The sequence below is a fragment of the Microbacterium altimontanum genome (assembly GCF_058349865.2).
The window spans coordinates 54317-111364 of the sequence record NZ_JBYRJB020000003.1; the positions used below are offsets into that span (position 1 = coordinate 54317).

The following is a 57048-nucleotide window of genomic DNA, read 5'->3' on the forward strand; positions in this document are numbered from 1 at the left end:
TGCCGCTGCGCTGCCCGCGTTCCTGCCCGCCGCCGTGCACGAGGGGCTCGAGCGGGATGCGTCCGCGCACCGCCAGCGCACCGGTGCCCTTGGGCGCGCCCACCTTGTGTCCGGCCACCGCCAGGGCGTCCGCGCCGGTGCCGTGCAGCGGCAGCCATCCCGCCGCCTGCACGGCGTCCACGTGCAGGGGGACGCCGCGCGCGGCGCACACCGCGGTGACGGCTGCGACATCCTGCACCGTCCCCACCTCGTTGTTCGCATAGCCGAGTGCGACGAGGGCGGTGTCGTCGCGCAGCGCGTCGGCCACCGCATCCGGATCCACGCGTCCCGTGGCATCCACCGGCACGAGCGTCGTCTCGAACCCGTGCACGCGCTGCAGGTGCTCGATCGACTGCAGGATCGCCTCGTGCTCGATCGGCAGCGTGACGACGTGGCGCGCTCCGCGCTGGAGCATGGCGGCGATCGCGATCCCCTTCACAGCGAGGTTGTCGGCCTCGGTTCCGCTCGCCGTGAAGACGACGTCGCCGGTGCGCATGCCGAGCACGGTCGCGACCCGCGCCCGCGCGTCGGCCAGAGCCGCGGCGGACGCTTCGCCGACGGTGTGGTGGCTCGACGGGTTTCCGAACGTGCTCGTCAGATACGGCGCCATCGCGTCGAGCACCTCCCGGCGGACGGGCGTCGTCGCGGCGTTGTCGAGGTAGAGCATCATCCCCGGATCTGCAGGTCGAGCCCGAGGTCGAGGGCACGCGCGCCGTGCGTGAGCGCGCCGACCGAGATGACGTCGACGCCGGTGGCGGCGATCGCCCGCACGGTCTCGAGGCTCACTCCGCCCGACGCCTCCACGATCGCGCGACCGGCGACCTGGGCGACACCGGCACGCAGATCGTCGAGTGAGAAGTTGTCGAGCATGATCGTGTCGATCCCGGCCGCGAGCACCGCCTCGATCTGATCGAGCCGGTCGACCTCGACCTCGATGTGCGTCGTGTGCGGGAGGCGCTCCCGTGCCTTCCGCAGCGCGTCGGTGATGCTCAGGCCCTGGGCGGTGAGCACGCCGAGGTGGTTGTCCTTGGCCATGACCGCGTCCGAGAGCGAGGTCCGGTGGTTGTGGCCGCCGCCGCACACGACGGCGTGCTTCTCGAACGCGCGGAGCCCGGGGGTGGTCTTCCGGGTGTCGACGATGCGGGCACGACTGCCGGCGACCTCGGCGACGAAGCGCGCGGTGAGGGTGGCGATGCCGCTCATCCGCTGCACGAAGTTCAGCCCGACCCGTTCGGCGGTGAGCACCGCCCGGGCGGGTCCCGAGACGCTCGCGAGCACGTCGCCGGTGTCGAACCGGTCGCCGTCGGCGGCACGCAGTGCGACCTCGACGGTCGGATCGGTGAGGGCGAAGGCAGCCGCGAACACGGCGCCGCCGGCGAACACTCCGGGCTCGCGGGCGACGAGTTCCGCGCGGGCCGTCGCCGTCGAGGTCAGGAGCGCCTCGGCGGTGAGGTCGCCCCATGGGGCGTCTTCCTCGAGCGCGGCGGAGACGGTGCGGTGGATGTGGGCGGTGGTCAGCATCAGCGGGTCTCCGTGAGGACGCGGGCGGAACTCCTGTCGGCAGTGCCGAGAAGGACGGGATCGGCGGGGCTCATCGTGCCGCCGGAAGGAGGTGACGTCGTTGTGCCCGCTGGACCGTCGAGCCTGGTGTGGGCGCCGACGGAGGTGCGCCGGGCGGATGCGGCGGCCACCACCGCTCGGGCGAGCTGCAGCAGGTTCTCGTCCTCGTGCTCCGCGACCGTGCGCGCCGCCGGGCGCTCTGCCGCCGCCCACGCGGCGAGGGTTCGGGCCGCGCGACCGAGGCGCATCGCGTCGCGCTCCACGCCCGCGCAGTCCCACATCAGCTGCTGCAGCGCGATCCGGGAGAACCGCGGCGCGTCCATCGCGGCAGAGGTGGCGGAATCGGCGGGCGAGGCGGGACCGGCGGACAGGGCGACGGATGCGTCTGCCGCCGGGCATCCGGCGGCGGCGCGGTCGCCTGCGGCTGCGGCTGCCCCCGCGCGGGCGCCGAAGACCGCACCCTCGAGCAGCGAGTTGGACGCCAGCCGGTTGGCGCCGTGCACCCCCGTGCGCGCGCATTCCCCGGCGGCGTACAGGCCCGGGACGGTGGTCCGTCCATCCAGGTCGGCGACCACGCCACCCATGAGGTAGTGCGCGGCGGGCGTGACCGGGATCGGTGCGCGGGACCAGTCGAGTCCTCGCGCCCGCACGGCGGCATCGATCGTCGGGAAGCGCGCGGCGAGGAACACGGCGGTGTCGCTGCCCCGCACCGCAGTGGCGTCCAGCAGCACGGGACGGCCGTCCTGCTCCCGCATCCGATGTGCGATCGCCCGGGCCACCACGTCGCGCGGAGCGAGCTCGCCGTCGGGGTGCGCATCGAACAGGAACCGACGGCCGGTCTCATCGACGACCGTGGCGCCCTCGCCGCGCACGGCCTCCGACACGAGGAACGGCGTGCCGGCGGCCAGCACCGTGGGATGGAACTGCACGAACTCGAGGTCGGCGACGGCAGCGCCCGCCCGCAGTGCGGCCCCGATCCCGTCTCCGGTCGCGACGGCTGGATTCGTGGTGTGCGCGTAGAGGGCGCCTGCGCCGCCCGTCGCGAGCACGACGGCATCGGCGGGCAGGATGCCGCGGCTGCCGGCGATGAGCAGGTCGACGCCCGTCATCCGTCCCCGGGTGAGGACGAGGTCCACGAGGAACGCGCGCTCGAGGATCCGCACCGTCGACGCGCGCAGCCGTGCGACGAGCGCCTGCTCGATGGCGCGGCCGGTCGCGTCGCCGCCCGCGTGCAGAATGCGCGGGAACGAATGCGCCGCCTCGAGGCCGCGCGCGAGGTCGCCGCGATCGTCGCGGTCGAAGACGACGCCGGCGGCGCTGAGGTCGCCGATCCGCGCCGCAGCCTCGGCGGCCAGCACGCGCACCGCTGCGGGGTCGCCGAGCCATGCCCCGGCCGCGAGCGTGTCACGGACGTGGTCGTCGACGCTGTCGCCGGGGAACGGCCCGCCGACGCTGTCGCCGGGGAGGAGGCCACCCACGCCGTCGCTGGGGAACAACCCGGAAGGCAACACGGCGGCGATGCCGCCCTGGGCGAACGTCGTGTTGGCGTCGTCGAGGGCGCCCTTGGACACGAGCGTCACGGCTGCTCCCGCGGTCTCGGCGTGCAGCGCGGCGGTGATGCCCGCGATGCCGCTGCCGACGACCACGACGTGCGTCATCAGGCGCTCTTCGGCTCGGGCTTGGCGGCGAGCATCCGCTCCAGCGCCACGCGGGCGGGGTCGGCGACGTCGGCCGGGACCGTGATGCGGTTGTGGACCTGCCCGGCGACCAGACCCTCCAGAACCCACGCGAGATAACCGGGGTGGATGCGGTACATCGTCGAGCACGGGCACACCACGGGGTCGAGGCAGAAGATCTCGTGGCGCGGGTTCGCCGCGGCGAGGCGCTGCACGAGGTTGATCTCGGTGCCGACGGCGAACACCGTCGGTTCCGTGGTCTCCTCGATGACCCGGCGGATGTAGGCCGTCGATCCTGCCTCGTCTGCTGCCTCCACGACGGGGGCCGGGCACTCCGGGTGCACGATCACCCGGACGCCCGGGTGCTGGGCCCGAGCCTGCGCGATCTGGTCGACGGTGAATCGGCGGTGCACCGAGCAGAACCCGTGCCAGAGGATCACGCGTGCGCCATCGAGGTCGTCGGCGGAGGCGCCGCCGAGCGGCCGGCGCGGATTCCACAGTGGCATCCGCTCTTCCGGCACTCCCATCGCCTTCGCCGTGTTGCGCCCCAGGTGCTGATCCGGGAAGAACAGGACGCGTCGGCCGCGCGCGAAGGCCCACTCGAGCACCGTGCGCGCGTTCGACGAAGTGCAGACGATGCCGCCATGGCGCCCGACGAAGCCCTTGATGGCGGCCGACGAGTTCATGTACGTGACGGGCACGACCGGCACGAGCCCGTCGGCGCCGGGCGCGTCGAGGTCGCCGTAGATCTCGGTGAGCTGTTCCCAGCACTCCTCGACCTCGTCGATCGTCGCCATGTCGGCCATCGAGCAGCCGGCCGCGAGGTTCGGGAGGATGACGGCCTGGTCAGGGCCAGAGAGCAGGTCGGCCGTCTCCGCCATGAAGTGCACGCCGCAGAAGACGATCGCCTCCGCGTCGGGATGCGCCTTCGCCGCCGTCGCGAGCTGGAACGAGTCGCCCACGTAGTCGGCGTGCTGCACGACCTCGTCGCGCTGGTAGTAGTGGCCGAGCACCACGACGCGCTCGCCGAGCGTCTGGCGGGCCGCGCCGATGCGGCGATGCAGGTCGGCCTCCGACGCATCCCGGTACTCCTGCGGGAGCGTGCCCTGGCGGGGCGCTCCGGTGGGGATCACATCGCCCATCGACGCACCGGGACCGTAGCCCGGCACGGTGTCGAAGTTCCAGGGGCCTGCGGCGAGATCGGCCGAGCACGACGACTGCGTCGACGCTCCGGCGGCGATCGCCGTGATCGCGTGGTCGACCGACGGATCGAGCGGCTCGTCGGTGAGGGTGAGCGGTGCGGTGGCCATCATGCCTCGATTCGGTGGGGGTGCTCGGTCGTGTGCGGGGGGGGTCAGTGGGATGTCGGCAGGGGGCCGCGGTCCGCGAGTTCGACGTCGCGGTCGTAGCGGTAGAGGCGGGCAGGACGATGGCTTCCGGTGCGGAATCCGTCGGTGGGGATGAGGGTGCCGGATGCCTCGGCCTGGCGTCGGAAGTTCGCCGGGTCGAGGCGCCGGCCGAGGATCGACTCGTACACCTCGCGCAGCTCGGCGAGAGTGAACTCCTCGGGCAGGAGACCGTTCGCGATGCGCGAGTAGCCGACCTTGTTCCGGAGTCGCCACAGCGCGTAGGCGATGATCTCGCTGTGGTCGAAGGCGAGGGGCGGCAGGTCGTCGGCGTCGAACCACTGGACATTCTCGGGGGCGTCGCCGCGCGCGGCGTGGGCGGCGAGCTGCGCGTCAACCTCGTCCTGCCGCAGGAGTGCCCAGTACACGATCGATATGACGCGCGTGGGGGAGCGGTCGACCGCGCCGAACGCGTAGAGCTGCTCGAGGAAGCTCGGGGCGAGGCCGGTCGTCTCGGCGAGCGTGCGGGAGGCTGCGGCATCCAGACTCTCGGCCGCATCCAACCATCCGCCCGGCAGAGCCCAGCGGCCCTCGTAGGGCTCGCGGGTGCGCTTGACGAGCGGCAGCGCAAGGGTGGCGCCGGCGGCGCCGGGGCGCAGCGTGAAGATCGCCGTCGAGACGGCGACCCTGATGTCCGTGGCCCTGGTTCTTGTCATGGCGACCTTAACTGTCTGCGCCGATCTTATGGTCATGGCGACAAGAAGGCAAGTCGGGCGTGTCACGGAGAGTCCGGTCCGCTCGGGTGCCGATAGCCTGACGACGATGCCGTCGACACCGTCCGCAACCCCGTTCAAGGTCACCGTGGTGGTCCCCACGTACCGTTCGACCGCGCACCTCGACGAGCTCGTCGCGAGCATCGACGGGCAGACGATGCCGCAGGACGACATCGAGGTGCTCCTCATCGACGACGGATCGCCCGACGACACGTTCGAGCGGCTCGAGGCGTTCGCTCGCGACCGGCCGCACTACCGGGCGATCCGGCTGGAGCCCTCCGGGTGGCCCTCACGTCCGCGCAACCGCGGCATCGACGAGGCGCGCGGCGAGTACATCGTGTTCATCGATCACGACGACCGGCTCTTTCCGGATGCCCTGCGGGCGGCGCATGCGCTGGCGTCCCGCGCCGGTGCGGATGTCCTCGACGGCAAGGAGTCGAAGAGCAACACCCCGGGTTGGGCGATGCGCGACGATCCGCGCGACGTCGAGAACGCGATCGACTGGACGCACACGCATCCGCTGCTGCCGATGAATCCGCACAAGATGTTCCGCACGGCGTTCCTGCGTGAGCGCGACATCCGCTTTCCCGAGGGTGGGCGGCAGATCTGGGAGGACATCAGCTTCGACATCGCCGCGCATGCTCGCGCCGAAGTGGTGTCGCTGCTCGTGGAGACGCCGTTCTACTACTGGAACAGGCCGGCGCACCGCACGACGAGCGGCACGTTCCACGACGACCTCGATGAGTATCTGGAGGCCGTGGCCCGGGTGTTCCGCTGGGTCGACGAGGAGCTCGACCAGTCCCGGTTCGCGCAGCTGCTCCCGAGGTTCCGGGCATATCAGCTGCACATGCGCGTGCTGCCGCTGTTCCGATGGGACGAGCGGACGCCGGCGCAGCGCGGGCGGATCCGCGCGTTCACGAGCGAACTGCTGCCTCGGGTGCCCGACGACGCCGACACGTACCTCGATCCGTGGCGGCGCATCAAGCTCGCGATTCTGCGGGCGGGACGGTACGACCTCGTCGACGCCCACGAGCGCACGTTCCCGCAGCTGCAGTGCACCCCGTCGACGCCGGGGGCGGAGTGGTCGGCGGACGGTTTGCGTCTGGCCATCGACCTGCACTGGCGTTTCGCGACGAAGGATGCGGCGACGGTGCTCACCGATGGAAGCCGGGCGTGGCTCGCGCTCGCGCGGCCCGTCGCGGCGTTCGCCGCGGAGCAGGGGCTCGATGCCGACGTCACCGAGTGGCTCGAGGGCGTGACCTATGGCGTGGACCGCCGTTCGCGCACGGAGAAGATCGACTGGCTGCTGACGTTCGGCACGGGCGCCGAGCTCGTGGTCGGTGCGGAGGCCCCCAGGGCTGCAACGGATGGGGGCATCGCCGGGGGTGGTTCCGTCGTGGAGCCGGGAGCGTCCGGTGGCGCCGGCGGTGGCCCCGCGGAGCTCCACGCGCGCACGGCCGTGCACTGGGACCTCGCGGACGACGGACCGGGCCGGCTGCACGACGGGCCGTGGGACGTGCACGTGCGCACGGTGGCGATGCGAACCAGGATCGTCCGCCAGTTGCGCACGACGGCGACGGAACGCAGCTGGGCCGCGGTCGGAACGGTGCTCGCCGCCGCGTACCGCACGCAGAACGACTGTCTCAGCGTCGATATCGGCCAGACGCTGTTCAGCGTCGTCGACGACGCGCACACGACGGCGCGCGTGGAGCACGGCGGCGTGGCGCGGCGCGTCGTGATCGAGCTGCCGCATGTCGCGGTGTTCACCGACCTGGCCATCAAGGGACGGTTCGTCGATGGTCAGGGGCGCACCCTGGGGGCGTGTCGGTTCACGACGGGCGGCGGGACTGCTCGCGTCGAGGGAGCCGTCCCGGACCGCCCGGCGACGTTCGCCGTCGCCTTCGGATCGACCAGATCCCGCACCCGCTTTCGACTCGGCTCGCGGCACCACATCAGCGTCCTGCGGTCGACGGAGCACGCCCGCACCCTCACCGTGCGCGGCCTCGCACGGCGGGCTTGGCGCAGGCTGCCGCCGCGGCTCCGCAAGCGCGTCTGGCTGTGGCGCCACCGCCGGCGCTGATCAGGCAGACCCCGAGGCGCGTCAGGTGAGGTCGCGGGAGGCGAGCAGCGGCCAGAGGTCTTCTGTGCCGAGCATCGTCTTGCCGTCATCCGACGGGGCGAGGGCGTCGACCGACCCGTTCTCCCACACGATCACGAGGCCGGTCCCCGCCGCATCCGGAAACCAGTGTCCGCACCCAGCCGGTTTCGACGGGGCGCCGGTCCCCGTGGGCTTGCGCGCCGTCCAGGCCGCCACGCCCGCCGCGGTCATGTGCAGGAAGACCGTCCGTGTGCCGACCAACGCGACCTTCCACCAGCCGGCGAGGGCCTTCAGTGCAGCGGGCGGCGCGGTGTCGTCATGGCTGAAGTGCAGGATGCTGAGGAACGGATGCTCCCACCCCTGGGTCCTGATCTGCCACGTGCCCTCCGTCGGGCCGAGATCGGGGTGGTCCATCGTGGAGTGGCAGGTCATCCGCGCGTCGCCGGTGGTGGAGTCGACGGTCACGAGCATTCCGGCGTGGCCATGTCGGCCGTCGGCGGCGAAGGTCAGCACGTCGCCGGGCTTGATGACGTGCGCGAGAGCCGCGAAGACCCGTTCGGCGGCGGGCGCCGCACACATGTCGGTGAGCCGCTTGACCTCGGTGGCCGGCCGCTCCGACAGCAGCCGGTAGATCTGCTCGGCGCTCCGCGTCGGCCAGACATCACCCGGATGCGCGGGACCCAGGAAGCTCACACCCCCGTCGACGAGGCAGTGCGACACGTACGCGGTGCAGTCGTTCAGCCCGTCGGGCGTTCCCGGAACGCCGTTCGGTCCGAACCAGTCCTGCGTCAGCATCCGTTCGCTGGCGGGGATGTCGCGCTCGTGGAAATGCACGCCCACATGCGCCGGCTTGACGAAGTACAGCCCGTCCGCCTCACCCGTCGCCCCGGTGGACACGTCCGTCACCTGCTTGCGCAGGAACACCGCCTCCCAATCCGCCTCGATCGTCTTCGCCGCCACGGCTGCCTGCTTGCGCTGCGCCACGTCGATCGCGTAGCTCTTCGCCCACACGATGCCGTCGGCAGTCGGACGGAACCAGTGCTGCTTCGCCGAGGCCACGGCGGCATCGCGGTCCATCTCCCGCCTCAGCTTCCCGGCGCCACGAACGCCGTGCCGTTCCAGACCCGATCGAGCTTCGCGGCGAAGGGCGAATCGCCCACCTCAGCCGGGTCGCGCACCAGCAGCAGCTCGTCGCGCAGCCTCGTGATCCCGGGCAGGAGGCCCGACACTGCGACCAGCGCGGCCCAGGCGATGTCCGAGCGCGCCGTCGGCGGCGTGTCGGTCGTCGTGCTGCGCCATCCGCCCGCTGCGAGCTTCGGCACGACCGGGACGAGCTTCGTGACGCCGAGGGGCACCGTCATCGGCCCGCCATCGCCGAGGGCGACGGCTTCATAGTCGACGTCGGGCAGCGTCGCAGTCGCCGAGACGGCCGGATCGGGCCGTGCCATCACGGTGTAGCCGCCGGGGAGCCCGCCGACCGGACGCGCGAGCACCAGGCTGTCGGTCGTCGGATCGACGAGGGCCGCGGTGGGCAGGATGCGCAGGCGCCGCCCGATCGCGTCGAGCTCGTCGACGGCGAGGCTCAGCGGAGCAGGGGCGGGCGGTGACCACAGCGGCAGCACCGCCCCGTAGCCGCGCACCGCGTCGCGCGCCGACACCAGACCGGCGACGAGGTCGGCGCGCACCAGCACGTTCGACGGTGCCGTCGACGCCGCGTCGCCCGACGGGCGGTCGTTCGCGAGAACCGTCATCGACAACGCGGGCGCAGCGTCCATGAGCGACCGCGCCGACGGGCTCGCGACGCCGAGGGCGCCCGAGAGCACATCGAGCACGGTCTGACGCTGCCCAAGTGTCTCGAGCAGGTTCACATACCCGGCCGCCTCCGTGACGTTGCGAACGGCGGGCATCCGCGTCGGGATGATGTCGCCGTCAAGCGCCAGGCGGCGCAGCAGCAGCGCCTGGGCCTCGGCCGCGGCCGGCCCCGCCGTCGACTGGATGACGGACACCAGCGCGTCGAGCGCTCGGTCCTCGGCGGTGCCGATCGATGTGTCGTCCATGATCTCCTCCATCACATCCGCATGGTCGTCGCTGGCGCATCCGCCCTCTGACATCAGCCCTCAGGCGTCCACCGTGAAACTCGACTTCGCCGAGGAGGCGCTCGTGCCCTTCGGGCCGGTGACAGCCACCTCGACCGACTGCCCGGCGGTCAGGGCCCCGGGCACCTCTCCCTCGATGCGCGTGTCGCTGACGACGGTGAACGCGCCGAGCGCCTTGCCGCCGACCGTCGCACCCGTCGCCCCGGTGAACCCGGTGCCGGTGATGGCGAGCTTCGCCCCGACCTTGCCGTGCGTCGGCGAGAGATCTGTGACCGTGGGAGTGCCGGCACCGCCGGTCGCTCCGCCGTCCTTCGCGCCGCCGGGCTTGGCGTCGTCCTTCTTGCCGGCGGCCGCTTTCGCCGCGATGACATCGGGGATGGAGTCCATGGCCTTCGTCGCCATCGTCGTCGCGTTCGAGAGCGCGTCCTTGCGGGCGGCCTCGGCCGTCGACAGCGTCGACTTCAGCAGGTCGGCGAGAGCGGCCGATCCGGTCAGCGACGCGACATCGAAGCCCTTGGCCGACGCCCCCGCCTGGATGAGATCGGCCAGCAGGCTCATGTCCTGCGTGGGCCCGGCGGTGCTGAAGTTCTGGATCATCGGGGCGACTCCCGTGAGCGCGGACGGCCCGGTGACGCCGGCGGTGAGGGACGCCGTCGGCACGGTGACAGCCTCGATCTGCGGCGCGTCGTCCATCGGCGAGTCCTGCCAGTTCCAGAAACGGGTGAGATCGATCTTCTCGGCCGACGGGCAGTGCCCGAGCACGGCTTCGCCCAGCACTCCGCGGGTGGGAAGGGCGATCGTCGAGGCCGGCGGCGAGAAGGCCGTGGAGTGGTACTTCGCCAGCGCATCCTGCACGGATGCCGTCGTGAACGGCACGCCCTCGACGGGTTCGCGCTTCGCGACGAGCTGCGCGGGGATCATGAACGGCAGCACCATCGAGTTGCCGTAGAAGCCGAGCAGCTGGTTCGCCACGCACGCGAGCAGCGGGATGTCCTGCGTGTCGTCCTCGACACCGTCCTTGACGCCGATCGTGAAGCCTTCGAGGAGCATCACCCGCTCCTCGGGCGTCAGCGACATCCACACCGCCTTCGAGTAGCTCGCGGTGTTCGCGATCACGTGCTGCAGCGCCTTCTCGATCTGCAGGACCGCCGAGTAGCGCAGCTCGGGCGGCAGCTGGGTCGCGGCGAACGGCTGCGGCGCGAGCGTGAACTCCGCACCGGCCAGCAGCTCGTCGAAGTAGGTCTTGTCGGCGGGCGTCGCCGTCGCGAGTGCCGTCGAGGCGTCTACGAGCGCCGCGCGCACCCGGTTGATCCGTGGACCGCCGACCTCGCGCTCGAGCCGATCGGGCGGGAACCAGACGTCGTGGGCCGGGATGCCGCCGGAGATCACCTCGGCGAGGTTCGCGATCGACAGACCGCCGGCCGCCAGGCGTGCGGCCTCCGTGGCCGCCGACGAGGGGAAGTGGTACTGGACGCCGCGGAACTGGCGGCTGAGCTCGACGCCCACGACATCGGTGCGCGGCAGCCAGTCGGGGAGCACGATGCTGCGCGCGATGACGTGCTGCGCGCCGCTCGCGCGCAGACCCGCCAGGTACCCGGTCAGCTCCGCCTCCGACGCGAGGGCGGACGCGGCGTCGGCGGTGTCGGGCAGCCCCGGCAGCCCCGACGTCGGCATCGGGTACGGGCCGACGCGTCGACCACCGGAGGCGAGGAGCGTCACCCGTACGTCGTCGTACGGGAGGAACGTGCCCTCCGCCTGCACGGTCACCACATCGGCGGCCGAGTCGGTGGGCGCCTCCACGGTCGCCCTCGGATCGCCCGCGAAGTCCTCGAGCAGTGCGAGCCCCTTCCGGTACGGGCGCTCGATCACGCGACGCAGCACGTCCGCGTAATCGAGCAGCTGTCCGTACCGGTACAGCAGTTCGGTTCGGCCCAGCGCCGCGTCGGGGAGTGTCGCGGGCTGACCGGCCGGGAGGAACCGGATCGGGTCGAGCGGCACGAAGCACACGAGCGTGACGCCTTCGACGGTCGACCGCACGTCGAAGGTGCGCAGCACCTCCCAGTACTGCATCGTGAGCGCGCGGGTGCGGTTGTGGTTCGCGATGACCTTCGTGACGACTTCGCTGCGCTCGGATGCCGCGGCGAGGCGCATCCCCATGCGCTGCAGGCTCCGCCGGGCGTTCGCCGCGCGTTCCACGGCGGCGTGCGACGACTGGGCGGCGGTGGACGTGTACCCGCTGACGCCCTGCATCCAGTTGTTCGTGCTGCCGGATGCGTCGGAGCTGCCGCCTCCGCCGGCGGCGCCCCCGCCGATCGCGATCGGGCCCAGCGCGAAGCCGATGCCGCCGGCCGCGCCCCATGACGAGGAGTGCGCCTCGGTGCTGAAGCTGCTGCCGCCGGAGGCCGACTGCGACATCCCCGACTCGAACGTCGCGCGGGCCGACGCATCCTGGCTCTCGCGGAACGACTCCGCCTCCTGTACGTCGAGGCGTTCGCTCTCGCTCACGGACGTCGTCGACTGCTGGTCGACGATCGCGATGCGCTGCTGCTCGCCCGGAGCCAGCGGCAGCGAGTAGACGAGGTCGCCGAGCATGAGGCCCTTCGGCGTCCAGCTCTGCGCGAGATGCACGATGTAGCCGAGACCCAGCGTGCCGGCGATCGGAACGTTCGTCGCGCCGGTGCCGACGCCGAACGGCGAGATGCCGGCGAGTCCGTCCCGGAAGACGTCGACGCTCACGGGCTGGTCGATCGGCAGCCGGTCGACGTGACGATAGTCGAGACCCTCCAGCCCGACGGCGGCGAAGTTCGCGATCGAGACGCGATGTCCCTTCAGCGTCGCGGCGATCGAGCCCACGCTCGGGCGCGGCTCGACGAGCCGCACGAGCACGCCGTAGGGGAACCGGTCGACGGAGAAGTCGCTGCGGAACAGCTGCGAGCACGTGTCGGCGCCGAGCGTCAGCTGCGGCACCGTGCCGGTCACGTCGCCGGTCGGCTGATCGGGAAGGTGCGCCTCGAGCCCCGCCACGATCGTGCCCAGCTGGCTGATCACCGAGACGGGAAGGGCGTCCGCAGCCTGCGGCAGGGCGAGCGTTCCCACCGCGCCGGTGCTCGTCAGCGAGGCGACCGGCACGTCGATGTCGAGCTCGACGGTCGCTCCGGTCACGTGCAGGACGATCTTCTCCAGTGCCCTGGCTGAGCGCACCGCCGAGGGCACCGCGATGGTGAAGACGCCGTCGGCTCCGGTGATCGCCGTGCCCGCGCCCGGTCCGCTCGGGTACGGCCGCGAGATCGCGACCTGCACACGGTTGGCGGGGACGCCCTCGGGCTGCAGGAGCACGCCGGTGAGCTGGCCCGGAACCGACGGCGTCGCGACGGTGCCGACGTCGAAGGCCGGGTCGGCGATGATCTGCACGAGCTTGTCGGAGAAGTGGGTGGCGGCGACGAGCCGGTCCTGCAGGATGTCGGCCGCGAGCGTGGTGTGCTCCTTGACGAGCGACGCCGATGCCGGGTCGAGCGGATCGAGTCGCGGCACGGCGCCACGCGCGAACGCGGGAATCCCTGCGCCGATCTCGATCACCGGACGGCGAGTGGTGGATCGGCTCGCCTCTTCGCGAACAGCCATGGTGTCCTCCCCACGGATGGAACCTGTCGACATCGAAGAGGCTGCCGACGGCACGCCTGATACCGCGTCGGCCGGTTCCCAGCCGGTGCACGTAACCTGACCCGACCGAAAGGAGTCGGATGACCGTCGTCGACATCGTCCTGCTGGCGATCCTCGTGCTCGCGTTGATCGCGGGCCTCGCGCGGGGTCTGGTCGCGAGCATCGGCGTGATCGCGGGCCTTCTCGCCGGTGGCATCGCCGCCGTCTGGCTCGCACCCGTGCTCGGCCGGCTCGTGGCGGCGCCGGTGTGGGGGAGCGTCGCCGAGGTGGCGACCTGGGTCGTGCTGCTCGCTCTGGGCGCCTCGATCGGCGGCACGATCGGCGCGGCGGTGCGCCGCGGCGTCGACCGCACCCCGCTGCGGCCGGTCGACCGGCTGCTCGGGGGCGCGGTGGGGGTCGTCGTCACGGCGCTCGTCGCCTCCCTCGCGGCCACGGGGATCGTCGCGACCGGCATCCCGGTCGTCTCGCCGGCCGTCGCCTCCTCCCGCGTCGTGCGCACGATCGACGGACTCATCCCGGCGCCGCTCCAGCAGGCCCTCGCACAGGTGCGCGGCAGCCTCGCCGCCGACGGACTTCCCGCGGTGGGAGCGCTGCTCACACCGGGAGTCGTCGCGCCGGCCCAGCCCGTGCCCCTCGACGACCCCGCCATCTCCACCGCCTCGCGCTCCGTCGCCCGGATCACCGGCGTGGCCTATGCGTGCGGCATGAGCCAGACCGGGACGGGCTTCGCCGTCTCCCGCGACGCCGTCGTCACGAACGCGCACGTCGTCGCCGGAGTCGACACCCCCGTCGTACAGCTGCCGGGCCGCAGCGCCCAGCAGGGGCGCGTCGTGTACTTCGACCCGGACCAGGATCTCGCCGTGATCTCCGTGCCCGGCCTCGCCGCCTCACCGCTGCGCCTCGCCGATCCGCTGCCGATCGGCTCGTCCGCCGTCGTCGCGGGATACCCGTACGGCGGCCCGTTCACTCTCGGCGACGCGCAGGTGCTGTCGGCGGGCACGGCGCGCGTGTCCGACATCTACGGCACGAGCACCCACCTACGGCCGGTGTACGCGCTCGACGCCCAGGTGCGGCCGGGGAACTCCGGCGGTCCGCTGCTCACCGCGCAGGGCACCGTGGCGGGCGTCGTCTTCGCCCGCGGCGAGGGGAACCAGGACCGCGGCTACGCCATCGCCGACAAGGCCCTCGCGCCGATCGTGTCGCGGCTCGGCTCGCTCACCGCGCCGGTCCCGGCGGGACACTGCACGAGCTGACCGCGCCCGGTATGCTGAGAGCGCAAAACTGAAGACCATTCAGGCCGCATGACGCGCGCGGGAGAGTCCGGTCCGCCGGACACCGAAGGAGCAAGCCTCCCCGCCAATCTCTCAGGTCCGCATACCGCGTGCGTCCGGCCACTCTGAAAAGCGATTTCGAGCGCAGTCCACGCGCACCTCGAGATCCGCCGACGGTGAAAGTCGCAGACATCCGGATGTCGCGACGAAACTCTCAGGCCCATGACAGAGGGGGAGTCCGCACGGCGCCGCAGGCGTCCCGTCCGACTCGAAAGAACCCATGTCTCCACTCCGCCAGACTCCGTTGCACAAGCGGCACGAAGCGCTCGGCGCATCGTTCACCGACTTCGGCGGATGGTCCATGCCCGTCCGCTACACCTCCGATCTCACCGAGCACCGCGCGGTGCGCGAAGCCGCCGGCCTGTTCGACATCTCTCACATGGCCGAGTTCCTCGTCACGGGATCGGGGGCGGCCGCGTTCCTCGACTACGCCCTTGCCGGTCGGCTCTCGGCGCTCGCCGTCGGCAAGGCCAAGTACTCGCTCCTGCTCGCCGAGGACGGCGGCATCATCGACGACGTCATCGTGTACCGCACCGGCGACGATCGGTTCCTCGTGATCGCGAACGCCGGGAACCGCGCTGCGGTGGCCGACGCGTTCGCGCAGCGCGACGTCGAGGAGGCCGACGTCGACGACGTCACGGACGACTTCGCGCTCATCGCGGTGCAGGGTCCGGCCGCCGAACGCATCCTGCTCGACACGGTCGGATTGGAGTCGGCCGATCTGGTGAGCCTCGGCTACTACGCATGGCGCGACGGCTCGTTCGACTCCGCTCCGGTGCTGATCGCCCGCACCGGCTACACCGGGGAGGACGGCTTCGAGCTGCTCGTGCCGAACCCGCAGGCCGAGGCGCTGTGGGATGCCCTGCTGCTCGCCGGCGAGCCGCACGGTCTCGTTCCGGCCGGGCTCGCCGCCCGCGACACGTTGCGTCTCGAGGCCGGGATGCCGCTGTACGGTCACGAGCTCGGCCGCGATATCGCGCCGGCGCAGGCGGGGCTCGGCCGGGTCGTCGTGACGGCGAAGGACGACTTCGTCGGCAAGGCCGGACTCGCCGCATGCGACCTCGGCGACGCCCCCGTGCTCGTGGGACTCGTGGCCGAGGGCCGACGCGCCGGCCGTGCCGGCTACGCCGTGCTCGATGCGGAGGGAACCCGCGTCGGCGAGATCACGAGCGGCGCCCTCAGTCCGACGCTCGGCCATCCCATCGCCATGGCGTTCGTCCCACCCGCGCTCGCCGCGGCCGGAACGCCGCTCTTCATCGACGTGCGGGGCACATCGGTCCCCGCGACAGTGACCGACCTGCCTTTCTACCGGAGGACGAAATGACCGACCTGAACAGCCTGAGTTACACCGCCGAGCACGAGTGGATCGCGCGTGACGGCGATGTCGCGACGATCGGCATCACCGACTTCGCCGCCGACAAGCTCGGCGACGTCGTCTATGTGGACCTTCCCGCCGTGGGGCAGAGCGTCACCGCGGGCGAGGTGTGCGGAGAGATCGAGTCGACCAAGTCGGTGGGCGAGCTCTACGCACCCGTCACCGGCGAGGTCGTCGAGGTGAACTCGGCCCTCGACGAAGACCCGTCGACCCTGAACTCCGACCCGTTCGGCGCCGGGTGGCTCGTGAAGATCAAGGGCGACGCATCCGTCGACCTGCTCGACCGCGACGCGTACGTCGCCCTCACGGACGGCGCCGCGTGAGCGCTGCGGGCCCGGCGGGCTCGGGGGTGTTCGCCGCCCGCCACATCGGGACTGGCCCCGACGCACAGGCGCAGATGCTCGAAGCGCTGGGCTTCGACAGCGTCGAGGAGCTCGTGAAGGCCGCCGTCCCGGCATCCATCCACTCCGCACCCCGGTCGACGAGCGACATCCCGCCGGCGGCCACCGAGGCCGAGGCGCTCGCGGAGCTGCGGGCGCTGGCAGACCAGAATCATCCGGCCCGGGCCATGATCGGCCTCGGCTACTACGACACGTTCACTCCCGCGGTGATCGCGCGCAACGTGTTCGAGAACCCGTCCTGGTACACGGCCTACACGCCCTACCAGCCCGAGATCTCGCAGGGTCGCCTGGAGGCGCTCATCAACTTCCAGACCATGGTGACCGATCTCACCGGGCTCGCCACGGCGAACGCCTCGATGCTCGACGAGGCGACCGCGGTCGCCGAGGGGATGCTGCTGGCCCGCCGCGCGTCGAAGTCGGGCTCCGATGTCTTCGTCGTCGACGCCGACGCGATGCCGCAGACGAAGGCGGTGCTGCGCGCCCGCGCCGCAGCGGTCGGCATCACCCTCGTCGAGCTCGCGCTGGCCGACGGCGCGGCGCTGCCCGACGAGCTGTTCGGCATGTTCGTGCAGTACCCCGGTGCGTCCGGACGTGTGTGGGACCCGTCGGCGGTGATCTCCGCGGCGCAGTCGGCACGCGGACTCGCGGTGGTGGCGGCGGACCTGCTCGCCCTCACGCTGCTGCGGTCGCCGGGCTCGCTCGGCGCCGACGTCGCCGTCGGGACGACGCAGCGGTTCGGCGTGCCGATGGGCTTCGGCGGACCGCACGCCGGCTACATGGCCGTGCGCGCGGGGCTCGAGCGCCAGCTGCCCGGACGCCTCGTGGGAGTGTCGCAGGACGCCGACGGCCACCCCGCGTACCGGCTCGCGCTGCAGACGCGCGAGCAGCACATCCGCCGCGAGAAGGCGACCTCGAACATCTGCACGGCGCAGGTGCTGCTGGCGGTGATGGCGGCGATGTACGCGGTCTACCACGGCCCGGACGGACTGAAGGCGATCGCGCAGGATGTCTCGTGCAAGGCGCATGCGCTCGCGCAGCGGCTGCGCGAGGACGGGCAGAGCGTGCAGCACGACGCGTTCTTCGACACGATCCGCGTGACGGTGCCCGGCACCGCGCGGCGGGTCGTCGAGCGTGCCCGCGCGAAGGGCTACCAGCTGTTCTGCGCGGATGAGGCCACGGTCGGCGTGTCGGTGGACGAGACCACCACGATCGCCGACCTGGCCGCCATCGCGGCAGCGTTCGGCGCACCGGAGGCGGACGAGCACGGAGACCGCGAGCTGTCGACCGCCGGCTTCGCTCCCATCGCCGGGGTGGACCGTGTGCTCGTCCGCGAAGACGAGTACCTGACCCATCCGGTGTTCCACACGCATCGCTCGGAGACGGCGATGATGCGGTACCTCAAGCAGCTGGCCGACCGCGATTACGCGCTGGACCGCGGGATGATCCCGCTCGGGTCATGCACCATGAAGCTCAACGCGGCGACCGAGATGGCGGCGGTGTCGTGGCCGGAGTTCTCGCGCGTGCACCCGTTCGCGCCCGAGGAGGACGTGCGGGGATACCTCGCCATGATCGAGCAGCTGGAGACCTGGCTCGCCGAGGTCACCGGATACGACAGCGTGTCGCTGCAGCCGAACGCCGGCTCGCAGGGCGAGCTCGCCGGCCTGCTCGCCATCCGCGGGTACCACCGGGCGAACGGCGACGAGCAGCGCACCGTGTGCCTCATCCCGTCGTCGGCGCACGGCACCAACGCGGCATCGGCGGTGCTCGCCGGGATGCGGGTGGTCGTGGTTGCGTGCGACGAGGCGGGCAACGTCGACCTCGACGATCTGCGGGCGAAGATCGCCGCGCACGCCGACGAGCTCGCGGCGCTGATGATCACGTACCCGTCGACGCACGGCGTGTACGAGCAGGACGTCGTGGCGATCACGCAGGCCGTGCACGACGCCGGCGGGCAGGTGTACGTCGATGGCGCGAACCTCAACGCGCTGCTGGGCTTCGCCCGGTTCGGCGACCTCGGCGGCGACGTGTCGCACCTCAACCTGCACAAGACGTTCGCGATCCCGCACGGCGGGGGAGGGCCGGGCGTCGGGCCGGTCGCGGCGAAGGCGCACCTCGCCCGCCACCTCCCGTCGCATCCGCTCGCCCAGCGCGCCGACCACGCCGGCGGAGTGCTGTTCGAGGGGAGCACCGTCTCCGCCGCGCCGTACGGCTCGGCGGGCATCCTCCCGATCTCGTGGGCGTACGTGCGGATGATGGGCGCGGACGGGCTGCGCGAGGCGACCGCCGCGGCGGTCCTCTCGGCGAACTACCTCGCCGCACGGCTGCGCGATCACTTCCCGGTGCTGTACACGGGCGCCGACGGGCTCGTCGCGCATGAGTGCATCCTCGACCTTCGGCCGCTGCGCGAGCAGACCGGGGTGACGGTGGACGACGTGGCGAAGCGGCTCATCGACTACGGATTCCATGCGCCGACGATGTCGTTCCCGGTCGCCGGGACGCTGATGGTCGAGCCGACCGAGTCGGAGGACATCGCCGAGCTGGAGCGGTTCGTCGAGGCGATGATCGCGATCAAGGCGGAGGCGCTGGAGGTCGCCGCGGGAGCGTGGCCCGCCGACGACAATCCGCTCGTGAACGCGCCGCACACGGCGCAGTCGGCGGTCGCCGGCGAGTGGACGCATCCGTACCCGCGCGAGCTCGCGGTCTACCCCGTGGCGTCGCTCGTGCGCGCGAAGTACTGGCCGCCCGTGCGCCGCATCGACCAGGCCTGGGGCGACCGCAACCTCGTCTGCGCCTGCCCGCCGATCGAGGCGTTCGCGTAGCGGGCGCGCTGCGCCGCGCGTGGGGCTCAGGAAGCGGACGGGCTCGGCGTCGGCGTCGGTGCCGGGGTCGGTGCGAACACGCCCGGCCACCACGCCGCCGCCAGGGGGTACCCGACGAAGGACACGATGTCGAGGATCGTGTGCGCCACGACGAGCGGCATCACCCGACCCCACCGCCGGTAGCACCAGCCGAACACGACGCCCATCGCGAAGTTGCCGATGATCGGTCCGACGCCCTGGTAGGCGTGGTACGAGCCGCGGATCGCGGCCGAGACGAGGATGATCGTCCAGTCGTTCCATCCCGCCTGACGCAGCCGCGTGAAGAGATAGCCGATCATGATGACCTCCTCCTGCAGCGCCGCACGCACCGCGGCCAGCACGAGGAGGGGGATCGTCCACCAGGACGGATCGAGGGGGGATGCCTGCACCTGCACCGTGATGCCGATCGCACGACCGATCGCATACAGCGCGAGGCCCGGCACCCCGATCACGAGAGCCACGACGGCACCCGAACCGAGGTCGCGGGCGGGGCGGGAGAAGTCGAGGCCGATCCGCCGGAACGGGCTTCGACCGCCGTCCCAGAGCAGGTACACGACGAGACCGACCAGGGCGAGCGAGAATCCGATGTCCAGCAGCTGGTACAGGATGTCCCAGAACGGCTGCGACGCCTGCGGGGTGTTCAGCGAAGCCGACTGATCCGACAGCGGGATCGGCGCGAGGAAACGCCGCACGAGCAGGAGAAGCGAGTACACCGCCGACTGGCCGAGAGTGCACGCCAGGACGAGGGCGACCTCCCACCAGAGCCGCGCACGGGGTTCGGGCATGAGGGCGGCCTGCGAGTGGGACACTCCACAGAATGTCACATCCGACACCCGATCGGTAAAAGGTGTGTAACGGTTGGCGGCGACATTTGGAGCAGAGCCACCAGTGTGCTTATGGTGTCGTCATCGCCGCGATGAAGCGGTGCGCACTGGTGCGCACCACGAGGTCGCGGACAATCCCTTTCACTGGAGGACACGTGAAGCGCACGAAGATCGCCCTCGTGGGGCTCGCGCTGCTGACTGCGGGCACCATCGCCCTCAGCGGCTGCTCGAGCAACAACACGGGTGACAACGGCAAGACGAACGGTGGTGGCGGCGACAAGTCGGCCATCATCACAGCGAACGGCTCCGAGCCGGAGAACCCGCTGATCCCGACCAACACGAACGAGACCGGTGGCGGCAAGATCCTCGACTCGATCTTCGCGGGCCTCGCGTACTACGACGGCAAGGGCAAGCTCGTCAACGACATGGCGGAGTCCATCACCGTCGACGACCCCTCGAACCTCACCATCAAGATCAAGAAGGGTGAGAAGTTCACCAACGGTCAGGAGCTCACCGCCGACAGCTTCATCAAGGCATGGGAGTACGGCGCGAAGTTCTCGAACAAGCAGTTGAACTCGTCGTGGTTCGCGGACATCGAGGGCTTCGACCCGGAGAAGGACTCGGACCTCACCGGTCTGAAGAAGGTCGACGACACCACCTTCACCGTCAAGCTGAACTCGCCGGTCGCGGCTGACTGGTCGCAGCGCCTGGGCTACTCGGCCTACTACCCGCTGCCCGACGTCGCGTTCGACGACATGAAGGCGTACGGCGAGCACCCCATCGGCAACGGTCCGTACAAGCTCGCGAGCGACTCGGCGTGGCAGCACGACGTGCAGATCGACCTCGTGAAGAACGACGGCTACACCGGCGGACGCCAGGTCAAGAACGGCGGCCTCACGATCAAGTTCTACGCCTCGCAGGACTCGGCCTACGCCGACCTGCAGAGCGGTGACCTCGACGTGCTCGACGCGGTTCCGCCGTCGGCCTTCGCGACCTTCGAGTCGACGCTGGGCGACCGCGCCGTCAACCAGCCGGCCGCGATCTTCCAGTCGTTCTCGATCCCGGGCGACCTCGCGCACTTCACCGGCGAAGAGGGCACCCTCCGTCGCCAGGCGCTGTCGCTCGCGATCAACCGCGACCAGATCACCGACAAGATCTTCAACAAGACCCGCACGCCGGCCAGCGACTTCACCTCGCCGGTCATCAACGGCTGGTCGGACTCGATCCCCGGATCGGACGTCCTGAAGTACGACCCGGAGAAGGCCAAGCAGCTCTGGGCGCAGGCTGACAAGATCTCGAAGTGGTCGGGCTCGTTCCAGATCGCGTACAACGCCGACGGCGGCCACAAGGAGTGGGTCGACGCGGTGACGAACTCGATCAAGAACACCCTCGGCATCGACTCGTCGGGCAAGTCGTACGTCGACTTCGCGACGCTGCGCGCCGACGTGAACGCCCGCAAGATCAAGACGGGCTTCCGCACCGGATGGCAGGCCGACTACCCCGGCATGTACAACTTCCTGCAGCCGCTGTACTCGACCAAGGCCAGCTCGAACGACACCGACTACTCGAACAAGGAGTTCGACTCCCTGCTCGCACAGGGCGCGTCGCAGACCGACCCGTCGAAGGCCGTCGCCGACTACCAGAAGGCACAGGAGATCCTCTTCAAGGACCTCCCCGCCATCCCGCTGTGGTACTCGAACGTCACCGGCGGCTACGCCGAGGGCGTGCAGAACGTCACGCTGGGCTGGAACTCGGTTCCGCTGTACTACGAGATCACCAAGGGCTGACACCGCCCCTGGGATCCACACCGCGAGGCGGTGACGATCACGTCACCGCCTCGCGGCGTGTCATCCGCTACTCGCACTCGCATCACTTCCGCGAGAGGATGTCGGCAGCACACGACGCAGCCGGCATCCGCCGCGACGCGATCTGAGGCATCCCTGTACCCGAAGGGAGGGCGCATGCTCGCATACATCGTCAGGCGTCTGTTACAGGTGATTCCGGTGTTCATCGGAGCCACCCTGCTCATCTATTTCCTTGTCTTCGCCATGCCCGGCGACCCCATCTCGGCGCTGTTCGGCGACAAGCAGCCCAGCCCGCAGCTGCTCGAAGCGCTGCGGGAGCAGTACCACTTGAACGAACCGTTCCTCGTGCAGTACTGGTACTACCTCACCGGAATCTTCCGCGGTGACCTCGGCACGACGTTCTCCGGGCAGTCGGTCAACGATGTCCTCGCCCGCACGCTGCCGGTCACCGCACGTCTGGCGGTCATGTCGATCGCCATCGAATTCGCGCTCTCCATCGTGATCGGCACGATCTCGGCGCTGCGCAAGGGCAAGCTGTTCGACCACGCCGCCCTGATCACTGGACTCGTGTTCCTGTCGGTCCCGGTGTTCGTGCTCGGCTTCGTCGCCCAGTACTTCCTGGCGATCAAGCTCGGCTGGTTCAAGCCGACGGTCGGCGCCGACAACGACTGGGGCGGCCTGTGGCTGCCGGCCATCGTCCTCGGCGTGAGCCTGTTCGCCACGAGCATGCGCCTCATGCGCGGTTCGGTCATCGACACCCGCAATCAGGACTGGGTGCGCACCGCCTACTCCAAGGGACTTTCGGGCCGGCGCGTGCTCCCCGTGCACGTCATGCGCAACTCGCTGATCCCGATGATCACGAACTCCGCGACCAACTTCGGCGTGCTGCTGGTCGGCGCGGTCGTCACCGAGGCCGTGTTCAACATCCCCGGCGTCGGCAACACGATGTTCCAGGCGACCATTCGCCACGAAGGACCGACCATCGTGTCGTTCGTGACGATCTTCGTCATCCTCTACGTGCTCGTGAACCTGCTCGTCGACCTGCTCTACGGGCTGCTGGACCCGAGGATCCGCTATGTCAAGTGATACTTCCGCGACGCACTACGTCGCCCCCATCGAGACGACCACCGTCTCGGTCGATGCCGTCAAGGTGGCGGCGAAGCCCGCGAGCCTGTGGTCCGACGCCTGGCGCGACATCCGTCGCCGCCCGACGTTCTGGATCTCGGTGCTCATCGTGATCATCGTGCTGCTGATGTCATTCGTGCCGACGCTGTTCACGCACACCGACCCGAAGAGCTGCGACCTGACCTTCTCGAACGAGGGCCCGGCGGCGGGTCATCCGCTCGGCTACACGTTCCAGGGGTGCGACATCTACGCGCGCATCGTCTGGGGCACCCGGGTCTCGGTGTCGGTCGGCCTCATCTCGACGCTCATCGGCTCGCTCATCGGCCTCATCATGGGCGCCCTCGCCGGCTACTACGGCGGCTGGCTCGACTCGGTGCTCTCCCGCGTCGGCGACATCTTCTTCTCGATCCCCTACATCCTCGCGGCCGTGGTCGTGATGACGGTGTTCGCGCAGTTCCGCAACGTGCTGACGCTGTCGATCGCGATCGGTGGATTCGCCTGGGCGGCGACCGCGCGCGTCGTGCGCGCCGAGATCCTCAGAGTGCGCCAGTCGGACTTCGTCACGGCATCCCGCGCTCTCGGCAAGTCGAACTTCGGCACCCTCGTCTCGCACGTGATCCCGAACGCCATCGCACCGCTGCTGGTGGTCTCGACCCTGAGCCTGGCCGCGGCGATCGTGGCGGAGGCGACGCTGGCGTTCCTCGGCGTGGGCCTCAACGACACGATCTCGTGGGGCACCGAGATCGCGAACGCGCAGACCTCCATCCGGGTCGCGCCGATGTCGCTGATCTACCCGTCGATCTTCCTCACCGTCACCGTGCTGGCGTTCATCATGCTGGGCGAGCTCATCCGAGACGCCCTCGATCCGAGAGCGAGGGCGCAGCGATGAGCGCCACAGTGGAGACCCCGCTGCTGAGCATCCGCGATCTGAAGGTCGCGTTCCGCACCCAGAAGAAGTCGCGTGAGGTGCTGCACGGCATCGACATCGACCTGTTCCCGGGCGAGACGCTCGCGATCGTGGGGGAGTCGGGGTCGGGCAAGTCGACGACGGCCTCGGCGATCGTCAACCTCCTCCCCGGCACCGGACACGTCACCGCCGGCAGCATCATGCTCGACGGACGCGAGCTGACGACCCTCAGCAAGCGTGAGATGGAGCGGGTGCGCGGCCGTGAGATCGGCTACGTCCCGCAGGACCCGATGTCGAACCTGAACCCGGTCTGGTCGATCGGCTTCCAGGTCAAGGAGGCCATCCGCGCCAACGGCATCGCCCACGGCAGGCGCGCCGTCAACGAGCGCGCGATCGAGGTGCTCAAGCAGGCGGGCCTCGCCGACGCCGACCGTCGCCTGCACCAGTACCCGCACCAGTTCTCCGGCGGGATGCGTCAGCGTGCGCTGATCAGCATCGGCCTCGCGGCCGACCCCAAGCTGCTCATCGCCGACGAGCCGACGAGCGCGCTCGACGTCACGGTGCAGCGCGTCATCCTCGACCACATGGCGAGCCTGACGCGCGAGAAGGGCACCTCGGTGCTGCTCATCACCCACGACCTCGGGCTCGCCGCCGAGCGCGCCGAGAAGATCGTCGTGATGCAGCACGGTGTCATCGTGGAGGCGGGTCCCAGCCGCGAGATCCTCGAGAACCCGCTCCACCCGTACACCCAGAAGCTCGTGGCCGCGGCGCCGAGCATCGCGTCGCAGCGCATCCAGGCCACGGCCGAGCGGCGCGGCATCGAGCACGTCGACGACATCAAGGATGCGACGGCCGTGCGCGTGCGCGACCTCACGAAGGACTACAAGATCCGCACGGGCGGGTTCGGGTCGGTGCCCTTCCGCGCCGTCGACAACGTGAGCTTCGACATCCCGCGCGGCAAGACGCTGGCGCTCGTGGGCGAGTCGGGCTCGGGCAAGTCGACGGTCGCGAAGATGGTGCTGAAGATCGAGGACCCGACGTCGGGGTCCATCGAGATCGGCGGCCACGACATCGCCGGGCTGAGCGATCGCGAGGTGTTCGGACTGCGCCGGCGGATGCAGCCGGTGTTCCAGGACCCCTACGGTTCGCTCGATCCGCTGCGCAACATCGGCAACACGATCGCCGAGCCGCTGGAGATCCACAAGGTGGGTGACAAGGCGTCGCGCCGCGCGCGCGTCGTCGAGCTGCTCGACCAGGTCGCGCTCCCGCAGGAGCTCGCGACCCGGTACCCGAACGAGCTCTCCGGCGGCCAGCGCCAGCGTGTCGCCGTCGCGCGCGCCCTCGCGCTGAAGCCCGAGATCGTCGTGCTCGACGAGGCGGTCTCCGCCCTCGACGTGCTGGTGCAGGACCAGATCCTGCAGCTGCTCGCCGAGCTACAGAGCGAGCTGAACCTCACGTACCTGTTCATCACGCACGACCTCGCGGTGGTCCGTGTCGTGGCCGACGAGGTGTGCGTCATGGAGAAGGGCCGCGTCGTCGAGTTCGGGACGGTCGACGAGATCTTCGCGAACCCGACCGAGGAGTACACCCAGCGTCTGCTCGACGCGATCCCCGGCGCGGCGATCCCGCTCGGAGGTGGTGCGCGCTGATCGGCCGCGTCCCGGGGCGGCATGTGTTCCGCCCCGGGTCGGCGCTCGTCTTCCTCGGCGTGTCGGTCGCGGTCGTCGTGTTCCTGCTCGGCGACGCCCTGGTGCGCGCGGGGCTCGGCGAGATGATGCTGCTCGCGCCGTGGCCGCTGCTCGCGCTGTGGTGCGTGTACGCGGCCGCGTACGCCTCCAGTCTCGCCATCGACGACGACGCGATCACGGTGCAGAACATCCTGCGCACGGTCCGCATCCCTTGGCGGCGGGTGGTCGACGTGCAGTGGCGCTGGCAGGTGGAGATCCTCACTGATGCCGACACCGCCGTCCGCGCGATCGGCGGCCCGCTGCAGGGCCGCGGCGGCGCCCGGCGCCCGGGCGATCCGAGCAAGACCCCGCAGAACGTCGTCGCGCAGTACGACGCCATCGTCCGCGCCTGGGAGCACGCGCGGACCCGCAGCGGCGCGGTCGAGGATCCGGTGCGGCACGGCTGGGACGTCCCTGCCCTCGTCGCGCTCGGCGTGCTCGTCGTCTGGGCCGTCATCGCCGTGGCAGTGACCGGAGGACCTTCATGAACGATCGTCCAGGGAAGACCGTCGTCCTGCGCGCCCTGTCGTCGCTCATCGCGTTCTGGGCGCTCACGGGCCTTGCCTCCGTGTTCGTCGTCGACGCCGCCGTGCGGGGTCGCTGGGACGTCGCGCTGCGCACGGTCGGCGTGGTGCTGTTCGTGCTGTGGGCGGCGTGGCTGTTCCTCGTGCGGATGAGCGTGCGGCTCGACGCCGGGGCGCTGACGGCGCGGAACCTGCTGCGCTGGGTGCGCGTGCCCTGGGCGCGGGTCGTCGACATCGAGCGGCGCGCGCAGCTGACGGTGGAGCTGGACGACGGCAGGCGCATCGAATGCTGGGGGAGTCCGTTCGCGCCGCGCCGCGGCGTCCGAGGCCCGACGAGCGGCGGCCAGGCGATGCCGACGGTCACCGCCGCGACGAACCCGTTCGGTCCCGCGCTCGGCGGCGCGAGCGGACTGCGCGGCGGCGGGACCGCACGGGATGCCGGGCTGGAGGCCGCGCGCAGCATGTGGCTCTCCGCGTCCGCGGCGGACGGTCCCGTCACGCGGGGATGGGACATCCCGGCCCTCGTGGCCGGAGCCGTGTGCCTCGTGTGCGCCGTCGTGGCGATCTTCGTGTGAGCGGCCGCGCTGCTAACACCCCGATAAAGAATTGATGTGAAAGAAGGGGAAATCCGGGAAGTCGATTAGAGTGGACGCCGGTCCAACTAGGGGCTGCGCCGAAGACCAATCGGCATCGACATCGTCGTCGATCACGAGTCGGCGCTCGACGAGCAAGGAAATGTTCACGAACGTGATCACAGCAAGAACCCTCCGGGGCGCACGGCCTGTCCCGGCTGCGAAGTGGCGCCGATGACCATCTACATCGTCCGCCGCATCATCAACTATCTGATCCTCACCGCGGTCGCCTCCTCGCTGGCCTACATCCTCGCCAGCAACGGGCTCAATCCCGTCTGGCAGTTCGAGAACCGCCACCCGCGCCCTCCGCAGGCGTCGATCGACCAGCTGCTGGACGCCTGGGGGGTGAACCCCAAGGTCCCCCTGATCGAACGCACGTGGACGTGGTTCATCAACATCTTCCACGGCGACCTCGGTCTCACGGTCGGCAACCAGCCGGTCATCGAGCAGATCGGCGTCCGTTCGCTGGTCAGCCTGCAGCTGCTGCTGGTCGGCTCGATCCTCGGCGCGATCGTGGGCGTGATCCTCGGCGTCTGGGGCGCCGTCCGTCAGTACAAGGCGAGCGACCAGGTCGTCACGATCCTCTCGTACATCATCTTCGCCACGCCGACGTTCGTCATGGGCATCCTGCTGATGATCGTCGCCACCAACCTCAACAACCTCCTGGGCGTTCAGCTGATCACCTTCAGCGGCCAATACTCGGGGAGTGCTCCACCGGACTTCTGGAGCCAATTCTGGGATCGCGTGTCCCATGCTCTGCTGCCGACCCTCGTGCTCGTGCTCCTGGGCGCCGCCTCGTACAGCCGTTACCAGCGCAACGCGATGCTCGATGTCCTGGGCGCCGACTACATCCGCACCGCGCGCTCCAAGGGCCGCACCCGCGGGTCGGCCCTGGTACGGCACGGCGTGCGGATCGCCCTGATCCCGATGTCGACCTTCTTCGCCTACAGCTTCGGCACGCTCGTCGCCGGATCGGCCATGCTCGAGATCGTCTTCAGCTGGCACGGCATGGGCGAGATGACCATCCAGTCCGTCCAGCAGAACGACATCAACTCGCTCGCCGGATCCACCCTGTTCATCGCGGTCCTGATTCTGTGCTCCTCGACGCTGTCCGAGATCCTGTACGCCGCCCTCGACCCGAGAGTGAGGCGCTGAGATGGCGATCTCCGAGACCGAGCTGCTCGCGCAGCCGAACATGGGCCGCCCCGCCGAGCCGGAGCCCACCACCACGACGCTCACCACGAAGCCCGCGTCGCGCGGTCGCGTCATCTGGCGCCGCCTGCAGCACACGCCCCGCTTCTGGATCGGCGCCTCCGTCGTCGTGCTGTTCGTCCTGCTGGCGCTCTTCGGCCAGTTCCTCACGCCGTGGTCGCCCACCGACCAGGACGTCGACAACATGAACTACCCGCCGACGGTCCTGCACTGGTTCGGCACCGACATCCTCGGACACGACCTGTTCTCGCAGATCGTCTCGGGACTCCAGAAGTCGCTGATCATCGGCTTCATCGCCGGGCCCGCCGCGACGATCATCGCCGGAGTCCTCGGGGCCACCGCCGGGTACCTGGGCGGCTGGGTCGAGAAGCTCATCGCGTGGCTGATCGATCTGCTGCTGGTGCTGCCGGCGTTCTTCATCCTGGTGCTGCTGTACCCCTACACGCATGGCAGCTGGGTCGTCATGATGATCTTCCTCGCCATCACCGGCTGGATGATCATGGCGCAGGTCATCCGCAACCAGACCCGATCGCTGCGCGACCGTGAGTTCGTGAAGGCCGCCCGCTACATGGGCTTCGGCACGTGGTCGGTCGTGCGCCGGCACATCATCCCGAACGTCGCCTCGCTGCTCATCATCGATGCCACCCTCGGCATCGCCGCGATGATCCTCGCCGAGACGAGCCTCAGCTTCTTCGGGTTCGGGGTGCAGCCCCCGGATGTGTCTCTGGGCACCCTGATCGCGAACGGTCAGTCCGCGGCCACGACCCGGCCCTGGCTCTTCCTGTTCCCCTCCGGCACCCTCATCGTCCTTCTTCTTGCCATCAGTCTCGTCGGCGACGCCCTCCGCGATGCCATCGACCCGACCTCGGGGGTGAACCGTGCCTGAGACCCTTGCTCAGCCCCAGCCGTTCGCGGCTCCCACACAGCGTCCGCATCTCCTGGAGGTGCGGAACCTCTCGGTGACCTTCCCGCAGCGCTCCGGCGACGTGCGGGCGGTCCGCGACATCAGCTACACGATCGACGAGGGGGAGTTCCTCGGGATCGTCGGCGAGTCGGGCTCCGGCAAGTCGGTGTCGTCCCTCGCGATCATGGGGCTGCTGCCCGACACCGCCCGCGTCACGGGCGAGATCCTGTACAACGGCACCTCGCTGCTCGACATGAACGACCGCCGCCTCAGCCGCATCCGCGGCAGCGAGATCGCGATGGTGTTCCAGGATCCGCTGTCGGCGCTCACCCCGGTGTACACCGTCGGCGACCAGATCTCCGAGGCCCTCCGGCTGCACGACAAGGCGCTGAGCAAGCAGGCGGCCGCCGCGCGTGCCGTGGAGCTGCTCAAGGTCGTCGGCATCCCCGACCCGAGCCGCCGGGCCACCGCCTTCCCGCACGAGTTCTCCGGCGGGATGCGCCAGCGCGCGATGATCGCCATGGCCATCGCGAACGACCCGCGACTGATCATCGCCGACGAGCCGACCACGGCGCTCGACGTCACGATCCAGGCGCAGATCCTCGAGGTGCTGCAGAAGGCCAAGGAGCTCACCGGCGCCGCCGTGTCGCTGATCACCCACGACCTCGGCGTCGTGGCGGGCCAGGCCGACCGGGTGGCGGTGATGTACGCCGGCAAGCTCGTCGAGACCGGGACCGTCGACCAGGTCTTCCACGCGCCGACGATGCCGTACACGATCGGTCTGTTGCGCAGCGTCCCGAACATCCGCACCGCCGGCACGCACCGACTCGTCCCGCTGGAGGGGCGCCCGCCGTCGCTCGCGAAGCTTCCCGCGGGCTGCCCGTTCGCGCCGCGCTGCCCCGCGGCGATCGACATCTGCCGTACGGAGGAACCGGCGCTCGTCGCGCATGAGGGACCCGACGGCCACCTCTCCGCGTGCCACCGCGCCGGCGAGATCGTCTCGGGTGAGCTCACCCGGCCCGAGATCTTCCCGCGGCCCGAGGGTCTCACCGCCCGGGAGAAGGCGACGGTCGGATCGGAGCCGGTGCTCAAGGTCGACGACCTCGTCAAGCACTTCCCCCTCATGAAGGGCGGGGTGTTCCGCCGTCAGGTGGGCACCGTGCGCGCCGTCGACGGCGTGTCGTTCTCGCTCAAGCCCGGACGCACGCTGGCGATCGTCGGCGAGTCGGGATGCGGCAAGACCACGACGATCCTCGAGCTCATGGAGCTCGTCAAGCCGCAGAGCGGCTCCGTCGAGGTCGTCGGGCAGGACGTCTCGCGGCTCACGCCGCACAGTCGGCGCAAGCTGCGCAGCGAGATCCAAATCGTCTTCCAGGACCCGGCGGCCGCCGTCGATCCGCGACTGCCGATCGCCGACGTCGTGGGCGAGCCGCTGCTCGCGCAGGGCGTGTCGCGCGACAAGCGCAACCAGCGCGTCGCCGACCTGCTCGACCTGGTCGGCCTCGACCCGTCGATGCTCGACCGCTACCCGCACGAGTTCTCGGGCGGGCAGCGCCAGCGCATCGGCATCGCGCGCGGGCTCGCCACCGACCCGAAGATCCTCGTGCTCGACGAGCCGGTCTCCGCGCTCGACGTGTCGATCCAGGCCGGTGTCATCAACCTCCTGCAGGACCTGCGCGACAAACTCGGCCTGTCGCTGATCTTCGTGGCGCACGACCTCGCGGTCGTCCGTCAGATCGCGGACGACGTCGCGGTGATGTACCTCGGCAGGATCGTGGAGTACGGCCCGATCGCCGAGGTGTTCGACACTCCGAAGCATCCGTACACGCAGGCGCTCATGTCGGCAGCGCCCATCCCCGACCCGGCCATCGAGCGGTCCCGCGAGCGGGTGCTCCTGGACGGCGATCTGCCGAGTCCCGCCGAGCAGATCGACGGATGCCGGTTCCGCACCCGGTGCCCGCTGTACAAGATCCTCGGGGAGCCCGAGCGCGCGCTGTGCGTCGCGAAGGACCCGGAGCTCGTCGACCACGGCGGCGACCTGGTGGCCTGTCACCACGTCGACCGCAACACCCTGGTGGTGGGCTGAGCGAGAAGGCTCCCGTCGGCACACGACGGGTCAATGGAAGAAGAGGAAGCACATGAACCGCAGAACCACAGCACTCGCGGCTGTCGCTGTGCTCAGCACTGCTGGCCTTGCACTGGCCGGCTGTGCTCAGCCGAACGCGAAGCCGACCAACAGCGAGCCGCCGCAGCTGCCGCTCATCGGCTGGACACCGGTGTCAGCCGATGACGTGCAGCAGGGTGGCACGCTCAGTCTCGCGGTCCTGTCGTCGGGCACCGACGAGGGCAACTGGAACATCAGCACGACGCAGGGCGCGAACGTCCCGGTCGTGAACATGCAGTCGCCGCTCATGGGTACGCCCTACAAGGCCACCAAGGACGGCTCGGTCACGCCCGACCCGAACTACGCCACCGACATCAAGCTCGAGAGCGAGTCGCCGCAGACGGTCGACGTCAAGCTCAACGAGAAGGCGGTGTGGGAGGACGGTTCGCCGCTGACGGCCAAGGACTATGAGGCGACGTTCGCCGCGCTCTCCGGCAAGAACGACAAGTTCAACATCGCCTCGTCGGCGGGCTTCGACAAGGTGTCGAAGTTCGAGGTGGTCAGCGACTACGAGTTCAAGTTCACCTTCGACACCCCGTACGCGGACTGGCAGGCGCTGCTGACGACGCCGGCCGTGCCGGCCGACATCGCGAGCGACCCGACGAAGTGGGCGAGCTTCACCACGAAGCCGCTGCCCTCGAGCGGCCCGTTCGTGATGAGCAAGATCGACAACAGCGCGAAGGTGTACACGGAGACCCCGAACCCGAAGTGGTGGGGCGACAAGCCGAAGCTCGACAAGATCGTCTGGAAGGTCATCGACCAGGGCGCCCAGGCGCAGACCTTCGCCAACGGCGAGATCAACGCGGTCGAGGCGCAGGACGTCGACACGTACACGGCGGCGCTGAAGAAGTCGGGCGCCAAGGCGCTCAGCTCGGGCGGCCTGACCTACTCGCAGGTGACCTTCAACGGTCTGCAGGCGCCGGTCGACAACCCCGACGTGCGCAAGGCGATCGCCCAGGCGATCGACCGCAACCTCATCGCGAAGACCGCCAACGAGCCGATGGGCGTGAAGGCGACCACCGACGGCAACTGGATCTTCATGCCCGGTCAGAAGGGCTACGAGGACACCGTGGGCGAGAAGCTGCCCTACGACCTCGACGCCGCGAAGAAGGGCCTGGAGAAGGCCGGCTACAAGCACGAGGACAACCAGTGGACGAAGGACGGCAAGCAGCTGAAGCTGTCGGTCATCGTCCCGCAGGGCACCAAGTCGAACGAGCTGCGCGCCCAGCAGATCCAGGCGTCGCTGAAGAAGATCGACGTGCCGGTGACCCTCGACGAGGTCCCCAGCGCCGACTACTTCACGAACATCCAGAACGGCAAGTACGAGATGGCGACGTTCGGCTGGCAGGGCACCCTGTTCCCGATCAGCTCCACGGAGTCGCTGTTCTACCCGGAGATGAAGCCGGGCGGCAGCGGTCAGAACTACGCGTTCGTCACGGACGACAAGCTCGGCGACCTGTGGAAGCAGGCCAACACCGAGCTCGACCAGACCAAGCGCCTCGACATCGCGAAGGAGATCAACAACACGATCGCCGACTACATGCCGATGCTGCCGATCTACCCGTACCCGAACGTGCAGGTGGTGGACAAGAACCTGGCCAACTACGGCCCGGGCACCTTCACCGACCTCACGGACGACTGGACCAAGGTCGGCTTCACCAAGTGAGGCCCTCAGGAGCGCTCCCCGCGAGCGCTCCTGAGCGTCGCTTGTGAAGGCGCCCGCCGCGCACCGATAGAATCGGTTGCGGGGCGGGCGCCTTCTCGCGTTTTCTGCCGCGTCGCGACACTGTTTCTGACAGAGCCCCCGCATCCTCTCTCTTCTCCACCGAAAGGTGCCACCGGTCATGTCCACTGCACACCGCTCCGATCTGCGCAACGTCGCGATCGTCGCCCACGTCGACCACGGCAAGACCACGCTCGTCGACGCCATGCTCCGCCAGACCGGCTCGTTCGGCGATCATGCGCACGTCGAGGAGCGCGCGATGGACTCGAACGACCTCGAGCGCGAGAAGGGCATCACGATCCTCGCCAAGAACACGGCGATCACCTACAACGGCGCGCACACCGACCAGCCGGTGACGATCAACGTGGTCGACACCCCGGGCCACGCCGACTTCGGCGGCGAGGTGGAGCGCGGGCTGTCGATGGTCGACGGCGTGGTGCTCCTGGTGGATGCGTCGGAGGGCCCGCTGCCGCAGACGCGCTTCGTGCTGCGCAAGGCGCTCGAGGCGAAGCTCCCGGTGATCCTGCTCGTGAACAAGACCGACCGGCCCGACGCCCGCATCGCCGAGGTGGAGGAGGAGAGCCACGACCTGCTGCTGGGCCTCGCGTCCGACCTGCAGGACGATGTGCCCGACCTCGACGTCGACGCGCTGCTCGACGTTCCCGTCGTCTACGCCTCCGGCCGTGCCGGAGCTGCGTCGCGCACCCGGCCGGCGAACGGCGAGCTACCCGACAACGACGACCTCGAACCGCTGTTCGAGGCGATCCTCGAGCACGTCCCCGCCCCGACGTACGACGACGAGGCGCCGCTGCAGGCGTGGGTCACGAACCTCGACTCGTCGCCGTTCCTCGGCCGGCTCGCCCTGCTGCGCGTGTTCAACGGCACGCTGCGCAAGGGCCAGACCGTCGCATGGGTGCGGCACGACGGCTCGCACTCGAACGCGCGCGTCACCGAACTGCTGAAGACCCGCGCGCTCGAGCGGTACCCCGCGGAGGAGGCCGGCCCCGGCGACATCGTCGCGATCGCCGGATTCGAGGACATCACGATCGGCGAGACCATCGCCGACCCGGACGACGTGCGTCCGCTGCCGGCGATCCACGTCGACGAGCCGGCGATCTCGATGACGATCGGCACCAACACGTCGCCGCTCGCCGGCAAGGTGAAGGGGCACAAGCTCACCGCCCGGATGGTGAAGGACCGGCTCGACCGCGAGCTCGTCGGCAACGTGTCGCTGAAGGTCGTCGACATCGGCCGGCCCGACGCGTGGGAGGTGCAGGGTCGCGGCGAGCTCGCGCTGGCGATCCTCGTCGAGAACATGCGCCGGGAGGGTTTCGAGCTGACCGTCGGAAAGCCACAGGTCGTGACCCGTCGTGACGAGCGCGGCACGCTGCAGGAGCCGTTCGAGCACCTCACGATCGACGCGCCCGAGGAGTACCTCGGCGCCATCACCCAGCTGCTCGCCACGCGCAAGGGACGGATGGAGTCGATGACGAACCACGGCACCGGGTGGGTCCGCATGGAGTTCGTCGTGCCCTCCCGTGGCCTCATCGGCTTCCGCACCGAGTTCCTCACCACGACCCGGGGCACCGGCATCGCCAACGCCATCTCGCACGGGTACGAGGCCTGGGCGGGCCAGATCGTCACGCGTCAGAACGGCTCGATCGTGGCGGACCGGTCGGGCGTGGCCACGCCGTTCGCGATGATCGCCCTGCAGGAGCGCATGTCGTTCTTCGTGCAGCCCACGCAGGAGGTCTACGAGGGCATGGTGATCGGCGAGAACTCGCGCAGCGACGACATGGACGTGAACATCACCAAGGAGAAGAAGCTCACGAACATGCGCTCCTCCACGGCCGACACGTTCGAGTCGATGACCCCCCCGCGCACGCTGTCGCTGGAGGAGTGCCTCGAGTTCGCGCGCGAGGACGAGTGCGTCGAGGTGACGCCCGAGACCGTCCGCATCCGCAAGGTCGTGCTCGACGGCCACGACCGCGCCCGCACCACCGCCCGCCTGAAGCGTCAGGACGCCAGCGCCTGACCCCGCGGTCCCTTTCGGCGAAGTCGTACGATTTCGCCGAGTGCACACCAATCCGCGCGCAGGATGATGTGCAGTCGCGCGTTTGATGTGCAGTCGCGCGGGTCTCCCTCCCGGACGGGGGAGCGGCTCGCGCGCCGGTAGGCTCGCATCGTGACAGAGGCGACGGATGCCGCGGCCCGGCGCCGCGCGATGCGCGATGCGATGGGCGTCGCCGTCGCGACGAGCGCGTACGGCGTCTCGTTCGGCGCACTCGCGACCGCGTCGGGTCTCGACGTGTGGCAGACGTGCGTCCTCAGTCTCGTGATGTTCACCGGCGGATCGCAGTTCGCATTCATCGGGGTGATCAGCGGGGGACTGGCGGCCGCCCCGGCCGCGATCGCCTCGGCCGCCCTGCTCGGGGTGCGCAACATCGCCTACGGGATGCGCATGGCTCCCGTCGTCGGCGACGGGTTCTGGCGCCGGGCGGCTGCCGCCCACCTCACGATCGACGAGTCGACCGCGGTCGCCCTCGGGCAGCCGACGCGCCGCGCCCAGCAGCTCGGGTTCTGGGCGACGGGGCTCGGCATCTACATCGGCTGGAACCTCACGACGCTCGCCGGCGCACTGCTCGGCGATGTGCTCGGCGACCCGAAGGCCTACGGGCTGGATGCCGCGGCCGCCGCGGCGTTCCTCGCCCTGCTCTGGCCGCGGCTGCGCCGTCGCCAGGCGATCGCCGTGGGGATCGCCGCCGCAGTGGTGGCGGCCGCCCTCACACCCGTGCTCATGCCCGGCCTGCCGGTCCTGGTCGCAGCCGTGGTCGCCATCGTCGTGGGCTGGTTCAACTGGCTGGGCCGCAGCGAGACGGCGCCTGCCGAGCCGGCGGACGTCCCGGAACGAGAGGGCCTGCCGTGACGCTGTGGAACGCCGTGCTGATCGCGGCCATCGCGTGCGTCGCCCTGAAGACGCTCGGCTACCTCGTCCCCGCCGCGGTCATGGAGGCGCCGAAGCCCTCCCGCATCGCCGATCTGCTCACCGTGGCGCTGCTGGCGGCGCTCGTCGCGGTGCAGACCCTCGGCGTCGGGCAGGCGATCGTCGTGGACGCGCGGGTGCCCGCCCTCGCCGTCGCCGCGGGTCTCCTGCTGCTGCGCGCGCCGTTCCTCGTGGTGGTCGCCGCGGCGGCGGTCGTGGCCGCGCTCCTGCGCCTCTGGGGATGGGCGGCCTGAGCGCCGTCGCGGGGGAGACGGCCTCGTCGATGCGGCGCCGTAGACTGACCCGGTGAGCTCCACCGTGTCACGCCTGCTCGCCTGGGTGATCGCCTTCCTCATCGGCGCCGTCTACGGCACGGCCGGCACGATCGCGCACGCCTACCGGCTCGGCGGATGGCCGGTCGGACTCGTGTTGGCCGTCATCGGCTTCGCCGCCATGCTCATCGCGATGCGCGCGCTCACGACCGACCGCTGGGCGGCGCTGTGCGGCGGCGTCGGCGCGCTCCTCGCGACCGTCGTCTTCTCGGGCGCGGGCCCGGGCGGCTCGGTCATCGTGCCGCAGGGCGGTCTCGACGAGCTCTTCGGAGTGAGTCTCGGCCTCGTCTGGGCGATCGCCGTCGCCTTCATCTCCGCCGTCGCGGTGGCCTGGCCCGACCTCTCCGCCCTGCGGCGGCGCGGCTAGACTGGGGCGCGTGACGTATGTGATCGCCCTGCCGTGTGTGGATGTCAAGGACCGCGCGTGCGTGGACGAGTGCCCGGTCGACTGCATCTACGAAGGCGACCGATCGCTGTACATCCACCCCGACGAGTGCGTGGACTGCGGCGCCTGCGAGCCCGTCTGCCCCGTCGAGGCGATCTACTACGAAGACGACCTCCCCGAGGAGTGGGCCGACTACTACAAGGCCAACGTCGAGTTCTTCGACGACCTCGGCTCTCCCGGCGGCGCGGCGAAGGTCGGCGTGATCCACAAGGACCACCCGATCGTGGCGGCCCTGCCGCCGCAGAACGTCTGACCGTGGGCATCGCCGACCTCGCCGACTACCCGTGGGACGCCGTCGCGCCCTACGCCCAGCGCGCGCGGGCCCACCCGGACGGCATCATCGACCTGTCGATCGGCTCGCCGGTCGACCCCACGCCCGGTGTCGTGCGTCGCGCGCTGACCGCCGCGACCGACGCGCACTCCTACCCGCAGACGATCGGCACCCCGGCGCTGCGCGAGGCGATCGCCGACTGGTATGCCCGGCGTCGCAGCGTACCCGGGCTCAGTCCCGCGCAGATCCTTCCCACGGTCGGCTCGAAGGAGCTCGTCGCCCTGCTGCCGCTGCTGCTCGGGCTCGGGCCGGGCGACGTCGTCGTGCACCCGCGCGCGGCGTATCCCACGTACGAGGTCGGCGCCCGGCTGGTCGGCGCCACGCCGGTCGCCGCCGACGATCCCGGCGAGTGGCCGGACGGCACGCGCCTGATCTGGCTGAACAGCCCCGGCAATCCCGACGGCCGCGTCCGCGACATCCCGTCGCTGCGCGCGGCGGTGGCCCGGGCCCGCGAACTCGGCGCCGTGATCGCCGGTGACGAGTGCTACGCCGAGCTCGGCTGGGACAGCCCATGGGATGTCGAGCCGATCCCGTCGATCCTCGACCCGCGCGTGACCGACGGCGACGACACCGGCGTGCTGTCGGTGTACTCGCTCAGCAAGCAGTCGAACCTCGCCGGGTACCGCGCCGCGTTCCTCGCGGGCGACGCCGCGCTCGTGGCGCGCCTGCTGACAGCGCGCAAGCATCTCGGACTCATGGTCCCCGCACCGGTGCAGGAGGCGATGGGCGCGGCGCTCGGCGACGACGCGCACGTCGCCGCTCAGAAGGAGACGTACCGGCGTCGCCGCGACATCCTGAAGCCCGCCCTCGAACTGGCAGGTTTCCGCATCGACGGCAGCGAGGCCGGGCTGTACCTCTGGGCGACCGAGGGGCGCGACGCCTGGGAGAGTCTCGACCGGCTCGCCGATCTCGGGATCCTCGCCGGGCCCGGCCACTTCTACGGCATCCACTTCCCGCAGCACGTGCGGCTCTCCCTCACCGCGCCCGACGAGCGGATCGCAGCGGCCGCGGCGCGGCTGGAGTCGTAGCCGACCTCCATCGGATCCCGGCATCCTTTGGCCGATGTCTCAGTAGGCTGTGACGCGGGATAGGCTGTATGACGAGCGGATCCGGGCCGACGACCCGGTCACCGGCCGGATCCCGGTCACGGTGAACGCTCCACGGGTCGGCCCGGAAGGGTGTTCCAGGCCCGCGAGTCCCTCTACGACAGACATCGCAAGGAGGCGTCGTGACCGACGCGGGAGCCCAGCCGGACATTGCCACCCTCACCATCGGGGATCGCACCGCCGAGCTGCCGGTGCTGACGGGGACCGACGGCGCCCCGAGTGTCGACGTCTCCACCCTGACCCGGCAGACCGGGTACACCGCGCTCGACTACGGATTCGTGAACACCGCGGCCACGAAGTCGGCGATCACGTACATCGACGGCGAGGCGGGAATCCTCCGCTATCGCGGCTACCCCATCGAGCAGCTCGCGAAGAACAGCTCGTATCTCGAGGTGGCGTGGCTGCTGCTGTACGGCGAACTGCCCAGTGCGAGTGAGCTCGCGGACTTCGACGAGCGCATCCGCCGCCACACGCTGCTGCACGAGGATCTCAAGCGCTTCTTCTCGGCGCTGCCGCACACCGCCCACCCGATGTCGGTGCTCTCCTCCGCGGTGTCGGCGCTCTCGACGTACTACGAGGGCCAGTCGGACCCGCACAACCCGGAGCACAACGAGCTGAACACCGTGCGGATGCTCGCCAAGCTCCCCGTGATCGCCGCCTACGCGCACAAGAAGAGCGTGGGCCAGGCGTTCCTGTACCCCGACAACTCGCTGAGCTTCGTCGACAACTTCCTCAAGCTGAACTTCGGCGTGCTCAGCGAGCCGTACGAGGTCAACCCGGTGATGTCGCGCGCGCTCGAGCGCCTGCTCATCCTGCACGAGGACCACGAGCAGAACGCGTCGACCTCGACCGTGCGTCTCGTGGGCTCGACCGGCGCGAACCAGTTCTCGTCGATCTCGGCCGGCATCAACGCCCTGTACGGGCCGCTGCACGGCGGCGCCAACGAGGCGGTTCTCGCGATGCTCGCTCGCATCCGCGATTCGGGCGAGAGCGTGCAGCGCTTCGTCGAGCGGGTGAAGAACAAGGAAGACGGCGTGAAGCTCATGGGCTTCGGGCACCGGGTCTACAAGAACTACGACCCGCGGGCGAAGCTCGTCAAGGAGTCCGCGGACGAGGTGCTCGCGGAGCTCGGCATCAAGGATCCGCTGCTCGACCTCGCGAAGGAGCTCGAGGAGATCGCCCTCGCCGACGACTACTTCGTCGAGCGCAAGCTGTACCCGAACGTCGACTTCTACACCGGCGTGATCTACAAGGCCATGGGCTTCCCGACCCGGATGTTCACCGTGCTGTTCGCGATCGGCCGGCTGCCGGGATGGCTCGCGCAGTGGCGCGAGTCCGTGAACGACCCGCAGTCGAAGATCGGCCGTCCGCAGCAGCTGTACACCGGCGCCGCCGAGCGGGACTACCCGGGGGTCTGAGGTGCCGCGCCTGATCGTGCGGCGGCCGTCTCCGCGGCTGGCCGACGGCGAACTGACCCACCTCGAACGCGTCGAGGTCGACCCCGCCACCGCCGTGGCGGAGTGGAAGGGTTACGTCGACGCCTTCCGCTCGCGGGGCTGGGACGTCATCGAGGCCGACCCCGCCGACGAGCACCCGGATGGCGTCTTCGTCGAGGACACCGTCGTGCTCTTCGACGACCTCGCGGTGGTGTGCCGGGCCGGTGCCCCGTCGCGGCGCGGTGAGGCGGAGTCGGTGCGCCCGATCCTCGAGGCGCTGTCTCTTGCCGTCGAGACGGCCGCGATCACGGCGCCCGGCACGCTGGACGGCGGCGACGTCCTGAAGATCGGCCGCTCGGTGTACGTCGGACGCTCGTCGCGCACGAACGACGACGGCATCGCCCAGCTGCGAGCGCTCGTCGAGCCGCGTGGGTGGACGCTCACCGCGGTCCCGGTGACCAAGGTGCTGCACCTGAAGAGCGGCGTCACGGCGCTGCCCGACGGCACCGTCGTGGGTTTCCCGCCGCTCGTCGACGATCCGACGGTGTTCGACGACTTCCTCCCCGTGCCCGAGGAGCACGGCACCGCGGTCGTCGTGCTCGACGAGGGCACTGTGCTGATGTCCGCCGACGCACCCGAGACCGCGGCCCTGTTCCGGGCGCGCGGTCTCGAGGTCGTGACGGTGCCGGTCACGCAGTTCGAGGCTCTCGAAGGATGCGTCACCTGCCTGTCGGTGCGCGTCCGAGGCTGACTCAGGCCGCCTCGGCGAACTCGGCAGGCTCCGTCTCCGGCACGGTGGAGACGGATGCGTCGCGCCCGCGCCGCGTGCGGACCACGGCCACGACGACGGCGGCCAGCAGACCCACGACGGCGATCGTGAGCCACGCCGTCGCGTAGCTGCCCTCGATGGGCGCCCCGTCGGCGTCGACCGAGCCGAACACCATGGCGGTCATGAGCGCCGATCCGACGGCCTGCCCGATGGAGCGCAGGTTCGCGTTCACTCCGGTCGCCACCCCGACGCTGTCGGCGGGCACGCTCTCGACGATGATGCTCGCCATCGCGGCGTACGCGGCCCCGACCCCGACGCCGAACAGGCCACCGGCGATCGCGAGCTGCCAGACCTGCGCGTGGAAGAGCACGGCGCCGATCACGGAGAGCCCGAGCAGCACGGAGCCGCCGACGAGCTGCGTGCGCAGGGGGAACAGCCGCGACAGGCGGCCGGTGGCGAACCCGGCGAGCGACATCCCGGCCAGGAGCGGCACGAGCACGAGGCCGGCGTTCTCCACCGTGAGGCCGAGCGCCCAGCCGGTCGACGCCGGCACCTCGAGGAACAGCGGCAGGTACCCCCAGAAGCCGAACACGGCGACGCCGATGAGCAGGCCGGCCGCGTTCACCGGCCAGATGGCGCGGTGCGCGAGCATGCGGATGTCGACGAGCGGTGCCGCCGCGCGCCGCTCCGACACGATCCAGCCCGCGAGCAGGATCGCCGCCGCGGCGAACAGCCCGATCGTGAGCGGGCTCGCCCAGCCCCAGTGCGCGCCCGAGGAGAGGGGGAGGAGCAGGGCGACGAGCCACCCGGAGAGCAGGAGCGCGGAGCGCGTGTTGAGGCGCCCGGCTGCGCGGAGCCCTGTCCGCGGGATCCAGGCGACGACGAGGAGCGCGCCGAACGCGCTCACGCACAGCGCGACCTCGAACAGGCCGCGCCATCCGATCGCCCCGGAGAGGGGACCGGCCAGCACGCTTCCCGCAGCGCCGCCGATTCCGACGAGTGCGCTCACCGAGCCGATCGCCCCGGTGAGGCGCGCCGGCGGCATGACCTCGCGGAGCAGGGCGAACGCGAGCGGGAACACTGCGCCGCCCGCGCCCTGCAGAACACGGCCCACGATGAGCAGGCCGATATCGGGCGCCAGAGCGGCGATCAGATCGCCGAGCATGACGAGGGCGAGCACCGCGAGCATGGTGCCGCGGCGTCCGCGCAGGTCGCCCACGCGGCCGAGCAGCGGCGTGGCGACGGCGGCCGCCATGAGCCAGGCGGTCATCGTCCAGGCGGCGATATCGGTCGTGACATCGAAGCCCGACTCGATCATGGGCAGCACCGGGATGACGAGGTTCTGCAGCAGTGCGATGGAGGAGACGCTGACGGCGATGGCCGCGAAGGCGCGGAGAGGAGTGGATGAAGGGGACATGATGCCTACCGATCCGATGGTGCGTCGAGTAGAATACGGAGAGTGGCTCCGAACGGAGGAAGCCTCCGCTTAAACCGTAGCGGAGGATGCCTCCGCTTTGCAAGCACTTTCTCAGACGATCGTGGAGGGCAGTGATGGACGTCGCCGAGCGCACTCGGGCTCTCGACGCGCGCAGGCCGCGCCGCGCCGACGCCGCGCGCAACTTCGACGCCCTCGTCGCCGCCGGCCGCGACGCGTTCGCGGAGCAGGGCTCGGCGGCATCCCTGGAGGACATCGCCCGACGCGCGGGCGTCGGCATCGGCACGCTGTACCGTAATTTCCCGACCCGCGACGACCTCATCGACACGCTCTACCTCGGCGAGGTCGATGCGCTCGCCCAGGCGGCCGACGAGGTCTCCGGGCTCGAGCCGTGGGCGGCTCTGGAGGCGTGGCTCGAGCGGTTCGTGCAGTACGTCGGCACGAAGCACGTGCTGCTGGACAGCCTGAACCGGCCCTCGACCGTGATGAACGAGTGCCGCGCGATCATGTTCGGCGCCGGCGCCCCGCTCCTCGAGCGCGCTCAGCAGGCGGGCGTCGCCGACCCCGATGTCACGATCAGCGACGTCGTGAAGCTCGTCTCGGGTGTCGCGGCGGTGTCGTCGTTCGACGACGAGGCGCAGCGTCGCCGGGTGCTGAGGCTCGCGATCAGCGCGATCCGGGCCTGACCGGTCGCCCAGCCGCACACGCGTGGGCGATCCGGGCCACCTCGCCCGCTGTGCGGCTCAGGCGTGCAGCGTCTCGTTGAGGGTGACGCCGACGCCCTCGCGGCGCAGCGCCTCCACCGCGCCGGTGACCGAATTGCGCCGGAACAGGATGCCGCCCCGTCCCGACAGCTCGGCCGCCTTCACGCTCGGGCGAGACCCGTCGGCGCGCGGCGGCTCGTCGACGAGGACGACCTTCGTGCCGCCGGTCACATAGAGGCCCGCCTCCACGACGCAGTCGTCGCCGAGCGAGATGCCGATGCCGGCGTTCGCCCCGAGCAGGCACCGCTCGCCGATCGAGACGCGGTGCGTGCCGCCGCCCGACAGCGTGCCCATGATCGAGGCGCCGCCGCCGATGTCGCTGCCGTCGCCGACGACGACGCCCTGCGAGATGCGGCCCTCCACCATCGAGGCGCCGAGCGTGCCGGCGTTGAAGTTCACGAAGCCCTCGTGCATCACGGTGGTACCGGGCGCGAGATGCGCGCCCAGGCGCACCCGCGACGCATCCGCGATCCGCACGCCGGCGGGGGAGACGTAGTCGAGCAGTCGAGGGAACTTGTCGAGCCCCTGCACCTGGATGCCGGCGCCGCGGAGCACGAGCCGCAGCCGCGGAAGGTCATCGGGATGGACCGGGCCGGCCGTCGTCCACGCAACGTTCGGCAGGAACCGGAAGACACCGTCGAGGTTGACCTGGTTCGGCCGCACGAGGCGATACGACAGGGCATGCAGACGGAGGTACACATCGGCGGTCGATGCGGGCGCGTCGTCGAGGTCGATCTGCAGATCGACGATCTCGGTGCGCACTCCGCGCCGCGGGTCCTCGCCGGCTCCGTCCTGCAGGTCCGCGCCGCGCGTCGCGGTCGTCGTCGCGTCGGCGCGGCCGACCCGGGGGTGCGGATACCAGGTGTCGAGCACCGTGCCGTCGGATGCCACCGTGGAAAGGCCCGTGCCGAAGATCAGCCGCTCGTCGCTCATCCTTCCACGCTAGCGCGCTCGGCCCGGTGGGCCCCGCAGTGTGTCTGGCTAGACTCGGAGGATGGCGGCGCTCGATCTCTCCCAGACATCCGCAGACCTCACCCGCGCCGTGTGCGACATCCCGAGCGTCTCCGACGACGAGACCGTCCTCGCCGACGCGATCCACTCCGCCGTCTCTGCGCTCGGCCACCTCGACGTCCACCGCGACGGTGACACGATCGTCGCGCGCACCAACCTGGGACGCGACCAGCGGGTCGTGATCGCGGGGCACATCGACACCGTGCCGATCAACGCCAACGTCCCCACCCGCGACATCGAGGTCGACGGCGAGCCGTACATCTGGGGTCGCGGCACCGTCGACATGAAGTCGGGCCTCGCCGTGCAGCTCAAGCTCGCTGCGGAACTGGCCGACCCGCGCGTCGACATCACCTGGATGTGGTACGACCACGAGGAGGTCGACGCCTCCCGCAACGGCCTGAATCGCCTCTCGCAGACGCGTCCCGATCTGTTCGCCGCCGACTTCGCGATCCTGGGGGAGCCCTCCCGCGGTGAGGTCGAGGGCGGCTGCAACGGCACTCTCCGCGTCGTCGCCCGCACACACGGCGTCCGCGCGCACAGCGCCCGGGCGTGGATCGGCGAGAACGCGATCCATGCCGCAGCGCCCATCCTCGCCCGGCTGGCGGAGTACCGCCCGCGCGAGGTGGCGGTCGACGGGCTCGTGTACCGCGAGGGACTCAACGCCGTGCGCATCGCCGGCGGCGTGGCCGGAAACGTGATCCCCGACGCGTGCGAGGTCGAGGTGAACTACCGCTTCGCCCCGAGCCGCAGCGTCGACGAGGCGATCGCCCACGTGCGCGGCGTGCTGGAGGGCTTCGAAGTCGAGGTGACGGATGCCTCGGCCGGCGCCCGTCCGGGACTCGACGCACCCCTCGCGCGGGAGTTCCTCGCCGCGGTGGGTGCCGAACCCCGTCCGAAGTACGGCTGGACCGACGTCGCCCGCTTCTCGGCGCTGGGCGTCCCGGCGGTGAACTACGGACCCGGCGACCCGCAGCTGGCCCACCACGACGAGGAGCGCGTGCCGATCGCCGAGATCGAGGGCGTCGAGCGGGGCCTTCGCGCGTGGCTGTCCTCCCGCTGACCGACGGCGTCCGCAGCGGATGGCGCCGCCTGCCCGCGGCGGCGCGCATCGGCATCCTGTACCTCGCCGCCCGGATCGTCACCACGGGGTTCTTCGCCCTGGCAGCCGAGATGGCGACGCCCGACTCCCGCCACGGCGCGCATCCGGCGATCGGCACCCTGCTCCTGGGGTGGGACGCGCAGTGGTACTGGTACATCGCCGTCAACGGCTACCCGAGCACGCTGCCCGTCGACGCCGCAGGCAACGTGCAGCAGAACGCGTGGGCGTTCATGCCCCTGTATCCGTATCTGGCGCGCCTGCTCGGCGGTACGGGCGTCGGCTGGCAGATCGCCGCGCTGGTGATCTCGCTCGTCGCCGGGTACCTCGCCTGCCTCGTGCTGCACGCGCTGCTGCGCGACAGGCTCGGCGATCAGACGGCGACCTGGGCCGTGGTCTTCTTCGCCTGCGCCCCGTTGGCGGCCGTGTTCCAGATCGGCTACGCGGAATCGCTGTTCCTGCTGTGGCTGTTCCTCGGGCTCTGGTGCACGGCGCGGCGCCGGTACGGCTGGCTGTTCCTGCTCATCCCGCTCATGGGATTCACGCGACCCGGAGTGCTCGCCTTCGCGCTGTTCCTCGCCCTGCATGGCATCCATCGCCTCTGGCGACGAGCACGGGAGCCGCTGCGCACCGGCGAGATCGTCCAGATCGTGGCGGCCGGATTGTGGGCGGCGGTCGTCGGCTTCGCATGGCCCGTCATCGCCGCCGCCGTCACCGGGCAGACGGATGCGTACATGCTCACCGAGCTCAGCTGGCGCCGCGACTGGATCGGCGCCGAGAGCGGGTTCGTGCCCTTCCAGGGCTTCTGGACCGGAGCGGCGTTCTGGTTCCGCACCTGGGGACTCGGAGAGGCCACCGGATACGTCGTCCTGATCGGGGTCGCCGTCGCGGCCGCGGCACTGCTGCTGTTCGGGCCCCGCATCCGTCGGGTGGGCCCGGAGATCAGGCTGTGGTCGGCGTCGTACGGTCTGTATCTGCTCGCCGTGTTCTTCCCGCAGTCGAGCCTGTTTCGGCTGCTCGTCCCGCTCTCTCCGCTGTGGGGCGCCGCCGCGGTGCCGCGTTCACGCGTGTGGCGGTGCAGCGTGCTGGCGGTGTGCCTGCTGGGGCAGTGGTGGTGGATCTACAACATGTACGCCCTCGGCAACACGTATTGGCAGATCCCCTGAACAGCGCTGCGCGGGCCGGTTGTCGCCCGGTCTGGCCGTCACGATAAACTTGACATCCAGACCACGACGAAAAGGAGCCACGATGGCAGCCATGAAGCCGAGAACCGGAGACGGGCCGATGGAGGCTGTGAAGGAGGGTCGCCTGATCATCGTCCGCGTTCCGCTCGAAGGTGGCGGACGCCTTGTCGTCTCCGTGAACGACGCGGAAGCGAAGGAGCTCTACGACGTGCTCGGCGGTGTCGTGAACGCGTAGTTCACGCAATCAGCGGTCGTGAACCTCTCGTTCACCACCATCAGCACATCAGCGGCCGGTCAGCAGACCGGCCGCTGACGTCTGTGCGGAGTCGGTGCGCACCGTCGTCAGCTGGAGCAGACCCTCGCCGACGATCGACAGCGCTCCGATCACCGCGGGAGACGACTGGGTCTCCTGGATGAGGGAGCGGAAGGCCTGGGTCACGGGATCGCGCCGCACCGGGTCGGCGACCGCGCCGCCGGCCAGCACTCGGGGCACGAGGACGGTGCCTCCCGGGCGGACGAGTCGCAGGCCGTGCTCGACGTACTCGATGACCCCTTCGGGGTCGGCGTCGACCAGCACGATGTCGTACGACGCCTCGTTCATCCGCGGCAGCACCTCGGCCGCCCGTCCGGCGATGAAACGGGCGCGCGCCGGCGGAATCCGGCCCTCCGCGAACGACTGCCGCGCCACCCCGAGATGCTCCGGCTCGCTGTCGATGGTCGTGAGGATGGCGCGCGGTGCGCCGTGCAGCAGCCACAGACCGGAGACTCCGGCGCCCGTGCCGATCTCGATCATGCTCTGGGCGTTGGACGCAGCGGCGATGACCGCGCACTGAGCCCCCACGGCGGGGCTGACCGGCGATGCGCCGAGTTCGAGGGCGTGTGCGCGAGCGCGGGCGATGTGGTCGGGCTCGACCGTCGCTTCCTGCACGAACCGCTGGTTCGCTTCCTGATCGCTCATCTGCGCATCCCTCCGCGGCAAGCCTACGTGAGTCGCTCGAGCCGGGCCCGCAGGCGCGACGGGTAACCTGAAGACATGATCTTCGGGCTCACGATCGAGAAGCTGGTGGTGATCGGTGTGATCGCCGCGCTGCTGCTCGGTCCGGACCGGCTGCCGCGCTATGCCGCGATGCTCGCGCAGCTGGTCGGACGTGGGCGGGAGATGCTCGGCACCGCGAAGGAGCGGATGAGGGAGGAGATCGGCGACGACGTCGACTGGCGCACGCTCGATCCACGGCAGTACGACCCGCGCCGGATCATCCGCGAGGCGCTCCTCGACGACTCGCCGCCCACTCGTCCCGCGGCCGCGGCTGCGCCGGTCGTCTCGGCGGAGAGTGCCGAGGCGGGAGCGGGACGGCGCGGCTTCCTCCCCGATGGCACGGTGCCGTTCGACTCCGAGGCGACCTGATCGGCCCGAGGCGGCCCGAGCGACTCCGCGATTGCCCGATCGACTCCGGGCGGCCTGATCGGCCCGAGGCGGCCCGAGCGACTCCGCGATTGCCCGATCGACTCCGGGCGGCCTGATCGGCCTGAGGTGTCCTGAGCGACTCCGCGGTCGGCCGATCGGCGGCGCCCCGACGGATCCGCCGGCGCCTCCCCAGGCAGGGGGCGGGGGCGGGAGCGACGCGAGTTCTCCACAGATCCGCCGAGCGCCGGTCGCGCAGGAGGGCCGGGGTCCACGCTGGACGCATGACGAAGATGACCGCGGCCGACCGCGAGGCGCCGCTTGCCGACGACATCCTCCTGACCGAGCGAATCGAGTTCCTGCTGCAGCGTGCCGGCACACGACAGCTGTGGATGATGTTCCTCGACGAGGACGACGTGCAGTCGCCCGTCCTCCTGCCTTGTGCGGGGCTGCCGGTGGATCCGGGCGAGCGGCTGCGGGGCGCGGAGGGCAGTACGGCGGCGGAGCTGCTCGCCGTCCGCGTCGCCGACCTGATGGCCGACCTCAGCCTCGCCCAGGCGGTGTTCGCGTGGGAGCGGCCGGGCGGACCGCGGATCGGCGACGAGGAGCGCGCCTGGGCCCGCGAGCTCGGTGCGGCATGCGCGGCCGAGGGCGCCCGCGTGCGCGCGCAGTTCCTCGTGCACGACCGCGGCGTGCGGGTGCTGGCCGCCGACGACTACGCGTGAGGACCGGGCCGGCCCGTGCTGCCGAGGTTCACGGCTCCGCGTCGCGGCGAAGGCCACAGCGTCGCGGCGATGCGATCCGCGAGTGCACCGATGGCCGCGGCGGCGGGGTCGTCGGGTGCGGCGGCGACGACCGGCGCCCCCGTGTCGCCGCCGGCGCGCAGCGGAGGGCTGAGCGGAATGGAGCCGAGCAGCGGCACGGTCTCGTCGCCGTCCGACAGAGTCTCGGCGGCTGCCGCTCCGCCACCCGTGCCGAAGAGGTCGAGCGTCTTCCCGTCGGGCAGGGTGAGCGGTGCCATGTTCTCGACGACGCCGAGCACATGCTGTCCGGTCTGGCGGGCGAGCGCGCCGCTGCGCACCGCGACGTCGGCTGCGGCGGGCTGCGGCGTCGTGACGACCAGCACTTCGGCGTTCGGCAGCAGCTGGCCCACCGTGATCGCGATGTCGCCCGTGCCGGGCGGCAGGTCGAGGAGCAGCACGTCGACGTCGCCGAAATGCACGTCCGTGAGGAACTGCTCCACCGTGCGGTGCAGCAGCGGGCCGCGCCAGGCGACGGGACGGTTCTCGTCGCCCTCGCGCAGGAACATCCCGATCGAGATCGTCTTCACGTCGTAGGCGATCGGCGGAAGGATCATGTCGTCGATGCGCGTGGGCCGCACGGTGTGGCCCGCAGCGTCGACGAGCCCCATGAGGCCGGGGATCGAGAAGCCGTGCACGTCGAGGTCGACGAGACCGACGCTCTTGCCACGCCGTGCGAGGGCGACAGCCAGGTTCGCCGTGACAGTCGACTTCCCCACACCGCCCTTGCCGCTCGTGACGGCGAGGATCGCCGGGCCGGCGGACGCCGTTCCGCGGCCCCGTCGGGTGCCGCGCAGGCGCTCGACGAGAGCGCCGCGCTCCCGGGGGTCCATCACTCCGACGCCGACGTGTGCCTCGGTGATGCCGGGAACCGCCGTCGCGGCGGCATGGACGTCGGCGGTGATGCGCTCCGACATCGGACACCCGACGACGGTGAGCACGATGTCGACATGTGCCACACCGTCCGACGACACCGTGACGCCCCGCACCATGTCGAGGCGCTCGATCGGCACGCGCAGCTCCGGGTCGACGACCGCGCCGACGGCGACGCGCACGGCGTCGTCGAGCGACGTCATGGCGTCGACTGCGGCTGGTCGGGCTGTTCGTCGAGCTGCTCGAGCAGCGCCTTCAGCTCCTGCCGCAGGGCCTCGCGAGTGAGGACCTCGCCCGCCAGTTCGGTCATCGACATGCGGAGTGCGACGATCTCCCGTGCGAGGTACTCGGTGTCTGCGAGATTGCGTTCAGCCCGCTGGCGGTCCTGCTCGATCTGCACGCGGTCTCGATCATCCTGCCGGTTCTGCGCCAACAGGATGAGGGGAGCGGCGTATGAGGCCTGCAGCGACAGCATCAGGGTGAGTGCAGTGAACCCGTTCGCGGCCGAGTCGAACCGCACCGCGGGCGGCATCAGGGTGTTCCATGCCAGCCACGCCGCGCAGAAGATCGTGAGCATCGCGAGGAACGCCGGTGTGCCCATCGCGCGCGCGACCCACTCGGTGAAGCGCCCGAACCTGTCGCGCGACGGCTGCACGGGGCGCCCGCGCATACCCGTCCGCCCGCGTGGCGCGTCGAGCCGCCCGCGATCGGCGTTGCGCGCCATCATCGCCGCCTCCGCACGGGCGGACCCGCCGCCGCCGGGGCGTGCTCGATGCTGTCCTGTGAGCGCCAGTCCTCCGGCAGCAGGTAGTCGAGCATGTCGTCGACGCTCACCGCGCCGACCAGCCGCTGCGCCGGATCGACGACCGGCATCGACACGAGGTTGTAACTGGCCAGGAGACGCGCGACCTCCGCCGCCGTCGCGGTCACCGGCACGGGATCCACGGTGTCGTCGATGATCGCACCGAGACGTTCGTGCGGCGGGTAGCGCAGCATCCGCTGGAAGTGCACCGTGCCGAGCAGGCGGCCGGTGGGAGTCTCGTAGGGAGGCAGGGTGATGAACACCGCCGCCGCGAGCGCCGGGTGCAGCTCGTGGCGCCGGATGAGGGCCAGCGCCTCGGCCACCGTCGCATCGGCGGGGAGCACGATGGGCTCGCTCGTCATGAGTCCGCCGGCGGTGTCGGGGCCGTACTTCAGGAGCGCGCGGACGTCCTCGGCCTCCTCGGGCTCCATGAGGTCGAGGAGCTTCTCAAGGCGGTTCTCGGGCAGCTGACCGAGCACGTCGGCGGCGTCATCCGGCTCCATCGCATCGAGGATGTCGGCGGCGCGCTCGTCGCCCAGCTGCTCGAGGATGTGCAGCTGCTCGTCCTCCGGCATCTCCTCGAGCGCATCGGCGAGCCGGTCGTCGGGCAACTCCTCGGCGACCTCGAGGAGGCGCTCATCGGGCAGGTCGAGAAGAGTGTTCGCGAGGTCGGCGGGCTTCAGCTCGGAGTAGGTCGCCACAAGACGCTCGGCCGACTGCGCCTCGCCCGGCGTCTGCTGCTCGCGCACGTCCTGCCAGGTCGCGAACGTCGTCGGGCCCTTGGCGAACGGGGACGCGCTCGTCTTCGGCTTGCGCAGGAAGAGCTGACTGACGTTCCACAGGCCGAGCCGGTCCTGTTCGATCGCGACGTCTTCGATGACGGCGTGGCCGCTGCCGTCGCGGAAGTAGACCTTGCGGCCGAGCAGCTCCGCCATGACGCGGACCTCACCGCCCCGCTGCTGGAAGCGGCGCACGTTGATGAGGCCGGTCGTGATGACCTGCCCGGTGGCGATCGAGGTGACGCGGCCGATGGAGAGGAACACGTTGCGGCGACCGGGGATCTCGACGACGAGACCCACGACTCGAGGAGGGTCGTCTTTGCGGTAGATCACGACGACGTCGCGAACCCGGCCCACGCGGTCACCCGCGGGGTCGAAGACCGTGCAGCCCGACAGCCGCGCGACGAAAACCCTCTGCGTGCTCACCGTCTCAGCGTAGCCGCCCGGCACCGCCCCTCAGAGACCGCGTCGGGGCTCATGACAAGATAGGGGGATGAGCATGCCCGGGATGCCGCAGGGTCGGGGTGGCGAGGTCGGCGAGACCGTCGCGAGCTTCCCGACGTACGAGGGTGCGCAGAAGGCCGTCTCGGCGCTCATCGCCGCCGACGTGCCCGCACGCGACATCGCGATCGTGGGGAGCGGGCTGCGGTCGGTGGAGCGTGTCACCGGCAAGCTCGGCTACGCCACGGCCGCCCGTCAGGGCGCGATCAACGGCCTGCTGCTGGGTCTGTTCTTCTCGGCGATCTTCCTGCTCGGAAACCCGTCGGTCGTCGTCGCGGTGTTCATCGGAGTCATGTTCGTGGGCGTCGCCCTCGGCATGCTGTTCAGCATCGGCGCGTACGCGATCGTGCGGCGTCGCCGCGACTTCGCGTCGGTCATGCAGGTGATCGCCGATCACTACGAGGTGACCGTCGTCGCATCGAGCATCCACCGCGCCCGGGAGGTGATGGGCGGCGGCGCTGCTCCGCCTGTCGCGCGTCCCGACGCACCCGCCCGCTCCGCAGCCGATGAGGGCGGCCCCCGCTACGGCGAACGGATCGCGCCGCCGGCGTACGGCGAGCGGACACCGGCCGAGCCGCCGCGCTACGGCGAGCGGATCACTCCCGCTCCGCCGGAGGAGTCCCCCGCGGAGACCGCGGGAAGTCCGGCCGGCACAGCGGAGGCTCCCGCCGATGCCGCGGGGGATCCTGCGGACACAGCGGAGGGTCCCGCGGACGCCGCAGAGGGTCCAGCGGATGCCGCGGACGGCCCCGCGCAGGAGCACCACCCGTCGGAACCCGATGACGCGGATCCGCGCGGCTCGGTGCCGGTGGGCGATGACTCCGCCGCTCCGAAGCGGGACGAGCCGGCGGATGACGACCGTCGCGACGCATGAGCTGACCGTCGAGGTCCCCCTGCCGGCGGGGACAGTGCCCGTCGATGCCGTCGTGCACGAGCCGACGCATCCGTCTGCCACGGTGATCGTCGCGCATGGCGCCGGCACGCGGCTCGACCACCCCTTCCTCACGGGCTTCGCCACGGCCGTCGCAGCGGCGGGCGTGCGCGCGGTGCTGTTCAACTTCCCGTACTCGCAGGCGGGCCGGCGGATGCCGGGGCCCGCCGCACACGCTGTCGCGGCCTGGCAGGCGGTGGTCGGCGCCGTCGGCGCGGGGGAGCGGCTCTTCGCCGCAGGGCGATCGTACGGCGGACGGATGGCGTCGATGGCCGCGGCGGAAGGCCTGATCGCGCCGGCCGGCCTCGTCTACCTCGGGTATCCGCTGCACCCGCCGGGACGTCCCGACAAGCCACGTGTCGAGCACCTCCCGCGCATCGAGGAGCCGCAGCTCTTCGTGTCGGGAACGCGCGATCCGTTCGTCGATCCGCACGAGCAGCTCGAGGCGGCGGTCGCCTCGTGCCATGACGCCACGCTGGAATGGGTCGAGGGCGCCGGCCACGGCTTCGAGGTGGCGCGCCGAAAGCGCCCGGCCGAGGAGATCGGCGCCGAGATGGCGGAGCGTGCGCTGCGCTGGATGCGCGATCGCGGCTGACGAGCGGAGGGTCAGTCGGTGCTCAGGAGCGCCGGCCCTGCACCCCGCCCTGCACCCCGCCCCGCACCCAGGCCTCGACCTCGTCGGCCGTCCGCGGGATCGCCGCCGACAGGTTCTCGACGCCGTCGGCGGTCACCAGGATGTCGTCCTCGATCCGCACGCCGATGCCGCGGTACTCCGCCGGCACCGTCTCATCGTCGATCTGGAAGTACAGGCCCGGCTCGATCGTGAACACCATCCCCGGCTCGAGGATGCCGTCGTAGTACATCTCCCGGCGCGCCTGCGCGCAGTCGTGCACGTCGATGCCGAGGTGATGGCTCGTGCCGTGCACCATGTAGCGACGGTGCTGACCGCCCTTGTCGGCGTCGAGCGCCTCCTCGGCGGTCACCGGGAGCAGACCCCACTTGGCCGTCCGCTCGGCGATGACCTGCATCGCCGTCTCGTGCACGCTGCGGAACGTCACCCCGGGACGCGCGTGCGCGAAGGCCGCGTCGGCCGCCTCCCGGACGGCCTCGTAGACCCGGCGCTGCACCTCAGTGAAGGTTCCCGACACCGGGATCGTCCGCGTGATGTCAGCCGTGTACAGACTGTCGACCTCGGCGCCGGCGTCGATGAGGATCATGTCGCCCGGCACCACGGCCCCGTCGTTGCGCGTCCAGTGCAGATAGCACGCGTGGGGCCCGGACGCGGCGATCGTGTCGTAGCCCTCCCAGTTGCCGTCGCTGCGCGCGCGCCGGTGGAAGACGCCCTCGACCACCCGCTCACCGCGCGGGTGGGCGATGATCGCCGGCAGCTCGGCCACGATGTCGTCGAAGCCCTGCGCCGTCACGTCGACGGCGTGGCGCATCTGCGCGATCTCGTATTCGTCCTTCACGAGCCGCAGCTCCGACACCGCGCTCGTGAGAGCGTCGTCCTCGCCGACCACCAGGTCCGCGTCGCTCGCGGTGAAGTCGTCGAGGTGCGCGGTGGCGAGGTCGAGGTCGGCAGCGACACCCGCCAGTGCCGGGCGCGGGCCGATCCAGAACTCGCCGACCGACGCATCCGAGTAGAACTCGGCCGTGGTCCGATCGGCCCGCTCACGGAAGTACAGGGTCACGTCGTGCCCGTCGGCGGTCGGCTCGAAGACGAGCTTCGCCCCCGGCTCGGCGTCGGCGGCCCACCCTGTCAGGTGCGTGAACGCGGAATGCGCGCGGAACGGGTAATCGGTGTCGTTGCTGCGCTGCTTCAACTCGCCCGCGGGGACCACCAGGCGCTTGCCCGGGAATCGGGCCGACAGGGCCGCACGCCGCTGCGCCGCGAACGGCGCCTGGTCGCGACGCGGCGGAACCGACTCCGGCCGGTCGGCCCATCCCGTCGAGATCGTGTCGAGGAAGCCCTGCGGGAACGGCTGACGCCGGTTCTGGCTCGTCGTCGTGCGCTCGGCCGTTCCGGTGGACTCTTCCGAAGTCGTGCTCATCCCTCCAGTCTCGCACGCGCGCCTGGGTCGTTGCCGGGCGCCCGAGCCGGGAGCGCGCGCTACTTCGCCGGATCCAGCTGCACGACGAGCGGCCGGTGATCGCTGCCGCTGCCATCCATCGACGTCAGCACGACCGAGCCGACCGGGGTCCATGCATCCGTCGCCATCACATGGTCGATCGGCGCGCCCGCAAGCGCCGGCATCGATGTCGGCCACGTGCCGACCCCGCCGTTGCCGGTGGCCGACACCGCGTCGCGGCAGCGCCCCATGGTGCCGTCGTCCACACCGAAGCCCGCCATGTGATCGACGGTCGCGTTGAAGTCGCCGGCGAGGATGACATCCCCCGACGCGCACTGGTCGGCGATCCACTGCAGATCGTGGCGCCAGCTGTCCATGTAATGCTCACGCGGCGCCACCGCATGAGCCGCCACGATCGTCGGACCGGATCCGTCCACCGGCATCGCCACCGCCGACGGCACCGTCGAGGTGTTGCTCGTGCCGTCGGCCGACGACTCGATCACGGAGTACGTCCCGAGGTCGGGGGAGATGAGCATCGTCGTCGAGCTCGCATCCCAGCCGTGGGCGCCATACTGGGTGTGGTACGCCCACATGCGGTGCCCGAGGCCCCGCATAGCCACGGCGACCTCCTCACCCGTCTCGATCGTGGTCTCCGGCAGCGTCACGATGTCGGCATCCATCGCCACGGCCGTGCGGGCGATGGCCTCCGGCGAGGTGGCCGAGCCCGCCGTGTTCCACGTCATCACCCGGATGCTCCCCTCGCCCTTCGCGGGGAGCGCATCGGTGCCCGTGCCACGGGCGAGGACGATGGTGCCGCCTGCCGCCGTCGCGAGGAACATGACGAGGGCGAGGGATGCGGCGAACCCGCGGATCGGTCGGATGAGCATGAGCAGCAGCATCAGCACGAGCAGCGCGGCGAAGCCGAGGACGATCACGCCCCGGAAGGAGATGACCTGGGCGATCGGAAACACCCGCTCGAGGTGGAAGAACTGCGGCCAGGTCAGGACCGCCGCGCCGATCGCGCACAGCACGGTCGCGAGGATCCCGAGGAGGCGAAGCACGACCGCGACTCTATGTCAGCAGGCTGTGAGATCGGCGCACGCGCTACCCTCGGACAATGGCGTTGCACTCGTTCAGCGGACCGAGCGACCTGCATCTTCACTCCGAACGTTCGGACGGTACGCAGCCGCCCGCCGAGGTGATCCGCTCGGCCCACGAGCACGGCCTGCGCACCGTCGCCCTCACCGACCACGACACGACGTCGGGATGGGCGGAGGCAGCCTCCGCCGCCACGTCGCTCGGCATGACGTTCCTGCCCGGCATGGAGATGTCGGCGAAGTACGAGTGGCGCAGCGTACATGTGCTCGCGTACCTCATCGACCCCGACGATGCGGCGCTGCGGGCGATGACCGATCGCGTGCGCGGCTCGCGCATGGACCGCGCCCGCACGATGGCCGATCGCATCGCCCGCGACTACGACCTCGGCTGGGACGACATCGTCGCCCAGACGAGCGACGGGGCGACCGTGGGCCGCCCGCACATCGCCGACGCGCTCGTCGCGAAGGGCCACGTGCGCGACCGCACCGAGGCCTTCGCCGGCATCCTGCACCCCGGCGGGGACTACTACGTCTCCCTCTACTCGCCGGACCCCGTCACCGCGGTCTCCCTCGTCGCCGAGGCCGGGGGAGTGCCCATCGTCGCCCACCCCGCCGGGCGCGCCGGCGTGTTGCCCGCCCCCCTGCTGAAGAAGATGCTCGACGCGGGCCTCGCGGGCTTCGAACTCGGGCATCGCGAGAACAGGCTGAGCGGGGTCCGCACCCTCCGACGGCTCGTCGAGGCGCACGATCTCATCGTCACCGGCTCGAGCGACTACCACGGCGCCGGCAAGCCGAACGTGCCGGGAGAGAACACGACGGCCGACGACATGGTCGCCCGGATCATCGACCGCGGAACCGGAAGCGCCCCCGTCTTCGGCTGAGCGAAGACAGGGGCGCAGGCGGCTGCGGCGCCTCAGGCTCAGGCGCCCTGGGCGGGGCTTCCCGACGTGCGGCGCCGACGGCGACGGCGACGTGCGGCGGCCGGCTTGCCGTCGCGGTGCTCCTTGCCGGCGCCGTCGTGCGTGCCGGCTCCCTCGGTGGGCTCCTCGGAGCCGTCGACGGATGCGTCGGCCGCGGGAGCCGCGTCCTCCTCGAACGTCGCCCCGACCCGGTCGGACCCACCCGCGCGGCGGCGGCGCCGACGGCGCTTCGTGCCCGCCTCGCCCTCGGCCGCGGCATCCGCCGCGTCGGCCGCGCTGGCGGCAGGCCGCTGCGTCTTGACGGACTTGGTCTTGGGCGCCGTGACGATCCGGCCCTTGGTGCCCTCGGGGATGTCGAGATCGGCGTACAGGTGCGGGCTCGAGGAATACGTCTCGACCGGCTCCGGCTTGCCGAAGTCCAGGGCGCGGTTGATGAGGGCCCACTTGTGCAGGTCCTCCCAGTCCACGAACGTCACGGCGATGCCGGTCTTGCCGGCGCGGCCCGTGCGCCCGGCGCGGTGCAGGTACGCCTTCTCGTCGTCGGGGATCGTGTGGTTGATGACGTGCGTGACGTCGTCGACGTCGATGCCGCGGGCGGCGACATCCGTCGCGATCAGCACATCCTTCTTGCCGGCCTTGAACGCCGCCATCGAGCGCTCGCGCGCCTCCTGGCTCATGTCGCCGTGGACGGCGCCGGCGTTGAAGCCGCGGTCGTTCAGCTCGTCGACGAGCTTCTGCGCGGCGCGCTTCGTGCGGGTGAAGATCACCGTCTTGCCGCGCCCGTTCGCCTGCAGGATGCGGGCGATGACCTCGTCCTTGTCCAGCGAGTGAGCGCGGTAGACGAGGTGGTCGATGTTCGCCTGGGTGAGGCCCTCATCGGGGTCGTTCGCCCGGATGTGGATGGGGCTCGACATGAACCGCCGCGCGAGCGCCACGATCGGGCCGGGCATGGTCGCGGAGAACAGCTGCGTGTGCCGGATCGCCGGCACCTTCTGGAAGATCTTCTCGATGTCGGGTAGGAACCCGAGGTCGAGCATCTTGTCGGCCTCGTCGAGCACGACCTCGGTCGCATGCGACAGGTCGAGCAGGCGCTGGCCGGCGAGGTCGATCAGGCGGCCGGGGGTGCCCACGACGATCTGCGCTCCCGCGCGCAGCTGCTCGATCTGCCCCTCGTACGCCTTGCCGCCGTAGATCGCGACGACCGAGGTGGAGCGGTTCGAGG

At 70.6% G+C, this 57048-nt stretch carries 50 protein-coding genes and 2 riboswitches (2 of these 52 only partly in view); of the genes, 32 read left to right on the forward strand and 18 right to left on the reverse strand.

What is annotated here, in order from left to right:
- The 5 genes in view from AC3RX1_RS05000 to AC3RX1_RS05020 are tightly spaced (at most 44 nt apart) and all read right to left on the reverse strand, a layout consistent with a single transcriptional unit that may run on beyond the window.
- Positions 1-706, reverse strand: partial view of a cysteine desulfurase family protein gene (locus tag AC3RX1_RS05000; protein ID WP_491500547.1) — the 5' portion only. The gene continues 434 nt to the left of window position 1, outside the view; 706 of the gene's 1140 nt are visible here — the first part of the coding sequence; the start codon lies at positions 704-706; its stop codon lies off the left edge, out of view.
- On the reverse strand, positions 706-1560 hold the full coding sequence (gene nadC, locus AC3RX1_RS05005; protein WP_491500147.1) for a carboxylating nicotinate-nucleotide diphosphorylase: 855 nt from the start codon (positions 1558-1560) through the stop codon (positions 706-708). Before nadC ends, AC3RX1_RS05000 begins: the two co-directional genes overlap by 1 nt.
- Entirely contained in the window at positions 1560-3257 is a 1698-nt protein-coding gene (locus AC3RX1_RS05010) for an L-aspartate oxidase (protein WP_491500148.1), read from the reverse strand. The genes nadC and AC3RX1_RS05010 overlap by 1 nt, the downstream gene beginning before the upstream one ends.
- The gene (gene nadA / locus AC3RX1_RS05015) at positions 3257-4585 is read right to left on the reverse strand and encodes a quinolinate synthase NadA (protein WP_491500548.1); all 1329 of its coding nucleotides are present in this window, start codon (positions 4583-4585) and stop codon (positions 3257-3259) included. The genes AC3RX1_RS05010 and nadA overlap by 1 nt, the downstream gene beginning before the upstream one ends.
- Before the next feature lie 44 nt (positions 4586-4629).
- Positions 4630-5337 carry an NUDIX hydrolase gene (locus AC3RX1_RS05020; RefSeq protein WP_491500149.1) on the reverse strand — a complete coding sequence of 236 codons (708 nt, stop codon included), beginning with the start codon at positions 5335-5337 and terminating at the stop codon, positions 4630-4632.
- A gap of 106 nt (positions 5338-5443) precedes the next feature.
- On the opposite strand from AC3RX1_RS05020, the gene AC3RX1_RS05025 reads away from it, so the two are divergent.
- Positions 5444-7474, forward strand: coding sequence for a glycosyltransferase (locus AC3RX1_RS05025; protein ID WP_491500150.1), 2031 nt, complete (start codon positions 5444-5446; stop codon positions 7472-7474).
- 21 nt (positions 7475-7495) lie between these two features.
- Here AC3RX1_RS05025 and AC3RX1_RS05030 read toward each other — a convergent pair whose 3' ends face one another.
- From AC3RX1_RS05030 to AC3RX1_RS05040, 3 genes are read right to left on the reverse strand one after another with little or no spacing between them, the layout of a single operon-like run.
- Positions 7496-8569, reverse strand: coding sequence for an amidase domain-containing protein (locus AC3RX1_RS05030; protein WP_491500151.1), 1074 nt, complete (start codon positions 8567-8569; stop codon positions 7496-7498).
- Between the two features lie 8 nt (positions 8570-8577).
- Positions 8578-9549, reverse strand: coding sequence for a hypothetical protein (locus AC3RX1_RS05035; protein ID WP_491500152.1), 972 nt, complete (start codon positions 9547-9549; stop codon positions 8578-8580).
- 60 nt (positions 9550-9609) lie between these two features.
- Positions 9610-13209, reverse strand: a complete 3600-nt coding sequence (locus tag AC3RX1_RS05040) for an IPT/TIG domain-containing protein (protein ID WP_491500153.1) — start codon at positions 13207-13209, stop codon at positions 9610-9612.
- Between the two features lie 119 nt (positions 13210-13328).
- Between AC3RX1_RS05040 and AC3RX1_RS05045 the strand changes: the two genes are divergently transcribed.
- The 4 genes from AC3RX1_RS05045 (at position 13329) to gcvP (ending at position 19174) form a co-directional block, all read left to right on the forward strand.
- Entirely contained in the window at positions 13329-14501 is a 1173-nt protein-coding gene (locus AC3RX1_RS05045; protein WP_491500154.1) for a MarP family serine protease, read from the forward strand.
- A gap of 48 nt (positions 14502-14549) precedes the next feature.
- A riboswitch (glycine riboswitch) is annotated at positions 14550-14638 on the forward strand.
- Between the two features lies 1 nt (position 14639).
- Positions 14640-14755, forward strand: a riboswitch (glycine riboswitch).
- A gap of 44 nt (positions 14756-14799) precedes the next feature.
- On the forward strand, positions 14800-15903 hold the full coding sequence (gcvT, locus tag AC3RX1_RS05050; RefSeq protein ID WP_491500155.1) for a glycine cleavage system aminomethyltransferase GcvT: 1104 nt from the start codon (positions 14800-14802) through the stop codon (positions 15901-15903).
- Positions 15900-16277: a glycine cleavage system protein GcvH gene (gene gcvH / locus AC3RX1_RS05055; protein ID WP_491500156.1), complete on the forward strand. Its 378-nt coding sequence runs from the start codon at positions 15900-15902 to the stop codon at positions 16275-16277. The genes gcvT and gcvH overlap by 4 nt, the downstream gene beginning before the upstream one ends.
- A 74-nt stretch (positions 16278-16351) precedes the next feature.
- On the forward strand, positions 16352-19174 hold the full coding sequence (gene gcvP, locus AC3RX1_RS05060; RefSeq protein WP_491500549.1) for an aminomethyl-transferring glycine dehydrogenase: 2823 nt from the start codon (positions 16352-16354) through the stop codon (positions 19172-19174).
- A 26-nt stretch (positions 19175-19200) separates the two neighbouring features.
- On the opposite strand, the gene AC3RX1_RS05065 is transcribed toward gcvP, so the two are convergent.
- Complete coding sequence (locus AC3RX1_RS05065; RefSeq protein ID WP_491500157.1) at positions 19201-19998, reverse strand: CPBP family intramembrane glutamic endopeptidase; 798 nt, start codon at positions 19996-19998, stop codon at positions 19201-19203.
- Positions 19999-20192: 194 nt separating this feature from the next.
- On the opposite strand from AC3RX1_RS05065, the gene AC3RX1_RS05070 reads away from it, so the two are divergent.
- The 18 genes from AC3RX1_RS05070 to ddaH all read left to right on the forward strand — a co-directional run bounded on the left by AC3RX1_RS05070 (position 20193) and on the right by ddaH (position 40144).
- Complete coding sequence (locus AC3RX1_RS05070) at positions 20193-21824, forward strand: peptide ABC transporter substrate-binding protein (protein WP_491500158.1); 1632 nt, start codon at positions 20193-20195, stop codon at positions 21822-21824.
- 174 nt (positions 21825-21998) lie between these two features.
- Positions 21999-22928, forward strand: a complete 930-nt coding sequence (locus tag AC3RX1_RS05075; protein ID WP_491500159.1) for an ABC transporter permease — start codon at positions 21999-22001, stop codon at positions 22926-22928.
- Positions 22918-23856, forward strand: a complete 939-nt coding sequence (locus tag AC3RX1_RS05080; protein WP_491500160.1) for an ABC transporter permease — start codon at positions 22918-22920, stop codon at positions 23854-23856. The genes AC3RX1_RS05075 and AC3RX1_RS05080 overlap by 11 nt, the downstream gene beginning before the upstream one ends.
- Entirely contained in the window at positions 23853-25523 is a 1671-nt protein-coding gene (locus AC3RX1_RS05085; protein ID WP_491500161.1) for a dipeptide ABC transporter ATP-binding protein, read from the forward strand. Before AC3RX1_RS05080 ends, AC3RX1_RS05085 begins: the two co-directional genes overlap by 4 nt.
- 23 nt (positions 25524-25546) lie before the next feature.
- Positions 25547-26089: a PH domain-containing protein gene (locus AC3RX1_RS05090; protein ID WP_491500162.1), complete on the forward strand. Its 543-nt coding sequence runs from the start codon at positions 25547-25549 to the stop codon at positions 26087-26089.
- Positions 26086-26700 carry a PH domain-containing protein gene (locus AC3RX1_RS05095; protein WP_491500163.1) on the forward strand — a complete coding sequence of 205 codons (615 nt, stop codon included), beginning with the start codon at positions 26086-26088 and terminating at the stop codon, positions 26698-26700. The genes AC3RX1_RS05090 and AC3RX1_RS05095 overlap by 4 nt, the downstream gene beginning before the upstream one ends.
- A gap of 231 nt (positions 26701-26931) precedes the next feature.
- Positions 26932-27912: an ABC transporter permease gene (locus tag AC3RX1_RS05100; RefSeq protein WP_491500164.1), complete on the forward strand. Its 981-nt coding sequence runs from the start codon at positions 26932-26934 to the stop codon at positions 27910-27912.
- 1 nt (position 27913) lies between these two features.
- Positions 27914-28855: an ABC transporter permease gene (locus AC3RX1_RS05105; RefSeq protein WP_491500165.1), complete on the forward strand. Its 942-nt coding sequence runs from the start codon at positions 27914-27916 to the stop codon at positions 28853-28855.
- Positions 28848-30959, forward strand: a complete 2112-nt coding sequence (locus AC3RX1_RS05110; protein ID WP_491500166.1) for an ABC transporter ATP-binding protein — start codon at positions 28848-28850, stop codon at positions 30957-30959. The genes AC3RX1_RS05105 and AC3RX1_RS05110 overlap by 8 nt, the downstream gene beginning before the upstream one ends.
- Positions 30960-31011: 52 nt before the next feature.
- The gene (locus AC3RX1_RS05115) at positions 31012-32703 is read left to right on the forward strand and encodes an ABC transporter family substrate-binding protein (protein ID WP_491500167.1); all 1692 of its coding nucleotides are present in this window, start codon (positions 31012-31014) and stop codon (positions 32701-32703) included.
- 178 nt (positions 32704-32881) lie between these two features.
- A complete protein-coding gene (gene typA, locus AC3RX1_RS05120; protein ID WP_491500168.1) occupies positions 32882-34795 on the forward strand; it encodes a translational GTPase TypA in 1914 nt (637 codons plus the stop codon).
- A gap of 189 nt (positions 34796-34984) precedes the next feature.
- Entirely contained in the window at positions 34985-35686 is a 702-nt protein-coding gene (locus AC3RX1_RS05125; protein ID WP_491500550.1) for an AzlC family ABC transporter permease, read from the forward strand.
- A complete protein-coding gene (locus AC3RX1_RS05130; RefSeq protein ID WP_491500169.1) occupies positions 35683-35997 on the forward strand; it encodes an AzlD domain-containing protein in 315 nt (104 codons plus the stop codon). The genes AC3RX1_RS05125 and AC3RX1_RS05130 overlap by 4 nt, the downstream gene beginning before the upstream one ends.
- A 52-nt stretch (positions 35998-36049) precedes the next feature.
- A complete protein-coding gene (locus tag AC3RX1_RS05135) occupies positions 36050-36442 on the forward strand; it encodes a histidinol dehydrogenase (protein ID WP_491500170.1) in 393 nt (130 codons plus the stop codon).
- A 10-nt stretch (positions 36443-36452) separates the two neighbouring features.
- Positions 36453-36773, forward strand: a complete 321-nt coding sequence (fdxA, locus tag AC3RX1_RS05140) for a ferredoxin (RefSeq protein WP_491500171.1) — start codon at positions 36453-36455, stop codon at positions 36771-36773.
- A gap of 2 nt (positions 36774-36775) precedes the next feature.
- Positions 36776-37879 carry a succinyldiaminopimelate transaminase gene (gene dapC / locus AC3RX1_RS05145; protein ID WP_491500172.1) on the forward strand — a complete coding sequence of 368 codons (1104 nt, stop codon included), beginning with the start codon at positions 36776-36778 and terminating at the stop codon, positions 37877-37879.
- A 200-nt stretch (positions 37880-38079) separates the two neighbouring features.
- The gene (locus AC3RX1_RS05150; RefSeq protein WP_491500173.1) at positions 38080-39375 is read left to right on the forward strand and encodes a citrate synthase; all 1296 of its coding nucleotides are present in this window, start codon (positions 38080-38082) and stop codon (positions 39373-39375) included.
- A gap of 1 nt (position 39376) precedes the next feature.
- Positions 39377-40144 (forward strand): dimethylargininase, encoded by a 768-nt coding sequence (gene ddaH / locus AC3RX1_RS05155; RefSeq protein WP_491500174.1) that lies wholly within the window; start codon positions 39377-39379, stop codon positions 40142-40144.
- Position 40145: 1 nt separating this feature from the next.
- Here ddaH and AC3RX1_RS05160 read toward each other — a convergent pair whose 3' ends face one another.
- Complete coding sequence (locus tag AC3RX1_RS05160; RefSeq protein WP_491500175.1) at positions 40146-41579, reverse strand: MFS transporter; 1434 nt, start codon at positions 41577-41579, stop codon at positions 40146-40148.
- A gap of 134 nt (positions 41580-41713) precedes the next feature.
- On the opposite strand from AC3RX1_RS05160, the gene AC3RX1_RS05165 reads away from it, so the two are divergent.
- A complete protein-coding gene (locus AC3RX1_RS05165) occupies positions 41714-42283 on the forward strand; it encodes a TetR/AcrR family transcriptional regulator (RefSeq protein WP_491500176.1) in 570 nt (189 codons plus the stop codon).
- Between the two features lie 57 nt (positions 42284-42340).
- Here AC3RX1_RS05165 and dapD read toward each other — a convergent pair whose 3' ends face one another.
- On the reverse strand, positions 42341-43294 hold the full coding sequence (gene dapD / locus AC3RX1_RS05170; RefSeq protein WP_491500177.1) for a 2,3,4,5-tetrahydropyridine-2,6-dicarboxylate N-succinyltransferase: 954 nt from the start codon (positions 43292-43294) through the stop codon (positions 42341-42343).
- A gap of 61 nt (positions 43295-43355) precedes the next feature.
- On the opposite strand from dapD, the gene dapE reads away from it, so the two are divergent.
- The 3 genes from dapE to AC3RX1_RS05185 all read left to right on the forward strand — a co-directional run bounded on the left by dapE (position 43356) and on the right by AC3RX1_RS05185 (position 45887).
- Complete coding sequence (dapE, locus tag AC3RX1_RS05175) at positions 43356-44432, forward strand: succinyl-diaminopimelate desuccinylase (protein ID WP_491500178.1); 1077 nt, start codon at positions 43356-43358, stop codon at positions 44430-44432.
- Positions 44414-45634, forward strand: a complete 1221-nt coding sequence (locus AC3RX1_RS05180) for a putative hexosyltransferase (RefSeq protein ID WP_491500179.1) — start codon at positions 44414-44416, stop codon at positions 45632-45634. The genes dapE and AC3RX1_RS05180 overlap by 19 nt, the downstream gene beginning before the upstream one ends.
- Before the next feature lie 82 nt (positions 45635-45716).
- On the forward strand, positions 45717-45887 hold the full coding sequence (locus tag AC3RX1_RS05185; RefSeq protein ID WP_084515728.1) for a DUF3117 domain-containing protein: 171 nt from the start codon (positions 45717-45719) through the stop codon (positions 45885-45887).
- A 48-nt stretch (positions 45888-45935) separates the two neighbouring features.
- Here the strand turns inward: AC3RX1_RS05185 and AC3RX1_RS05190 are convergent, their stop codons facing one another.
- The gene (locus tag AC3RX1_RS05190) at positions 45936-46610 is read right to left on the reverse strand and encodes an O-methyltransferase (protein ID WP_491500180.1); all 675 of its coding nucleotides are present in this window, start codon (positions 46608-46610) and stop codon (positions 45936-45938) included.
- 75 nt (positions 46611-46685) lie between these two features.
- Here AC3RX1_RS05190 and AC3RX1_RS05195 point away from each other — a divergent pair, with 75 nt between their 5' ends.
- Together AC3RX1_RS05195 and AC3RX1_RS05200 are read left to right on the forward strand one after the other, a co-directional pair.
- Positions 46686-47057, forward strand: a complete 372-nt coding sequence (locus AC3RX1_RS05195) for a twin-arginine translocase TatA/TatE family subunit (protein ID WP_491500181.1) — start codon at positions 46686-46688, stop codon at positions 47055-47057.
- A 281-nt stretch (positions 47058-47338) separates the two neighbouring features.
- Positions 47339-47779, forward strand: coding sequence for a hypothetical protein (locus tag AC3RX1_RS05200; protein ID WP_491500182.1), 441 nt, complete (start codon positions 47339-47341; stop codon positions 47777-47779).
- Here AC3RX1_RS05200 and AC3RX1_RS05205 read toward each other — a convergent pair.
- From AC3RX1_RS05205 to AC3RX1_RS05215, 3 genes are read right to left on the reverse strand one after another with little or no spacing between them, the layout of a single operon-like run.
- A complete protein-coding gene (locus AC3RX1_RS05205; RefSeq protein WP_491500183.1) occupies positions 47770-48930 on the reverse strand; it encodes a P-loop NTPase in 1161 nt (386 codons plus the stop codon). The two genes, AC3RX1_RS05200 and AC3RX1_RS05205, sit on opposite strands and share 10 nt — an antisense overlap.
- On the reverse strand, positions 48927-49451 hold the full coding sequence (locus AC3RX1_RS05210; RefSeq protein ID WP_491500551.1) for a DUF1003 domain-containing protein: 525 nt from the start codon (positions 49449-49451) through the stop codon (positions 48927-48929). Before AC3RX1_RS05210 ends, AC3RX1_RS05205 begins: the two co-directional genes overlap by 4 nt.
- On the reverse strand, positions 49451-50734 hold the full coding sequence (locus AC3RX1_RS05215; RefSeq protein WP_491500184.1) for a magnesium transporter: 1284 nt from the start codon (positions 50732-50734) through the stop codon (positions 49451-49453). The genes AC3RX1_RS05210 and AC3RX1_RS05215 overlap by 1 nt, the downstream gene beginning before the upstream one ends.
- 67 nt (positions 50735-50801) lie before the next feature.
- Between AC3RX1_RS05215 and AC3RX1_RS05220 the strand changes: the two genes are divergently transcribed.
- On the forward strand, positions 50802-51683 hold the full coding sequence (locus tag AC3RX1_RS05220; protein ID WP_491500185.1) for a YflT domain-containing protein: 882 nt from the start codon (positions 50802-50804) through the stop codon (positions 51681-51683).
- The gene (locus AC3RX1_RS05225) at positions 51661-52335 is read left to right on the forward strand and encodes an alpha/beta hydrolase family protein (RefSeq protein ID WP_491500186.1); all 675 of its coding nucleotides are present in this window, start codon (positions 51661-51663) and stop codon (positions 52333-52335) included. The genes AC3RX1_RS05220 and AC3RX1_RS05225 overlap by 23 nt, the downstream gene beginning before the upstream one ends.
- Positions 52336-52357: 22 nt before the next feature.
- Here AC3RX1_RS05225 and AC3RX1_RS05230 read toward each other — a convergent pair whose 3' ends face one another.
- Positions 52358-53791, reverse strand: a complete 1434-nt coding sequence (locus tag AC3RX1_RS05230) for an aminopeptidase P family protein (RefSeq protein WP_491500187.1) — start codon at positions 53789-53791, stop codon at positions 52358-52360.
- Between the two features lie 59 nt (positions 53792-53850).
- A complete protein-coding gene (locus tag AC3RX1_RS05235; RefSeq protein WP_491500188.1) occupies positions 53851-54870 on the reverse strand; it encodes an endonuclease/exonuclease/phosphatase family protein in 1020 nt (339 codons plus the stop codon).
- A gap of 56 nt (positions 54871-54926) precedes the next feature.
- Between AC3RX1_RS05235 and AC3RX1_RS05240 the strand changes: the two genes are divergently transcribed.
- On the forward strand, positions 54927-55787 hold the full coding sequence (locus AC3RX1_RS05240) for a PHP domain-containing protein (RefSeq protein ID WP_491500189.1): 861 nt from the start codon (positions 54927-54929) through the stop codon (positions 55785-55787).
- A gap of 38 nt (positions 55788-55825) precedes the next feature.
- Here AC3RX1_RS05240 and AC3RX1_RS05245 read toward each other — a convergent pair whose 3' ends face one another.
- Positions 55826-57048, reverse strand: the 3' portion of a protein-coding gene (locus tag AC3RX1_RS05245; protein WP_491500190.1) for a DEAD/DEAH box helicase. It continues 283 nt past the right edge of the window; the window shows 1223 of its 1506 coding nt (coding positions 284-1506); its start codon lies beyond the right edge, outside the window; its stop codon occupies positions 55826-55828.

Bases quoted from the DNA above. Each gene is read 5' to 3' on its own strand.
- gcvP (WP_491500549.1), top strand. From the start codon at position 16,352: ATGCTCGAAGCGCTGGGCTTCGACAGCGTCGAGGAGCTCGTGAAGGCC.
- AC3RX1_RS05115 (WP_491500167.1), top strand. From the start codon at position 31,012: ATGAACCGCAGAACCACAGCACTCGCGGCTGTCGCTGTGCTCAGCACT.
- AC3RX1_RS05230 (WP_491500187.1), bottom strand. From the start codon at position 53,791: ATGAGCACGACTTCGGAAGAGTCCACCGGAACGGCCGAGCGCACGACG.
- gcvH (WP_491500156.1), top strand. From the start codon at position 15,900: ATGACCGACCTGAACAGCCTGAGTTACACCGCCGAGCACGAGTGGATC.
- AC3RX1_RS05045 (WP_491500154.1), top strand. From the start codon at position 13,329: ATGACCGTCGTCGACATCGTCCTGCTGGCGATCCTCGTGCTCGCGTTG.
- AC3RX1_RS05200 (WP_491500182.1), top strand. From the start codon at position 47,339: ATGACGAAGATGACCGCGGCCGACCGCGAGGCGCCGCTTGCCGACGAC.
- AC3RX1_RS05035 (WP_491500152.1), bottom strand. From the start codon at position 9,549: ATGGACGACACATCGATCGGCACCGCCGAGGACCGAGCGCTCGACGCG.
- gcvT (WP_491500155.1), top strand. From the start codon at position 14,800: ATGTCTCCACTCCGCCAGACTCCGTTGCACAAGCGGCACGAAGCGCTC.
- AC3RX1_RS05075 (WP_491500159.1), top strand. From the start codon at position 21,999: ATGCTCGCATACATCGTCAGGCGTCTGTTACAGGTGATTCCGGTGTTC.
- AC3RX1_RS05085 (WP_491500161.1), top strand. From the start codon at position 23,853: ATGAGCGCCACAGTGGAGACCCCGCTGCTGAGCATCCGCGATCTGAAG.
- dapD (WP_491500177.1), bottom strand. From the start codon at position 43,294: ATGAGCGACGAGCGGCTGATCTTCGGCACGGGCCTTTCCACGGTGGCA.
- AC3RX1_RS05195 (WP_491500181.1), top strand. From the start codon at position 46,686: ATGATCTTCGGGCTCACGATCGAGAAGCTGGTGGTGATCGGTGTGATC.
- AC3RX1_RS05160 (WP_491500175.1), bottom strand. From the start codon at position 41,579: ATGTCCCCTTCATCCACTCCTCTCCGCGCCTTCGCGGCCATCGCCGTC.
- AC3RX1_RS05080 (WP_491500160.1), top strand. From the start codon at position 22,918: ATGTCAAGTGATACTTCCGCGACGCACTACGTCGCCCCCATCGAGACG.
- AC3RX1_RS05125 (WP_491500550.1), top strand. From the start codon at position 34,985: ATGCGCGATGCGATGGGCGTCGCCGTCGCGACGAGCGCGTACGGCGTC.
- AC3RX1_RS05095 (WP_491500163.1), top strand. From the start codon at position 26,086: ATGAACGATCGTCCAGGGAAGACCGTCGTCCTGCGCGCCCTGTCGTCG.
- AC3RX1_RS05190 (WP_491500180.1), bottom strand. From the start codon at position 46,610: ATGAGCGATCAGGAAGCGAACCAGCGGTTCGTGCAGGAAGCGACGGTC.
- AC3RX1_RS05025 (WP_491500150.1), top strand. From the start codon at position 5,444: ATGCCGTCGACACCGTCCGCAACCCCGTTCAAGGTCACCGTGGTGGTC.
- nadA (WP_491500548.1), bottom strand. From the start codon at position 4,585: ATGGCCACCGCACCGCTCACCCTCACCGACGAGCCGCTCGATCCGTCG.
- AC3RX1_RS05220 (WP_491500185.1), top strand. From the start codon at position 50,802: ATGAGCATGCCCGGGATGCCGCAGGGTCGGGGTGGCGAGGTCGGCGAG.
- AC3RX1_RS05100 (WP_491500164.1), top strand. From the start codon at position 26,932: ATGACCATCTACATCGTCCGCCGCATCATCAACTATCTGATCCTCACC.
- AC3RX1_RS05185 (WP_084515728.1), top strand. From the start codon at position 45,717: ATGGCAGCCATGAAGCCGAGAACCGGAGACGGGCCGATGGAGGCTGTG.
- AC3RX1_RS05030 (WP_491500151.1), bottom strand. From the start codon at position 8,569: ATGGACCGCGATGCCGCCGTGGCCTCGGCGAAGCAGCACTGGTTCCGT.
- AC3RX1_RS05105 (WP_491500165.1), top strand. From the start codon at position 27,914: ATGGCGATCTCCGAGACCGAGCTGCTCGCGCAGCCGAACATGGGCCGC.
- AC3RX1_RS05065 (WP_491500157.1), bottom strand. From the start codon at position 19,998: ATGCCCGAACCCCGTGCGCGGCTCTGGTGGGAGGTCGCCCTCGTCCTG.
- AC3RX1_RS05010 (WP_491500148.1), bottom strand. From the start codon at position 3,257: ATGACGCACGTCGTGGTCGTCGGCAGCGGCATCGCGGGCATCACCGCC.
- AC3RX1_RS05205 (WP_491500183.1), bottom strand. From the start codon at position 48,930: ATGACGTCGCTCGACGACGCCGTGCGCGTCGCCGTCGGCGCGGTCGTC.
- typA (WP_491500168.1), top strand. From the start codon at position 32,882: ATGTCCACTGCACACCGCTCCGATCTGCGCAACGTCGCGATCGTCGCC.
- dapE (WP_491500178.1), top strand. From the start codon at position 43,356: ATGGCGGCGCTCGATCTCTCCCAGACATCCGCAGACCTCACCCGCGCC.
- nadC (WP_491500147.1), bottom strand. From the start codon at position 1,560: ATGCTGACCACCGCCCACATCCACCGCACCGTCTCCGCCGCGCTCGAG.
- AC3RX1_RS05210 (WP_491500551.1), bottom strand. From the start codon at position 49,451: ATGGCGCGCAACGCCGATCGCGGGCGGCTCGACGCGCCACGCGGGCGG.
- AC3RX1_RS05165 (WP_491500176.1), top strand. From the start codon at position 41,714: ATGGACGTCGCCGAGCGCACTCGGGCTCTCGACGCGCGCAGGCCGCGC.
- AC3RX1_RS05020 (WP_491500149.1), bottom strand. From the start codon at position 5,337: ATGACAAGAACCAGGGCCACGGACATCAGGGTCGCCGTCTCGACGGCG.
- AC3RX1_RS05225 (WP_491500186.1), top strand. From the start codon at position 51,661: ATGACGACCGTCGCGACGCATGAGCTGACCGTCGAGGTCCCCCTGCCG.
- AC3RX1_RS05040 (WP_491500153.1), bottom strand. From the start codon at position 13,209: ATGGCTGTTCGCGAAGAGGCGAGCCGATCCACCACTCGCCGTCCGGTG.
- AC3RX1_RS05240 (WP_491500189.1), top strand. From the start codon at position 54,927: ATGGCGTTGCACTCGTTCAGCGGACCGAGCGACCTGCATCTTCACTCC.